Origin of the sequence: Klebsiella sp. A-Nf5 (genome assembly GCF_002810545.1) — a bacterium.
Taxonomy (GTDB): domain Bacteria; phylum Pseudomonadota; class Gammaproteobacteria; order Enterobacterales; family Enterobacteriaceae; genus Klebsiella; species Klebsiella variicola.
The window spans coordinates 57,366-112,585 of sequence record NZ_PIOG01000048.1 but is presented as its reverse complement, the minus strand read 5'-3'; the positions used below and the strand labels follow the sequence as shown (position 1 = coordinate 112,585).

At 55.6% G+C, this 55,220-nt stretch carries 60 protein-coding genes and 1 pseudogene (2 of these 61 cut by a window edge); 35 read left to right on the top strand and 26 right to left on the bottom strand.

Annotated features, from left to right (window positions below; translation table 11 throughout):
* The 4 genes in view from otnK to CWM53_RS06205 are tightly spaced (at most 57 nt apart) and all read left to right on the top strand, a layout consistent with a single transcriptional unit that may run on beyond the window.
* On the top strand, nt 1–904 hold the 3' portion of the coding sequence (otnK, locus tag CWM53_RS06220) for a 3-oxo-tetronate kinase (protein ID WP_100729881.1). 362 nt of this gene lie to the left of the window's left edge; only the last 904 of its 1,266 coding nucleotides appear in the window; the start codon falls outside the window, past its left edge; its stop codon occupies nt 902–904.
* Nucleotides 897–1,517: an aldolase gene (locus CWM53_RS06215; RefSeq protein ID WP_012541792.1), complete on the top strand. Its 621-nt coding sequence runs from the start codon at nt 897–899 to the stop codon at nt 1,515–1,517. The genes otnK and CWM53_RS06215 overlap by 8 nt, the downstream gene beginning before the upstream one ends.
* Nucleotides 1,518–1,521: 4 nt before the next feature.
* The gene (locus CWM53_RS06210) at nt 1,522–2,304 is read left to right on the top strand and encodes an HPr family phosphocarrier protein (protein WP_100729880.1); all 783 of its coding nucleotides are present in this window, start codon (nt 1,522–1,524) and stop codon (nt 2,302–2,304) included.
* A gap of 57 nt (nt 2,305–2,361) precedes the next feature.
* Complete coding sequence (locus CWM53_RS06205; protein ID WP_100631898.1) at nt 2,362–3,726, top strand: GntP family transporter; 1,365 nt, start codon at nt 2,362–2,364, stop codon at nt 3,724–3,726.
* A gap of 43 nt (nt 3,727–3,769) precedes the next feature.
* Here CWM53_RS06205 and CWM53_RS06200 read toward each other — a convergent pair whose 3' ends face one another.
* A complete protein-coding gene (locus CWM53_RS06200) occupies nt 3,770–4,672 on the bottom strand; it encodes a helix-turn-helix domain-containing protein (protein ID WP_100729879.1) in 903 nt (300 codons plus the stop codon).
* Between the two features lie 310 nt (nt 4,673–4,982).
* Between CWM53_RS06200 and kbvR the strand changes: the two genes are divergently transcribed.
* Nucleotides 4,983–5,594 (top strand): LuxR family transcriptional regulator KbvR, encoded by a 612-nt coding sequence (kbvR, locus tag CWM53_RS06195; protein ID WP_100675626.1) that lies wholly within the window; start codon nt 4,983–4,985, stop codon nt 5,592–5,594.
* 28 nt (nt 5,595–5,622) lie between these two features.
* On the opposite strand, the gene CWM53_RS30845 is transcribed toward kbvR, so the two are convergent.
* Complete coding sequence (locus CWM53_RS30845) at nt 5,623–5,742, bottom strand: small membrane protein (protein WP_141669845.1); 120 nt, start codon at nt 5,740–5,742, stop codon at nt 5,623–5,625.
* Nucleotides 5,743–6,145: 403 nt separating this feature from the next.
* Here CWM53_RS30845 and CWM53_RS06190 point away from each other — a divergent pair, with 403 nt between their 5' ends.
* On the top strand, nt 6,146–7,363 hold the full coding sequence (locus tag CWM53_RS06190; RefSeq protein WP_074385930.1) for a diguanylate phosphodiesterase: 1,218 nt from the start codon (nt 6,146–6,148) through the stop codon (nt 7,361–7,363).
* A 20-nt stretch (nt 7,364–7,383) separates the two neighbouring features.
* Here the strand turns inward: CWM53_RS06190 and CWM53_RS06185 are convergent, their stop codons facing one another.
* From CWM53_RS06185 to CWM53_RS30840, 3 genes and pseudogenes are all read right to left on the bottom strand, one after another.
* Nucleotides 7,384–7,896, bottom strand: coding sequence for a 2-oxo-tetronate isomerase (locus CWM53_RS06185; protein WP_100631900.1), 513 nt, complete (start codon nt 7,894–7,896; stop codon nt 7,384–7,386).
* 167 nt (nt 7,897–8,063) lie between these two features.
* Complete coding sequence (locus CWM53_RS06180) at nt 8,064–8,537, bottom strand: Hsp20 family protein (RefSeq protein WP_100729878.1); 474 nt, start codon at nt 8,535–8,537, stop codon at nt 8,064–8,066.
* Between the two features lie 443 nt (nt 8,538–8,980).
* Nucleotides 8,981–9,073 (bottom strand): annotated as a pseudogene (locus tag CWM53_RS30840) (hypothetical protein); the annotation flags it as partial.
* On the opposite strand from CWM53_RS30840, the gene CWM53_RS32205 reads away from it, so the two are divergent.
* Both CWM53_RS32205 and CWM53_RS06170 read left to right on the top strand, forming a co-directional pair.
* Nucleotides 9,033–9,128 carry a YnaM/YnfT family protein gene (locus CWM53_RS32205; RefSeq protein ID WP_272482055.1) on the top strand — a complete coding sequence of 32 codons (96 nt, stop codon included), beginning with the start codon at nt 9,033–9,035 and terminating at the stop codon, nt 9,126–9,128. The pseudogene CWM53_RS30840 and the gene CWM53_RS32205 overlap by 41 nt on opposite strands.
* Nucleotides 9,129–9,556: 428 nt before the next feature.
* Entirely contained in the window at nt 9,557–10,186 is a 630-nt protein-coding gene (locus CWM53_RS06170; RefSeq protein WP_100675777.1) for a helix-turn-helix transcriptional regulator, read from the top strand.
* Here CWM53_RS06170 and CWM53_RS32320 read toward each other — a convergent pair.
* Both CWM53_RS32320 and CWM53_RS06165 read right to left on the bottom strand, forming a co-directional pair.
* Nucleotides 10,183–10,305, bottom strand: a complete 123-nt coding sequence (locus tag CWM53_RS32320) for a small membrane protein (RefSeq protein ID WP_012541799.1) — start codon at nt 10,303–10,305, stop codon at nt 10,183–10,185. The two genes, CWM53_RS06170 and CWM53_RS32320, sit on opposite strands and share 4 nt — an antisense overlap.
* Before the next feature lie 344 nt (nt 10,306–10,649).
* On the bottom strand, nt 10,650–11,189 hold the full coding sequence (locus tag CWM53_RS06165; RefSeq protein WP_100729877.1) for a GNAT family N-acetyltransferase: 540 nt from the start codon (nt 11,187–11,189) through the stop codon (nt 10,650–10,652).
* A 219-nt stretch (nt 11,190–11,408) separates the two neighbouring features.
* Here CWM53_RS06165 and CWM53_RS06160 point away from each other — a divergent pair, with 219 nt between their 5' ends.
* Nucleotides 11,409–12,302 carry a LysR family transcriptional regulator gene (locus CWM53_RS06160; protein WP_074385936.1) on the top strand — a complete coding sequence of 298 codons (894 nt, stop codon included), beginning with the start codon at nt 11,409–11,411 and terminating at the stop codon, nt 12,300–12,302.
* Between the two features lie 4 nt (nt 12,303–12,306).
* On the opposite strand, the gene CWM53_RS06155 is transcribed toward CWM53_RS06160, so the two are convergent.
* From CWM53_RS06155 to CWM53_RS06145, 3 genes are all read right to left on the bottom strand, one after another.
* Complete coding sequence (locus CWM53_RS06155; protein ID WP_100729876.1) at nt 12,307–12,900, bottom strand: LysE family translocator; 594 nt, start codon at nt 12,898–12,900, stop codon at nt 12,307–12,309.
* A gap of 145 nt (nt 12,901–13,045) precedes the next feature.
* Entirely contained in the window at nt 13,046–13,735 is a 690-nt protein-coding gene (locus tag CWM53_RS06150) for a VIT family protein (RefSeq protein ID WP_100631904.1), read from the bottom strand.
* Nucleotides 13,736–13,788: 53 nt separating this feature from the next.
* A complete protein-coding gene (locus CWM53_RS06145) occupies nt 13,789–14,370 on the bottom strand; it encodes a cytochrome b/b6 domain-containing protein (RefSeq protein WP_074386202.1) in 582 nt (193 codons plus the stop codon).
* Between the two features lie 97 nt (nt 14,371–14,467).
* Between CWM53_RS06145 and CWM53_RS06140 the strand changes: the two genes are divergently transcribed.
* Nucleotides 14,468–14,749 carry a hypothetical protein gene (locus CWM53_RS06140; protein ID WP_176713413.1) on the top strand — a complete coding sequence of 94 codons (282 nt, stop codon included), beginning with the start codon at nt 14,468–14,470 and terminating at the stop codon, nt 14,747–14,749.
* Nucleotides 14,750–15,439: 690 nt separating this feature from the next.
* Here CWM53_RS06140 and CWM53_RS06130 read toward each other — a convergent pair.
* Nucleotides 15,440–16,351 (bottom strand): LysR family transcriptional regulator, encoded by a 912-nt coding sequence (locus CWM53_RS06130; protein WP_074385940.1) that lies wholly within the window; start codon nt 16,349–16,351, stop codon nt 15,440–15,442.
* Nucleotides 16,352–16,452: 101 nt separating this feature from the next.
* Between CWM53_RS06130 and CWM53_RS06125 the strand changes: the two genes are divergently transcribed.
* The 3 genes from CWM53_RS06125 (at nt 16,453) to CWM53_RS06115 (ending at nt 18,771) form a co-directional block, all read left to right on the top strand.
* Entirely contained in the window at nt 16,453–16,857 is a 405-nt protein-coding gene (locus tag CWM53_RS06125; RefSeq protein WP_061154682.1) for a carboxymuconolactone decarboxylase family protein, read from the top strand.
* A gap of 293 nt (nt 16,858–17,150) precedes the next feature.
* Nucleotides 17,151–17,783, top strand: a complete 633-nt coding sequence (locus tag CWM53_RS06120; protein WP_077268392.1) for a histidine phosphatase family protein — start codon at nt 17,151–17,153, stop codon at nt 17,781–17,783.
* 67 nt (nt 17,784–17,850) lie between these two features.
* Nucleotides 17,851–18,771: a LysR family transcriptional regulator gene (locus CWM53_RS06115; protein ID WP_074385941.1), complete on the top strand. Its 921-nt coding sequence runs from the start codon at nt 17,851–17,853 to the stop codon at nt 18,769–18,771.
* Here the strand turns inward: CWM53_RS06115 and CWM53_RS06110 are convergent.
* A complete protein-coding gene (locus CWM53_RS06110) occupies nt 18,768–20,462 on the bottom strand; it encodes a thiamine pyrophosphate-binding protein (protein ID WP_100631908.1) in 1,695 nt (564 codons plus the stop codon). The two genes, CWM53_RS06115 and CWM53_RS06110, sit on opposite strands and share 4 nt — an antisense overlap.
* Before the next feature lie 293 nt (nt 20,463–20,755).
* Here CWM53_RS06110 and CWM53_RS06105 point away from each other — a divergent pair, with 293 nt between their 5' ends.
* Complete coding sequence (locus tag CWM53_RS06105) at nt 20,756–21,226, top strand: GNAT family N-acetyltransferase (protein WP_050887873.1); 471 nt, start codon at nt 20,756–20,758, stop codon at nt 21,224–21,226.
* A gap of 155 nt (nt 21,227–21,381) precedes the next feature.
* On the opposite strand, the gene dcp is transcribed toward CWM53_RS06105, so the two are convergent.
* Entirely contained in the window at nt 21,382–23,427 is a 2,046-nt protein-coding gene (dcp, locus tag CWM53_RS06100) for a peptidyl-dipeptidase Dcp (protein WP_100631909.1), read from the bottom strand.
* 130 nt (nt 23,428–23,557) lie between these two features.
* On the opposite strand from dcp, the gene ydfG reads away from it, so the two are divergent.
* Nucleotides 23,558–24,307 (top strand): bifunctional NADP-dependent 3-hydroxy acid dehydrogenase/3-hydroxypropionate dehydrogenase YdfG, encoded by a 750-nt coding sequence (gene ydfG / locus CWM53_RS06095; RefSeq protein WP_061154691.1) that lies wholly within the window; start codon nt 23,558–23,560, stop codon nt 24,305–24,307.
* Nucleotides 24,308–24,398: 91 nt separating this feature from the next.
* A complete protein-coding gene (locus CWM53_RS06090) occupies nt 24,399–25,085 on the top strand; it encodes a GntR family transcriptional regulator (protein WP_008805006.1) in 687 nt (228 codons plus the stop codon).
* Between the two features lie 51 nt (nt 25,086–25,136).
* On the opposite strand, the gene CWM53_RS06085 is transcribed toward CWM53_RS06090, so the two are convergent.
* From CWM53_RS06085 to CWM53_RS06070, 4 genes are all read right to left on the bottom strand, one after another.
* On the bottom strand, nt 25,137–25,568 hold the full coding sequence (locus CWM53_RS06085) for a universal stress protein (protein ID WP_008805007.1): 432 nt from the start codon (nt 25,566–25,568) through the stop codon (nt 25,137–25,139).
* Between the two features lie 269 nt (nt 25,569–25,837).
* Entirely contained in the window at nt 25,838–27,301 is a 1,464-nt protein-coding gene (locus CWM53_RS06080; RefSeq protein WP_100729875.1) for a mannitol dehydrogenase family protein, read from the bottom strand.
* Between the two features lie 285 nt (nt 27,302–27,586).
* Nucleotides 27,587–28,870 carry an MFS transporter gene (locus CWM53_RS06075; protein ID WP_023322553.1) on the bottom strand — a complete coding sequence of 428 codons (1,284 nt, stop codon included), beginning with the start codon at nt 28,868–28,870 and terminating at the stop codon, nt 27,587–27,589.
* Nucleotides 28,871–28,984: 114 nt separating this feature from the next.
* Nucleotides 28,985–29,347: a YnfA family protein gene (locus CWM53_RS06070; protein WP_162493261.1), complete on the bottom strand. Its 363-nt coding sequence runs from the start codon at nt 29,345–29,347 to the stop codon at nt 28,985–28,987.
* Nucleotides 29,348–29,455: 108 nt separating this feature from the next.
* On the opposite strand from CWM53_RS06070, the gene CWM53_RS06065 reads away from it, so the two are divergent.
* On the top strand, nt 29,456–29,797 hold the full coding sequence (locus CWM53_RS06065) for a DUF1283 family protein (RefSeq protein ID WP_004206035.1): 342 nt from the start codon (nt 29,456–29,458) through the stop codon (nt 29,795–29,797).
* Between the two features lie 78 nt (nt 29,798–29,875).
* Entirely contained in the window at nt 29,876–30,436 is a 561-nt protein-coding gene (speG, locus tag CWM53_RS06060) for a spermidine N1-acetyltransferase (protein ID WP_008805012.1), read from the top strand.
* Here the strand turns inward: speG and CWM53_RS06055 are convergent.
* Nucleotides 30,430–31,140, bottom strand: coding sequence for a YnfC family lipoprotein (locus CWM53_RS06055; RefSeq protein WP_100729874.1), 711 nt, complete (start codon nt 31,138–31,140; stop codon nt 30,430–30,432). The genes speG and CWM53_RS06055 overlap by 7 nt on opposite strands.
* Nucleotides 31,141–31,241: 101 nt before the next feature.
* Between CWM53_RS06055 and CWM53_RS06050 the strand changes: the two genes are divergently transcribed.
* From CWM53_RS06050 to clcB, 6 genes are all read left to right on the top strand, one after another.
* The gene (locus CWM53_RS06050; protein ID WP_008805014.1) at nt 31,242–31,511 is read left to right on the top strand and encodes a DUF1161 domain-containing protein; all 270 of its coding nucleotides are present in this window, start codon (nt 31,242–31,244) and stop codon (nt 31,509–31,511) included.
* A gap of 150 nt (nt 31,512–31,661) precedes the next feature.
* Nucleotides 31,662–34,097: a selenate/tellurate reductase subunit YnfE gene (gene ynfE, locus CWM53_RS06045; protein WP_100675633.1), complete on the top strand. Its 2,436-nt coding sequence runs from the start codon at nt 31,662–31,664 to the stop codon at nt 34,095–34,097.
* Between the two features lie 10 nt (nt 34,098–34,107).
* Nucleotides 34,108–34,725, top strand: a complete 618-nt coding sequence (locus CWM53_RS06040) for a DMSO/selenate family reductase complex B subunit (RefSeq protein ID WP_008805016.1) — start codon at nt 34,108–34,110, stop codon at nt 34,723–34,725.
* A 1-nt stretch (nt 34,726) separates the two neighbouring features.
* Nucleotides 34,727–35,584, top strand: coding sequence for a dimethyl sulfoxide reductase anchor subunit family protein (locus tag CWM53_RS06035; RefSeq protein ID WP_074385947.1), 858 nt, complete (start codon nt 34,727–34,729; stop codon nt 35,582–35,584).
* Between the two features lie 41 nt (nt 35,585–35,625).
* Nucleotides 35,626–36,234 carry a Tat proofreading chaperone DmsD gene (gene dmsD, locus CWM53_RS06030; protein WP_074385948.1) on the top strand — a complete coding sequence of 203 codons (609 nt, stop codon included), beginning with the start codon at nt 35,626–35,628 and terminating at the stop codon, nt 36,232–36,234.
* A 133-nt stretch (nt 36,235–36,367) separates the two neighbouring features.
* Nucleotides 36,368–37,663: a voltage-gated ClC-type chloride channel ClcB gene (gene clcB, locus CWM53_RS06025; protein WP_100729873.1), complete on the top strand. Its 1,296-nt coding sequence runs from the start codon at nt 36,368–36,370 to the stop codon at nt 37,661–37,663.
* Here clcB and bioD read toward each other — a convergent pair.
* The 3 genes from bioD to CWM53_RS06010 form a co-directional block, all read right to left on the bottom strand.
* Complete coding sequence (gene bioD / locus CWM53_RS06020; protein WP_100729872.1) at nt 37,616–38,311, bottom strand: dethiobiotin synthase; 696 nt, start codon at nt 38,309–38,311, stop codon at nt 37,616–37,618. The genes clcB and bioD overlap by 48 nt on opposite strands.
* A gap of 127 nt (nt 38,312–38,438) precedes the next feature.
* Nucleotides 38,439–39,659, bottom strand: coding sequence for a sugar metabolism global transcriptional regulator Mlc (gene mlc / locus CWM53_RS06015; protein ID WP_044649713.1), 1,221 nt, complete (start codon nt 39,657–39,659; stop codon nt 38,439–38,441).
* Between the two features lie 124 nt (nt 39,660–39,783).
* Nucleotides 39,784–40,686: a LysR family transcriptional regulator gene (locus tag CWM53_RS06010; RefSeq protein WP_074385950.1), complete on the bottom strand. Its 903-nt coding sequence runs from the start codon at nt 40,684–40,686 to the stop codon at nt 39,784–39,786.
* A gap of 130 nt (nt 40,687–40,816) precedes the next feature.
* On the opposite strand from CWM53_RS06010, the gene CWM53_RS06005 reads away from it, so the two are divergent.
* Nucleotides 40,817–42,067 carry an MFS transporter gene (locus CWM53_RS06005; RefSeq protein ID WP_008805023.1) on the top strand — a complete coding sequence of 417 codons (1,251 nt, stop codon included), beginning with the start codon at nt 40,817–40,819 and terminating at the stop codon, nt 42,065–42,067.
* Nucleotides 42,068–42,097: 30 nt separating this feature from the next.
* On the opposite strand, the gene CWM53_RS31860 is transcribed toward CWM53_RS06005, so the two are convergent.
* A complete protein-coding gene (locus tag CWM53_RS31860; protein WP_004206050.1) occupies nt 42,098–42,190 on the bottom strand; it encodes a KPN_01571 family protein in 93 nt (30 codons plus the stop codon).
* 226 nt (nt 42,191–42,416) lie between these two features.
* On the opposite strand from CWM53_RS31860, the gene CWM53_RS06000 reads away from it, so the two are divergent.
* Nucleotides 42,417–43,904, top strand: a complete 1,488-nt coding sequence (locus CWM53_RS06000) for a carboxypeptidase M32 (protein ID WP_100729871.1) — start codon at nt 42,417–42,419, stop codon at nt 43,902–43,904.
* 175 nt (nt 43,905–44,079) lie between these two features.
* Nucleotides 44,080–44,499: an acid resistance repetitive basic protein Asr gene (gene asr / locus CWM53_RS05995; protein WP_043875352.1), complete on the top strand. Its 420-nt coding sequence runs from the start codon at nt 44,080–44,082 to the stop codon at nt 44,497–44,499.
* Nucleotides 44,500–44,673: 174 nt separating this feature from the next.
* Here asr and CWM53_RS30830 read toward each other — a convergent pair whose 3' ends face one another.
* The gene (locus CWM53_RS30830; RefSeq protein WP_165785030.1) at nt 44,674–44,811 is read right to left on the bottom strand and encodes a hypothetical protein; all 138 of its coding nucleotides are present in this window, start codon (nt 44,809–44,811) and stop codon (nt 44,674–44,676) included.
* A gap of 626 nt (nt 44,812–45,437) precedes the next feature.
* On the opposite strand from CWM53_RS30830, the gene CWM53_RS05990 reads away from it, so the two are divergent.
* Nucleotides 45,438–46,250 (top strand): trypsin-like serine peptidase, encoded by an 813-nt coding sequence (locus CWM53_RS05990; protein ID WP_012968314.1) that lies wholly within the window; start codon nt 45,438–45,440, stop codon nt 46,248–46,250.
* Here CWM53_RS05990 and CWM53_RS05985 read toward each other — a convergent pair whose 3' ends face one another.
* Nucleotides 46,251–48,407, bottom strand: coding sequence for a putative bifunctional diguanylate cyclase/phosphodiesterase (locus tag CWM53_RS05985; RefSeq protein WP_100729870.1), 2,157 nt, complete (start codon nt 48,405–48,407; stop codon nt 46,251–46,253).
* Between CWM53_RS05985 and CWM53_RS32315 the strand changes: the two genes are divergently transcribed.
* On the top strand, nt 48,367–48,456 hold the full coding sequence (locus CWM53_RS32315) for an ArsR family transcriptional regulator (protein ID WP_407028635.1): 90 nt from the start codon (nt 48,367–48,369) through the stop codon (nt 48,454–48,456). The genes CWM53_RS05985 and CWM53_RS32315 overlap by 41 nt on opposite strands.
* Nucleotides 48,457–48,512: 56 nt before the next feature.
* Here CWM53_RS32315 and kpnF read toward each other — a convergent pair whose 3' ends face one another.
* Together kpnF and kpnE are read right to left on the bottom strand one after the other, a co-directional pair.
* Complete coding sequence (gene kpnF / locus CWM53_RS05980) at nt 48,513–48,842, bottom strand: multidrug efflux SMR transporter subunit KpnF (protein ID WP_061154707.1); 330 nt, start codon at nt 48,840–48,842, stop codon at nt 48,513–48,515.
* A complete protein-coding gene (gene kpnE / locus CWM53_RS05975) occupies nt 48,829–49,191 on the bottom strand; it encodes a multidrug efflux SMR transporter subunit KpnE (RefSeq protein ID WP_008805029.1) in 363 nt (120 codons plus the stop codon). Before kpnE ends, kpnF begins: the two co-directional genes overlap by 14 nt.
* Nucleotides 49,192–49,632: 441 nt before the next feature.
* Between kpnE and CWM53_RS05970 the strand changes: the two genes are divergently transcribed.
* The 6 genes from CWM53_RS05970 to mdcE form a co-directional block, all read left to right on the top strand.
* Nucleotides 49,633–50,667, top strand: coding sequence for an AI-2E family transporter (locus CWM53_RS05970; RefSeq protein ID WP_008805030.1), 1,035 nt, complete (start codon nt 49,633–49,635; stop codon nt 50,665–50,667).
* 225 nt (nt 50,668–50,892) lie between these two features.
* Entirely contained in the window at nt 50,893–52,548 is a 1,656-nt protein-coding gene (gene mdcA, locus CWM53_RS05965; protein WP_100680144.1) for a malonate decarboxylase subunit alpha, read from the top strand.
* Nucleotides 52,548–53,390 carry a triphosphoribosyl-dephospho-CoA synthase gene (locus CWM53_RS05960; RefSeq protein ID WP_100750731.1) on the top strand — a complete coding sequence of 281 codons (843 nt, stop codon included), beginning with the start codon at nt 52,548–52,550 and terminating at the stop codon, nt 53,388–53,390. The genes mdcA and CWM53_RS05960 overlap by 1 nt, the downstream gene beginning before the upstream one ends.
* Before the next feature lie 17 nt (nt 53,391–53,407).
* Complete coding sequence (mdcC, locus tag CWM53_RS05955; protein WP_012541865.1) at nt 53,408–53,707, top strand: malonate decarboxylase acyl carrier protein; 300 nt, start codon at nt 53,408–53,410, stop codon at nt 53,705–53,707.
* On the top strand, nt 53,700–54,533 hold the full coding sequence (locus tag CWM53_RS05950) for a biotin-independent malonate decarboxylase subunit beta (protein ID WP_100729869.1): 834 nt from the start codon (nt 53,700–53,702) through the stop codon (nt 54,531–54,533). Before mdcC ends, CWM53_RS05950 begins: the two co-directional genes overlap by 8 nt.
* Nucleotides 54,533–55,220: the 5' portion of a biotin-independent malonate decarboxylase subunit gamma gene (mdcE, locus tag CWM53_RS05945; RefSeq protein ID WP_100729868.1), read on the top strand. It continues 113 nt past the right edge of the window; the window shows 688 of its 801 coding nt (coding positions 1–688); it begins with the start codon at nt 54,533–54,535; its stop codon lies off the right edge, out of view. Before CWM53_RS05950 ends, mdcE begins: the two co-directional genes overlap by 1 nt.

Genomic DNA, 55,220 nt, shown 5'->3' with positions numbered 1-55,220 from the left:
CACGGTCTATCAGGGGTATCTGTTTGTCGGCGAGCAACTGCTGAATGAATCCGGGATGCGCCACCATCCGGTGACGCCGATGGAGGATGCGCACCTGGGCCGCTTAATTGAGCGCCAGGGGCGCGGAAAAGCCGCGCTGATTGCCTGGCCGATTGTCGACCGGGGACCGGAGGCGGTCGCCGCCGCGCTGGCGACAATCAGCGATCCGGCGGTGCGCTATGTGGTGCTCGACGCCCTCAGTGAACAGGATTTGCTCACCCAGGGTGTGGCGCTGCGAGAGATGAAGCTGGTCTCCGGCGGTTCCGGTCTCGCCATCGGCCTCGCCCGCGACTGGGCACAGCGCCATGGCGCCAGGGGTGAAAGCGCTCAGGCGGGCATGCCGCTGGCCGGCCCGGCGGTGGTGCTCTCGGGCTCCTGCTCGGTGATGACCAACAGCCAGGTGGCAGCCTATCGTGAACAGGCCCCCGCCCGCGCCGTCGACTTAAGCGCCTGCTTTACCGATCTGGAGAGCTACGTCAGGACGCTGACTGACTGGGTGGACGCGCAGCGCGATGCGCCGCTGGCGCCGATGATCTATGCCACCACCGAGCCGCAAACGCTGCAGCGGATCCAGGCGCAGTATGGCGACAAGGCCAGCAGCGAACGGGTGGAACAGCTGTTTGCCGCCCTTGCCGCCGCCCTGAAGGCGAAAGGATTTACCCGGTTTATTGTGGCCGGAGGGGAAACATCGAGCATTGTGGCGCAGACGCTGGGAGTCGAGGCGTTCCATATTGGGCCGACCATCTCCCCCGGCGTGCCCTGGGTGCGTGACACCCGCCAGCCGCTCTCCCTGGCGCTGAAGTCAGGTAACTTCGGCGATATCCAGTTCTTTGCCCGTGCCCAGCAGGAGTTTCGTCATGACTGAGCAACAACTGCGAGATGAAATGGTGCAGATTGGCGCCTCGTTGTTTAGCCGCGGCTATGCCACTGGCTCCGCCGGCAATCTGTCGCTGCTGCTGCCGGACGGCAACCTGCTGGCGACGCCGACCGGCTCCTGCCTCGGCGAACTCCAGGCACAGCGGTTGTCGGTGGTGACGCTGCAAGGTGAATGGATCTCCGGCGACAAACCGTCGAAAGAGGTCACTTTTCACCGGGCGGTCTATTTGCACAACCCGGCCTGTAAGGCGATCGTCCACTTGCACAGCCACTATCTGACCGCGCTCTCCTGCCTGCAGGGGCTCGATCCGCACAACTGTATTCGTCCCTTTACCCCCTACGTGGTGATGCGTGTCGGCGACGTCCCGGTGGTTCCCTACTACCGACCGGGCGATGACCGTATTGCCCAGGCGCTGGCCGGGCTGGCGCCGCGCTATAACGCCTTTTTACTGGCCAACCACGGTCCGGTGGTCACCGGCTCATCGCTGCGCGAAGCCACCAACAATACCGAAGAGCTGGAAGAGACCGCGCGGCTGATATTTACCCTCGGCAACCGTGAGATCCGCTACCTGACCACTGACGAAGTGGATGAACTGAGATAAAACCATGCCAAAATTTGCTGCTAATTTAACCATGCTGTTTACCGAACTGCCGTTCCTGGACCGGTTCGCCGCCGCTGCCCGCGCGGGTTTTGAGGCCGTGGAGTTTCTGTTTCCCTATGAGTATGACGCCGGGGAAATTAAACAGCGCCTGCAGGAGAACCAGCTGCAGCTGGTTCTGTTCAATACCCCACCCGGCGACGTCAACGCCGGTGAATGGGGGCTCGCCGCGGTGCCAGGCAGAAGCGCCGAGGCCCGCCAGCAGATCCAGCTGGCGCTGGAGTATGCCTGCCAGCTGGATTGCCCGCAGGTGCATATCATGGCCGGCGTGGTACAGCCGGGGATGGATCGCGCAGCCTGCGAGGCCGTGCTTATCGATAACTTGCGCTACGCGGCGGAGTGCTTTGCCCGCCACGACAAGCGGATACTCATCGAAGCGCTGAATCCTCAGACCAAACCGGGCTATCTCTACCACAGCCAATATCAAACGCTGGAGATGGTGAAACGGGTCGACAGGCCGAACGTCGCGGTGCAGTTAGATCTGTTTCACGCGCAGAAGGTAGACGGCAATTTAAGCCATCTCATTACCGAATATGCCGGCCAGTATCGCCATATTCAGATTGCCTCCCTGCCCGACCGTCATGAACCGGATGAGGGCGAAATAAACTATCCGTGGCTCTATGCGCTACTGGATAAAACCGGTTATGACGGCTGGATCGGCTGCGAATATATCCCCCGAGCAGACACGTTTTCCGGGCTGGGGTGGTTCTCGCCCTACCGGAAAAAATAAACGCCGTTTTCTAAAAAAATAACTCTCTGTATACCTGTTAATACCCGAGGCAAACCTATGTCGACATCGGCGCTGTTACTTATTGCGTTAGCCAGCGTAGTGCTGTTGCTCCTGTTGGTGATCAAAGCGAAAGCACATCCTTTTGTAGCGCTCCTGATCGTCAGCCTGCTGGTGGCATTCGCCACCGGCATTCCGGCAGATAAAATTATTACCACCATTGAAAAAGGCATGGGCGGCCTGCTTGGTCACATCGCCAGCATTATTATTCTGGGCTCTATGCTGGGGGTGCTGATTGAAATGTCCGGCGGCGCCGAATCGCTGGCGAAAACGTTGACCGGCGTACTGGGTGCAAAACGGACCATTGCCGCCTTAACCATCGTGGCTTTTATTCTCGGCACGCCGGTCTTTTTTGAAGTCGGCTTTATCATCATCATTCCGTTAATTTACGGCTTCAGCAAAGTCGCCCACGTATCGCCGCTGAAGTTTGGCCTGCCGATGGCCGGAGTGATGTTAACCGTGCACGTCGCGCTGCCCACCCATCCTGGCGCGGCAGCGGCGGCAGGCATTCTGCATAGCGATGTCGGTTGGCTGATGCTGGCGGGAATCGGGGTATCGATAGTCGTCGGTATCGTGGGTTATTTTGTCGCCCGGTTTATCAATCGGCGCCATTATCATCTGTCGATTAACGTGCTGGAGCAGCAGCAAACGGCTGAAGTGCCGGACCTCTCCGTTAACGCGCAGCAGACCCGTCTGCCGCCGCCGAATGCGCTGGTTATCGGTGGGCTGATCGTGGTGCCCATCATGCTGATTGTTTCCGGGACGCTGTGTCAGGCGCTGCTGCTGCCGGAAAATGCGGTTCGCCAGCTGATGACCGTCATTGGTACCCCGCCGGTCGCCCTCCTGATCTCGCTGGGATTGGCCAGCTGGACGCTGGGCATCCGTCGGCGGATGAGCCTGAAAAAGCTGGGCGAAGTCACTGGCAGCGCGATCCCCTCTTCGGCGGATGTGATCCTCGTCGCCGGCGCCGGCGGTGCCTTTGGCGGCGTACTGGTCGCCTCAGGCATCGGCAATGCCTTAGCCGAGGCGCTGGAGACCATTCATCTGCCGCTGATGCCCGCCGCCTTCCTGCTCTCGCTGGTACTCCGGGCCTCGCAGGGATCGGCCACCGTGGCGATCCTCACCACCTCCGGTCTGCTGTCTCAGGCGGTTATCGGGCTGGAGCCGATTCAGCTGGTGCTGGTGACGCTGGCGACCTGCTTCGGCTCGCTTGGGTTATCGCACGTCAACGATGCCGGGTTCTGGGTCGTCACGCGCTATCTCGGGCTCTCGGTGCCGGATGGGTTAAAAACCTGGACCGTGCTGACGACCATCATGGGAGTGACGGGCTTTCTGATCACCTGGCTGCTGTGGTTTGTACTGTGATATTCGCGAAGGTGGCCGCCAGGCCACCTTTATTTGTCATTTGTCAGTTACCGGGACGCTGGCAGGCTGTCACCTCACCAGACAGCGTCACCGGGATAAAATAGCGTACGCGATAGCGCCTTTCCGCCGCTGGCCCGCCCTCCTTATGACGTTCCAGAAAACACTCAATGTCGACACCCTCCCGGCGGCTTGCTCCCAGGGCTGGCAGCAACTCCATATACAGATCGCTGGATAAACGGGAGTAACGCGCCCAACTGCCATAGAATTCAACGCCAACATACAGCCCGGGCCTTATCGTCAGCGTGCTGTTCGTCGTCAGCGCGGGCAGCGCGCCTCGCTCCCGATGACAGCCGACAAAGGCGTTAACCTCGACGTTAAGCTCATTGTTCCTCGCCGCATAATAATCGGATAACACAGAGAGACGGCCACCGCCGGCGGTAAAAAAACGGTCAACCTTTTGTCTGATAGCCGTCTTGGACGTGCTTTGCAACACCATATCCGACAGGCGCAGCTCATACTTCATCGGAAAGCCACGATAGACCCTCTCGGGCAGCGAACAGAAACGGGCCTGAGGCAGACTCTCACCCTCCGGGTCGAATTTCTTTAACAGCAAAGCCGTGTCCCAGTGTACGGCGCAACGGTATTCCCGCGGCGAGAGCGAGAAGCGCTTCTTAAACTCCCGGGAAAAGGTCTGCGGCGAGTCATAGCTCAACTCCCAGGCAATGGCGGCGATCGGTTGCCGTGTTAATCGCAGACTCACCGCCGCGATGGTCAACCGCCGCAGCCGGATATACTGCCCGATGGGTAACTGACCATACTGATAAAACACCTCATAGACAAACCGGCGCGAATACCCCATATACTGCGCCAGGTAATCGATAGACGGGTTACAGTAGATATTATCTTCCAGCCACGCCAGCATTTTTAAATAGAGCATCTGCTTCATAGATACCGCATACTTCCTGTAGTCTTATCCTCCTTTAATTTTAACAACAGGTGGAGGACAGCACTAAGCTTTTTATGCACGGCAAAAATAAAAAAATAATTATCAGTAAAAAACCCTAACAGACATATGCTTAACGTTTTGTTTATTAGGAACTTTCGTATGCTCATCTGCCGTTATCCCACTTTCTCCAGCAAATATTGCATTAGTGTAAAACATCCCTTAGATTATCTCGTCTAAAAATAATCGGCGCATTGCCATTATATATTTTAATTTATCCTGATTTCATTTTAATGCTCAACAGGGAAGTTATATGACAAATTTTTTGTTCAATATAAAAAATCACTATCTGCGGGTCGCGATTGCCGAACTGGTTAATGAAACGATGCAGGCGTGCGAGCGATCGCATTATCAGTTTTCTCAGCAATGGAAGCCGGCGTCGATTGCACAAGCCGATGTCATATTCACTGAAATGGTGACGGGAGAATGGTACTTATGCCATGAACTTTTACAGCACGCTACAGAGAATTATCAACTTTTTATTTTCCTGAATGATGAAGAGGTTACCGTCATCGATCACTTACCCAACTGTTTTAAGCATGCGGTGTTTATACACCCGCACACCGCCGTTCATCTTCTTAAGGAGGCGATAGGTCACGCAATTCAACACCCCTTAACGGAACAGCATGGCTCTCCCTTTAATCGTCTGCGTCGCTGCATAAATTGCCCCTGTAAGTCATTGAGCGACGCGCAAACCAAAGTCATCTACGCGTTCAGCATTGGCCTGAGCCCGCATGAAGTGGCCACTGTACTAAAAATTAGTCACAAAACGATCCATTCGCATAAAAAGAACATTATGAATAAGTTCCATTTAAAGAGTCGACAGCAATTCAACAATCTTGTCCAGATACTCGCCAGACGTTAACCTCATAAAATATTATTATGCTAACTCATTATCTTCTGGAACGGAAGACATAACGTCTTTTGCGCCTCTCTTTAATATAGGAGATACCGCTCCACAAAGAAATAACGGGGCAAAAAATCAAACATAAAACAATAAGCAAATCACCCATGACAACCTCGAAAAAATAAGAAGAATTTGATTGGCATAGATAATATTGACCTCATATTATCCATGCAAGCTCATTTCTTCTTTTCCAGAACACGTCATAGAGTGGTAGGATAATTCCTGACAGCCATTTTTTAATCGCTAAGTTAAGTCTCCGCCCCCGATTTTTAAAAAAAATGTATGGTCTGTTATTGTCTTTTAGCAACGATATTGAGAAAAAGATAGCTAAACATCCGATTCCCTGTAGAGTGGAGGGAATCACCATGTGAATCTCCCGTTCCGCGTAGCGGACATCACGGTTGGTTGAATGTCAGAAAATGCTGGCCTCCTCCTTGAGGGTATGGCCCAACCTCCCTATTTTCGATCTGTACAGGCCATCGGGCTCTGTTACAGAGAACGGAATGACTATGCTAACCACCTTGATTTACCGCAGCCAGGTTGATCCTGCCTGGCCACTGATCGATCTTGACGCCCTTATTCATCGCGCCAGCGGGAAAAATATGCCCCTCGGGATAACCGGCATTCTGCTGTTTAATGGCCAGCAGTTCTTCCAGGTGCTGGAAGGAAATGAGGAAATTCTCGAATCGTTATTCAGCGCAATACAATGCGACCCCCGCCATCGTGACGTGGTGGAGCTGATGCGCGACTACTCGGCCTTTCGCCGCTTCCGGGATGTCGGGATGCGCATGCTGGATCTCCGCCATTATGAGGGCGACGCCGCGGTAGAAGCGATACTGCGTTTCAGCACCTTCGGTGAAACCGAGCCGATCAACGACCGCATGTTCAGGCTGATTAGCGCCTTTATCGCCGACGGCGGACGCTATTGCCTGCCCGAGTCTCTGCAACCCTCTCGCTGGACGATGACTCCCGCAATGGGCAACGCCTCGCCGCGCAACCTCGCGGACCAGCCCTGCCAGTTCGCCCTGCAGGCCATCGTCGAGCCGGCTAAAAGGCGGGTCTCTTCCTTTGAAGCCTTGATCCGCAGCCCGACCGGCGGCTCACCCGTGGAAATGTTTGCCGCCATTGCGGCGGAAGATCGCTACCGTTTCGACCTCGAGAGCAAAGCGTTCGCCTTCTCTCTTGCCGCCCGCCTTTCGCTCGGCAAACAGCAGCTGGCGATCAACCTGCTGCCGGGTTCGCTGTATAACCATCCTGACGCCGTAGGCTGGCTGATGGACAATCTGCTGGCGGCAGGTCTCAGGCCAGAACAGGTCTTGATCGAGGTGACTGAGACGGAGGTTATCTCCTGTTTCGACCAGTTCCGCAAAGTTCTCAAAGCGCTGCGCGTGGCCGGCATGAAGCTGGCCATCGACGATTTTGGCGCCGGTTACTCCGGTCTGTCGCTCCTGACCCGCTTTCAGCCTGATAAAATCAAAGTGGATGCAGAGCTGGTGCGCGATATTCATATTAGCGGCACCAAACAGGCGATTGTCGCCTCGGTCGTCCGCTGCTGTGAAGATCTCGGCATCACCGTTGTCGCCGAGGGCGTCGAAACCATTGAGGAGTGGTGCTGGCTGCAGTCGGTAGGCATTCGTCTGTTTCAGGGGTTTCTCTTTTCCCGACCGTGCCTTAACGGCATTGGGGAGATCTGCTGGCCGGTAGCACGCCAGGCAACGGACCTGTAGGGCCACGCACCCGGGCATCGTCACTGCCAGTGGGCAAGCTTTTCGCTCAACGCCGCCAGGGCATATCGTACCGCTTTCGCCACCACGGTCTCACAGTCGCCGGCAAAACACATCCGTTTGGTTTCGGTTTGGCCGCGAAAATTCCAGGCAAACCATACCGTGCCGGCGGGGGTACCATCTTCCCCGCCCTCCGGTCCCGCGTAGCCGCTGATGGCGATGGCGATATCGGCGTCAGCCATTGCCAGAATACCGGCCGACATCTCCTGGACGCACGCTTCGCTGACGGCGCTATGTACCGCCAGGGTTTCCGCACCAACCTGCAGCACGTTTCGTTTGGCTTCATCGCTGAAAGTAACGACGCCAGTATCATAAAACGCCGCGGTATCCGCCTGAGCACAGAGCGCCGCCGCCAGATTGCCCCCGGTGCAGGACTCTGCCGTGGTTAGCCGCCAGCCACGCGCAACCAGCATCTGAGCCACTTCCGCCGTTAGCGCTGAGGTCGGTTTTGCATCGTAACTCATCTCGTCTGTCATTCAGACCCCTCACAAAATATCAAAGGAATAACAGCAGCATCGCGCCAGTTAAAAGAATAGCATATCGATTTCTCTCGTCGGCCGTAGACCGATTGCGTCAGTTCGGGTGGAAAAATAAAGGCCCGCAGCACGGGCCTTAACGAATACTCGTCTGAACTGTCGCCGAATCAGACCTTGTGTTCAATCACCCGGCCGTGACTCTCAATGGCAATTTTGCGTGGTTTTTCGCTTTCCGGGATCTCCTGATGGATAGTCACCTTTAAGATCCCACTATCCAGCTGCGCCTGATTAATCTGGGCATGTTCAGGAAGCGAGAAACTCAGCTGGAAATCTGCGCGACGAATACCTTTATATATCCAGCGCTGGCTACCGTCGGTCCCGGGATCAGTTTCTGCACATTTACCGGTAATATGCAGATTACCGCCGACGGTCTCTATTTCCAGTTCCTCATCTTTCCAGCCGGGCACGCTGACGCTGAGCAGGAAATTACTGTCATCTATTTTCTGCAAATCATAGGCCGGCAAGGTGCCCACCGGCGTATCGCCAGTTAACTGGCTGAAAAGACGGTCAATGCGGTTGAAACGATCGGCAAAAAGAGAATCAGCGAAAACGGGGAGTGCTGACAAGGTTTTGAGTGCCATAATTAACCTCCTGAATATCCATTCAAAAGCTCAACATAAAGGCAAGCATGGCTTGTCCGCTATATAAAATAATATCTGCAGCGCATTTTTCAAGAGCGGAAATAAAATTTTTTATCACTCGCCACCAAAAAAAAATAACCAGGCCGGGTGGCAGAGTGACTCCCACCCGACGGCGGGGGCCGTGGCGCTTCTGAGTCCCATAACTGATGTTGTTTAACATGCAATAAACAGAAGCGACGTGTATATATAAGTTGCTCAGAGGAATGTCAACGCCAGGACCGCTCCACCTCACCTGTCAACAGTTACCCCTTGCGACAGCGTGGGGACGAGCGCATACATCACCTCCCGCCCGAGGCGCGCTGACAAGCATTAGCCTTGCTGGCACCAGCCGAAAAGCCACTGACGGAAATATACTCAGCCTGGCAAGGAACCTTTCTCGCAGCCCCGTGCCTAATAGATTGCATACGCACTTTCTGAGGCATCACCATGACCGGCATTTTTATCTCCACCACCTTGTTCGCCCTCTTCGCGTCGATGTTGATCGGCCTGGGGATGGTCTGGAAAGGCATTTCCAACAACCCTGATAACTGATCCTTTTGTACGCCGTTGCTGTTCCCCCTCAGCAGCGGCGCGTCTATACCCAGCGTCCTTCTCGTCAATGACAACCGCAGGCCTCGTTTTGGTGACATTTAACCGTGGATCAGCGCCTGCGCACCATATTTTTTGAAATAGCAATTCACGCTGTGAATAAGTAACTTTAATTAATATATTTGAGTCCAGAATTAACGCATGCGTTATAAGCAATTTAAGCAGTTTGTGCCAAATTGCTGACAGCGCACACGCGATTAATATTTGTAACTCACTGATTTTAAAACTTTTATATCGACATCAACCCAAAAAGTCCAATTTTGGACTTGTTGCTTTTATTGGTTATTAGAAATATCCTAAGCCTATATTCGCAAAACAAATTTGCTATAAGCACTCAATCAACCTTTATCCATTTCGTGTTCTTCACTACTATGCCTGATTTTTTAATTAACACTGAAAATATTTATCTGAAGCGGGGAATTTGCGAGTTACTTCTCGAGATCGCCATCGAAGAAAATATCCGTACGCCCTTTTCTCTTCACGAATATTCACCTGAGATCATTAGCCAGACTGATGTGCTCTTTACAGAAATGGAAACCGGTGAACATTACCTGTGCCACCCGTGCTTCAAAAAGGTACCGCAGCAGACACCTATTTTTGTTTTTGTCCCCAGCGACAGCGGCGCGCGGGTTGACCGCTTGCCGCTTTGTCTGCGTGATGCCACTTTTATCAGTATTAACGCCGATCTGCGCAGTATAAAAAATCAAATCGCAAACCGTCTGACAGCGTTAAGCAAACCCGTTGCTGGGGGGCCGGAGAAAGGCAGCAAACGGTGTCTTAAATGCCCACGATTAACATTGACCAAGTCGCAGCTTTATATTATCGATGCGATAAAAACGGGAATGAACAATCAGCAGATAGCGCAAGAGCTGGGCATCAGCCATAAGACGGTTTTTTCTCACAAAATCAACATCATGAAAAAATTCCAGATTGATACAAAGCAAGAGCTGGCGCGATTCTCGGCCATCGCTCTTGCACTATCCTCAAGAGCGATCAATTAACGCCGGGTTTTGTTAAAACGCATCTTAAGTTTCCTTCTGTCTTTAACATATGACAGACCACAAAATAATGATGTTAACAATAACACCACCGCCAGGGCTAATAGCAGAAAATTACTCATACACGACCTTTTCAGAGATAAAGATGATTATCAAATAATACGGGGTATAAGTTTTCGAAAACAACCATCCAACAGCCATTTCAGATTAAGGTAATACCTTGTGCGATAATTCTGAAAATGAATAATGCTGAAGACCTCATTTTTATTATTATGTGCGCATTTTGATAATAAAAGCGAGCGGTTACACCGGATAAAGCCAGGCGTGACGGTCTGCGGTTAATCACGGTAAATTTAAGGTCTGAAGCCAAAGAGTAACGTCGTGGGCAGGCCTGCGTGTTTTGCCGGAAAGGCCCCCAAAGCAACGGTGTCATTATCCGTCGCGAGGGTTAAGCAGAACGTTTTGTTCAGTCAGTAGACTGGTTTAACCACTCGTTTAACATCAATGAATAAAGCAGGCTCGGCGGCGCATCTTTTACATCAGCAATATCGTTGATGTACCTCATCCCTGCTTTCTCGAGGACTTTCTGCGAAGCCAGATGGTTAGCCCTGACAACCGCTGACATCTCTGCAATCTTAATCTCCTCGAAGCCATATTTTATCGTGCCAATCGCAAACTCGGTGGCCAGTCCTTTTCCCCATGCCTCTGTGGAAAATCGATAACCCAGATTGTTAATGATGACATCGTTATAGCTACGAAGACTGACGCCGCCAAAGCCAATGATGTGTTCTGGGGTAGTGCGCGGTGCTATTGCCCAGTTTCCGAAGCCGTAAGTTTGCCAATGCGCGAGCCAGCGCCTCAGAACGACTTCCGCATGGTCTACATTCGGGTATGGCCCGGCGGGGTTAAAGGTATTGGTCGCGGGATCGCCATAAATTCGGTACAGATCGTCGACATCAGAAGCCATGACCGGGCGAAGATGCAAACGATGGGTATCAATGTGCAAACTTACCTCCTGACGGGAAGTATTACCGATGATGCTTCGAGGATTTATGCCTGCTCATTTAAGCACAAATTTGCATACCCGGGAACCGGTTAGCCCGCGTTGTGAAGCGCTTGAAAAAATATGCTGCCGGTGATGAAAATAAGATATGTTAATTCTATGATGGATTGAAGCTTTTGCTGGCTCTACGCACAGCATGACTGAGTGAACACAGGACTGTAAATGATCGATGACATCCGCTACCTGATAGTATTTGCCAAAATTGTAGAACGAGGTTCAATCTCAGGTGGCGCCGCAGCGTTAGGCCTGACGACCGCCACGGCAAGCACACATTTATCCAGACTTGAGAAAAACCTCAATAGCGCCTTGCTGTACAGAAATACGCGGAAGATTTCACTAACCCAGGATGGCATCAGTTTGCTGGAGACCGCCAGATCGATGCTGGAGTTGTATGAAAAGGGCGTCATTGAATTTAAACAACGCTCTATTTCTACCGTCGGCAAGCTGCGCATTTCCCTCCCTGCTGTTTTTTTAAACGGCCCATTCACCCGCCATCTCGCGAATTTTATTAAAGAAAACCCGGATATTTCCCTGAGTATTTCTTATAGTGATCTGCGTGAGGACATCATCGCCGATAGCATTGATGTCGCCTTCCGTATTGGCGAACTTCCCGACAGTTCACTCAAAGCAAGGCATCTATTTGTTCTGCCACGACAACTGGTAGCGTCAAAGGGCTTGCTCATGCAGCACAAGCCCATTAACCATCCCGTTGAGCTGGGATCCCTGCCGTGGATTGGGTTAACAATGAGAGAGAACATTCGAGAGTTCAGGCACAAAAACGGCGAACTGGCGGTCATTAAGTATGCTCCTATGGTATGCGTTGATAACATTGAAGCTGCCTATGTTCTTGCTAAACAAAACATAGGACTTGCCGTACCTCCCCGTTTCCTCTGCGAAAATGATGTTAAACTCGGGGAGGTGCATGAAGTACTTCCTGACTGGTCATTAGAGCCGCTAAAAGTTTATGCCATTTGGCCTGCCAATATATCAACCAGCAGCGCTGCCTATAAATTAATCAATTACATTTATAACTCCATGGAACAACATAAGCTTTGAACAGTTAAAATAATTGTGGATAAAGCATATAACATGCGATAACGCATAAAAAACCGCCCATCAATAAATTAAAGATGCGGATTTGTGTCCTTCCCTGAAGAAATATTGACATTTTATCACCAAACATTGCCCAAATGGATAATGAGATATAACAGATAAAAAAGTAAATAATAATAAAAAGTATTAGCGGCAGACTGGTTGATGGCTCAGAAAACAAGGTCGTTCCAGAGGTACAGGCAGCCCAGGCTTTTGGGTTGAGCCATTGCATTAACACTCCCTGAACAAATCCGGGGGCATTTTCTTTTTTTAATGACCAATCAGGGTGTGATGTAGCAATTTTATATCCCTGATACAGTATAAAAATCGAGCCGAGAACATTCAGGTATTTGAAAAATTGTGGATGCGTGGCAATGACTGTGTATACCCCAAAACTAACAAAGATAAGTAACAAGGTGAAACCAAGCGTCGCACCGGATACGAAGGCGAATGTTTTTCTAAAGCCATGTATAACACCGGAAGAGATAATGACCATATTGACCGGGCCAGGCGAAAACGACAGAGCCAGAGAGTACAGAAACATAGTAGCAATCAAAACCATTTTTTCATCCACTTTTTCAATGAAAGATATCGGTGTAGCGAAACTTATATAACAAGTTATTTCGCTATATTTAAAGACTACCCCGATATGGACGTTAGATTAAATGGCTCTTTCTCTAAAGGTGTGTTTGATAATTTAGCGATTTTTACAACAGTACCTGCCCGGCTATACGCCCAATCCCCATCGAAAAAAGCATGGCCAGCGTGCTCCAGAACGTAATTCTGCTGATAGCTCTGACAGGCGGTGCGTTACTCACCATGGAAGAGAGATAGCCAAGAGCCGCCAGTGAAAAGAGAGTGGAAAGGAAAATAGCGATAAAAATCAGTTTTGCTGGCGAAAGCACTGCAACGATCAAGGGCAACCCCGCCCCGGCTGAAAAACTCATGGCCGAAAAGAGGGCCGCCTGCAAAGGTCGCGCAGAATGAGTGTCCGTTAGTCCCAGCTCTTCGCGGGCATGAGCCTCCAGGGCGTCTTTGGCCATGAGCTGCTCTGCAACCTGGCGGGCAAGCGCAGGCTCAAGTCCGCGCTGGATATAAAGGGACGTCAGTTCCCGTACCTCTCCCTGATAATCTGCGTCCAGCTCACTTTTTTCCTCGGCAAGCGCGGCGGTTTCCGTATCCGCCTGGGATGATACCGAAACATATTCCCCTGTTGCCATCGACATGGCTCCAGCAACCAGCCCGGCGACACCGGCCAGCAACACGCCCGAAGGGCTGGTATTTGCAGACGCCACGCCGAGCACCAGGCTGGCGGTAGAGACAATCCCGTCATTCGCCCCGAGTACCGCCGCCCTTAACCAACCGACTTTTTCAATGCTGTGTCGTTCAAGATGCATGCCTTTTTCCTTTTAATACGCATCCTCATCGGGATTAGCGAGAGAGCACAAGATTACTCCACAACGGGATGTTTCCTTTGACTGCGAAAGGTGAGGAAGATATGCAGCAATCCCATCGCACCATGTGCCCAGAAATAGGTTTCAATGAACACCGTCAGAAATTTATGCAAATGCAGGACCGCTTCTGCCAGCGCCGATGACGCCCCTGGCGCAATGTCCAGTACAAACCAGAGCCCTCCACAGAGTGCGACCGCCAGCAAAGCAAGTACGCCAAGCCCCTGGATCATCGCCGCTATGCCACCGGCATGTGCTTCAGGAAGACGAAATGTCATTAGCATTTTAATGTCTTCAACTACACCGCGAAAATCAAGGGACAACCAGGCAAAATAGTAACGAAACCCACGTTGTTTAAGCATCCATACCAGCATCACTACACCAAGAACAATCAGCGCTAATCCAGAGATAACATGGAACCATGTCACGACCCCGGTCAGAGATACGTCGCGAAGCGCCTCACTTTCGGTGAGATTAGAGCTAATGATCTGCAATAGAATCAGGGTGGCGACAATAATATGCAGCAGGCGGAAAAAAGGGATGTCTTTGTGCGGTAGCGCATTGCGTAGTTTTTCGTTCATCATTTGGCCATTTTATGAGGGGATCGGCCACATCAGTATTGCGTCTGTTTGTTAACGCAACCTTAACGCCTTGATATTGAAATGCACTGAATGATGTGTGAATAAAAGGCAAACCATACCGTCTATCTCAGCAGCTAATAGCATCCATGGACTTACTCGTGAAACTGATGCACCTGTCTCCTCCGCCTTATTTCCTTATGGAGCGACAGAAGAAGCCGCTGCCTCAATGCTGGCCAAAGGGGTAAACATTATCGTGGTTCGTTTGGCGCTGGCTCATGTTGATCCTGGTGCTCCAGGCAAAGCTACCCAGATTCAGCCAGGTTGGTTACCGGATGGACCTGGTTTGCCAGAAGACTTACGTAATATGAATAAAGGCTAAACAGAGCATTTTCAACCAAAAGTCTTAGCCTTCAACACACGAATTAATAATCGTCCTGTTGAAGGGTCCCTCCTGTGAACGCGCATAGCGTGTGCTTTAAAAACAGGCATATAGCTTTTCCTGAAGAAAGGGAGAAACACAAGCAACAGAATCCCTGCGCCAAATGCAGCCAAACCATGTAACCAGTCAATCATAGTCAACGGTATGAGGAACAGGCAGTAGTGCAAAACACAGAATACCGTCGTGCATGTCTTCGCCCATCCAGGGACTAAAACATTTGGATCCGCTTCGTAAAATTTATTCTTTCTGAGAATGTCCTCAGAGGCTATCCGCATGCCTACGAACCAGAACAAAGGGAGGTACGTCGCTGAAAATAGAGACAGCACAATAATATTCCAATCAGACACTCGCGCACTTCCTTATTCATTGCTTCCCTGGATAAAAATCATTAGCGCGAATATATCCTTTGAACGATATAATCCACGCTCAGACGGCTTTATTTCATCTGGTATAATACACTACGATGAGAAACATACCGAGCAATCTTATGCAAAGTCAAGATTAAAAAGTGACGCGCGCTCGGGAGTGTTCAGGAACAGAGGCGAATTATTACGTCTTATCAACGTCAGATGGTGCCTCTCTGCCACCGACGCGGCATTCGGTCAACCGTAGCCGCGTACAATTCATTATTTATGAAAGGTTCAATGCGTAGAGTGATGCACTGAAATTTTTCAATAAAAAATCAACGTATAAACGGATTTTTGGTAACTGTTGACGGTTTGCAAAGGTCAATATATGCACTGGCTTAGCTAATGGTTGAAATTCAGACATCAGAGGCAGCAGTCGGCCATTTTGCAAATCTTCAGCCAACAGGATCTCGGGTTGCATAATAATTCCCAATCCATTCAATGCTGCCCTTCGCAATGCTTCCCCATTGTTACAGGTCATCGTGATGTTTACCGGAGATCTGACAGGTTTGCCTTCCCTCTGAAGTGTCCATTCATTCGCTGCAATGGGATGGGCAAACCCAAGACATCGATGATGGCATAATTCTTCAGGTGTTATGGGTTCCCCTGCCCGTTTTATATAGGCCGGAGAGGCACACATGACTGACCGGTATGGCGCTATCGGACGGGCAACAAGTGTATTAACATGCAGGAGCTCACCAATCTTAATCATGACATCCAAACCTTCATCTGCCATATCCATCGATTTATCGCTCAGCACCAGGTCTACTGCCATATCAGTCCATTCAATAAGAAACTGAGCAGTAACAGGCGAAAGCGCATGGACACCAAAGGAGACTGGGCAACCTACTCTCAGTTTTCCACGTGGCTTCTGGTGAAGAGCAAATGCCTGTGACTCGCTATCTTCAATATCAGCTAATATCCGGCGGCAACTCTGATAATAAACCTGACCAAAATCGGTCAGACTTTGCCGACGCGTTGTGCGATTAAGTAAGCGAACGCCGAGATGTTCCTCTAACGCTTTGATATGTAGCCCAACCATGGTTCCGCTGATTCGCATCTCTTCAGCAACAGCGCTAAAGCTGCCTCTGTCCACGACGCGGACAAACACCGCCATACTTTCCAGTTTATTCATTATTATCAAGCCTGGCTTGTTAAAGATAAAAACATAACGCTGTTTATCAAATTTCACCAGCAGGTTTTAATCTGTTTTCACTTAGTGCGGGAGGGTTAAAAATGATGACCAATACAGAGCTCCGTGAGCGAGGAATGAGATTGTTTAATGAGCTGTATGGAAATGGTGCGGGAGAAGAACTACGAAAGGACATGGCCGATTTGTGCCCTGATTTTACTGATATCTCGATCGAATGGGCTATGGGAGGCATCCTTGCACGCCCGGGGCTGGACGCTAAAACGCGGGAGCTGGTTGTCATTGCTTCCTGTGTCACTCTGGGTCATACAGTTCCACAATTGAGGGCGCACGCTCAGGCAGCGCTAAATGCAGGGGCAACCAGAGAAGAAATCATCGAGGTTGTCCTGCAATTACTGTTTTATGCAGGAGGCGCCGCGGTGCGCAATGCACTCGTCAATATACGCGATATTTTAAATGCTGAGTTAAACGTCGAAGCGAAAATGTCCTGAAGAAAATTGCTGTTTGCCATTCTAGCCATCCCATTTGACAAGCGTGCTGGCTCGGGTCATTGTCTGGCGCGTTTTTTTGGATTGTCTGCATCACATTCCTAACCGGGCGTCACTGATTTAGGGAATGGGATGGCTCACTCGATTTCAGAGACGGTATCTCATCACGACATACTGTCAGATACAAGGAAAGCGGGGAGGCAGAATCTGTCTTCGTTCAGTGCTAAAAATCCCACTCTATTAAAGGGATTTGTCTAAACTGTAGCAGTTAAATCAACACCATACATGGCCATTTAATGATGCAAGTGATACTTGTTCGACACGCGGAAACAGAGTGGAATATAAAAGGAATGATTCAGGGACAGAGTGATAGTGCGTTAACCCCTCGGGGGGAGCGCCAAACATTAGCTTTACTTGCCGCGTTTGCAGCGAGTGATTACCGGGTAGACTGCGTTTACACGTCTCCGCTTGGTCGTGCCTGGCAAATGGGACAGCGCCTGGCTGACCGTTTTCGTTGCCCATTGATAGCTGAGCCGGCCCTCAAAGAACAGGCCTTTGGCCAGTTCGAAGGTATGTTAACGTCACAACTCATGCAACAACGTCCCCACGATGCGCATGCGTTATTCACTCATGATGCCGAGTATTGCCCGCCAGAGGGAGAGTCATTAGCACAAGCAACCCGACGAGTGACAGGTTTCATACAAAACCTACAAGAAACCACAGAACATCAGCGCGTCTGTATTGTCACGCATGGGCAAGTCAGCCAGGGCGTGCTGGCGGTGCTTAAAGAAGGAACTATTGAAAACTTTTCGCGGTACGCTCACCCTAATGCAAGTTACTCGGTGTTCGATTTCCGGGATGGGAAATGCATAGCAATCAGATGGGGAGTGGCCACACACCTGCTTCAACTTGAACGCCAGAACGCTTAATTTCATATGCCTCTCTGCGGCAAACAAGTGATACCCTGGAAGGTATGAACCTGCTTCAGGAATGCTTATGAAACCGACCCTTAATCAGTTGATTAACTTTTGCACTGTTGCTGAAACCGGAAACATTGGCAAAGCCGCCAGTAAACTTAATATTTCGCAGCCTCCCTTAAGCCGGCAAATAGCCCAGCTGGAAACTATCCTCGGTGCAAAGCTATTTAACCGGGCCGCTAAAGGGGTCAGTTTAACCCTTGCCGGTGAGCAATTTCTGCTGGACTGTCGCGCAATGCTGGCAATGCTGGAGCAGGCCTGTAATAACGTACGAGCAATAGAATCAGGGCAGAAAGGGGTTCTGAAATTAGGCGCAACAATGTATGCCAGCTATAGCGTTGTGCCGCATGTTGCGATGCAGCACAGGAATACCTGTTCCGACGTGGAATTGCATTTTCAGGAGAGGGTCCCCTCTGATTTACATGCCGCATTACAGGATGGCAGATTGGACGCGGCAATTAGCTTCTCCGAGACGGCCACGCCGGGAATTCATTCACTGGTGCTCTTGCGTGAGCCGCTCATCGCCGCCCTTCCTGCCAACCACTCTCAGGCTCAACGCGAGCATTTCAGACTTGAATCACTCTGTGATGACCCGTTCATCACGGTTCCGCGCCAGAGCGCGCCGATGCTCTATGATTCCATCCTTCATCAGTGCCTCAAAGCTGGATTTAGTCCGCAAATAGGTCTGGAAGCCTCCGTGCAGCAGACTGTGATGAATTTTGTGGCCCATGGTGTTGGTGTCGCGCTTATTCCTGCCAGTATGGAGAATGCTCAATTACGCGGTGTGGTTTACCGGAGGCTGGAAAATCCGAATATGGTGGAGAATATGCTGATGTGGTCGGCAAAGAACACGAATCCGGCTTTACCGGGTTTTGTGAACCTGTGCCGCAGTATCAAGGATAAACTGGATGCGGCACAGTCCGGACGGATTAACGATTAACTTTTACTGATGATGATTTCGATCACGTTAGGCTTGCCACTCGCCAGCGCGGCCTCAACGGCCGGGGCGATATCGCCGGCACGGATAACTTTTCGGGTCTCCAGCCCCATCGATGCACCCAGTGCCTGATAATCCACTGCCGGATTAACCAAATCCATTGCGATGAAGCGATCTGTTTGGGCCGACGTATAATCTGCCTGAGAACGCATGAAGTTTTTCAATACGTTATATTCCGTATTATTCATGACAATAAAGGTGACTGGCAGTTTTTCATGTGCGGCCGTCCAGAGAGCCTGAGGGGAGTACATCGCCGCGCCATCTCCCACAAAGCACACCACAGGCGCTTTTCCCAAACCGAGTGAATAGCCGACAGCCGCGGGCATTCCCCATCCCAGGCCACCGCCGCGTAAAAAGGCATATTGATCCGCACGGTGACTGTTGAGAGATTTGCGAAGCGAGCCGCTGGTGGCAATCGCCTCGTCAACAATGGCCACATCTGGTCCGATCGCCCTTGCTGCCTCAAATGCCGCCACCAACGGCGTAATTACCGTAGCAGATTGTTGTTCCTGAACCTGTCCGAGCAGACGTTCTTTGCTTAATTCAAACTCATTAACCGCCTTTTCAAAACGGCGTTGATAATCACGGCGATGGTTTGCCGTGGCTTTCTCCAGTTCAGGTAGCAGTGACATTAACGATGATTTAATATCGCCAACCACGGAGAGTTCACTACTGTAGGTGCGTCCCAGGTCGCCTGCATCAGCTGATAACTGGAACACTTTACACTGGTCCGGCACTGCCTGACCTTCGGTATAAAGAATAGTGATAAGCGACTTACCGCCAAGGGCAAAAATAGCATCGTACTGGCTTAATGCTCGGTTAATTTCCGTCGCTTTCGTGGACAGATTGCCCCGCCAGAGAGGGTGTGCTGTTGGATAGGGGATCCGGTTCGGCCATGTTGAACCGTACACGTCAGCGGCAAGCATCTCAGCAAGAGCAACAACCTCATTGGCCGCTTCACTTTGATAGATTTCGTCGCCGGCAATCAGTGCGACGTTACCCGGAGTAAATGCCGCCAGCTTACTCGCCAACAAAGGTAACGAACCCGCGACTGCATTGCGGTCGATAGTAGAAGGCGCGCCGATGCCGATAGCACTCATCGCCTCCATCACATCCATCGGAAGCGACAGGAAAACGGAGCCTTTCGGTGCAGCGTCAGAATCGTGAAAGGCCCGGCGAACTAATACCGGTAGCTGATCAACGTGGGTAACCTCCTGTGACCATTTCGCGAACGTTTTACCCATACCGACCAGATCACCCAACAATAATGGGTCGGTTGTCGTGTGGCGTGAATCCTGCTGCCCCGCCGTCACCACCAGTGGTGTCTGTGAGCATTTTGCATTCAACAGATTTCCCATGCCGTGGCCTAAACCACCGGCGGTATGCAGATTCAGAAAGCCTGGTTTTTTTGCTGCCTGCGCATAACCGTCCGCCATGGCGACTGCACTCGCTTCCTGCAGAGCTAACACGTACTGAATTGACGGTTTTCTTAACAGCGCATCCATAAACGGCAGTTCGGTTGTCCCCGGATTACCAAATACATATTCCACCCCTTCACTTTCCAGAACTTCTAACAATACATCACCGCCACGGCGTGCATTGGCGTTCTGGACTTTAGTTATTGCGTTACTCATAGAATGATCACCTCTGTCTGGGTATTCGTTCGCCCTGTCTGGCGGGTGATTCAATCTTAATCACGGGTCTAACCCCCTTTCCAATACTATATTGATGCCCAGCTATACCCTTTTAGGTATGGGAAGTCATGCGCTGTCCGCCAGGAGATGGAAAGTGTTCTGCGTCGAAGCGCTGGCTCCACGCTCCGTCTGCACAGGACCAGGCGCGGACTTTACTCTTTTGCCAAACAGAGTTGAAACGAACCCGTTTCATGATAAATCTATAAAGATAATAAGACGAAAAGGAAGAACAAATGAAAATCAGACTTGCTGTACCAGAAGAGGCAGAGGAATGTTGGAATATAAGGAACCTTTCTATCCGGGAAGGATGTAAGCCAAGTTATAGCGCCAAGGTACTTGAAGCCTGGACACCCGAAGCGATGCCTGAACATTACAGGGAGGTAATTACGGAAAATCCTTTCTTTGTTGTCGAGCTGCCAGATACAGGATTGGTGGCAACGGGGTATCTGGATCTTACCGAGGGTAGCGTAGAAGCTATTTTTACATTGCCGGATTTTTTTGGTAAAGGTTTTGCTAGCCTGATTATTGAAACGATTAAAGAAGAGGCGATGACAAGAGGGCTGAAACAGCTAACCCTGACCTCAACACCAAACGCGCAAACTTTCTACGAAAAGCATGGCTTTATGTTTATCAAGGAAACGACATCCCCATCAAGACTTGCCCAAACAGATCTCCGTTGCATGGATATGTCCATCACACTATAAATTTGAGCTACGTGAAAAAATGGGGCTCTATCCTCCTGCAAATTTTACCTGGTTTAAGGATTCATTTTCGGAAAGACTTTTGCAGCGGTTTTGCCGAAAAAATTGGATAAAAAACCGGGCATCGCGCCCGGTTATCGTGCCAGCCCGAAATGGCCCTACGCATTCAACCCGCGATTTTTCAGCATCGGCTCAATCTGTGGATCGTGCCCGCGCCACTGGCGATAAAGTTCAGCTAAATCAGTGCTATTGCCGCGCGACAGAATCGCTTCCCGGAAGCGCTGACCGTTCTCACGGGTCAAACCGCCGTGCTCCACAAACCACTGATAGCCGTCGTCGGCCAGCATCTGGGTCCACAGATAGGCGTAATAGCCTGCCGCATAACCGCCGCCGAAGATATGGGAGAAATAGCTGCTGCGATAGCGCGGCGGAACGGCCGCCAGATCCAGGTGTTCTTCCTGCAATATCTTCTGCTCAAACCCATCCACGTCCGCCGGTATTGCCGAGGTCGACAGGCTATGCCAGCGCATATCAAGCAACGCAGCAGCCAACAACTCGCTCATGTCGTACCCTTTATTGAAGGTTGCCGCACGCAACATATTGTCGCGTAGCGCTTCCGGCATCGGCTCCCCGGACTGGTAGTGCTTCGCGTAGTGGGCAAACACCTGCGGCTGGCTGGCCCAGTGTTCGAAGATCTGCGAAGGAAATTCGACAAAATCGCGCGGGGTATTGGTTCCGGAGAGACTGGCGTAACGCTGGCTGGCGAACAGCCCATGCAGGGTATGGCCAAACTCATGGAACAGAGTGATCACCTCATCCCACGACAACAGCGCGCTCTGCCCTGCCTGCGGCCGGGCGTAGTTGCAGACATTGTAGATAACCGGTCGCTGCTCCCGCAGGGTAGACTGTTCGACAAACACATCCATCCAGGCGCCGCCGCTCTTTGAGTCGCGAGCGTAGTAGTCACCGTAAAACAGCGCCATCCCTTCGCCGTTGTGATCGAAGATCTCCCAGACCCGAACATCCGGGTGATAGACGGGGATATCGAAGCGCTCGACAAAGCGGAGGCCAAAGAGCTGCGTGGCCGTCCAGAAGACGCCATCCTGCAGCACGCGCTCGAGAGCAAAATAGGGTTTAAGCTGCGCATCATCAATGGCAAAGGCAGCTCGCCGCACCTGTTCGCTGTAATAGAGCCAGTCCCATGCCGCGGCGCGAAACGCCCCGCCCTCGTTGTCAATCACCTGCTGGATGTCAGCCAGCTCTCGTTCCGCCCGCGCCCGCGCTGCCGGCGCGATCCGGCGCATAAAAGTTAATGCCTCCGCCGGAGAGGCCGCCATTTGATCGGTCAGCGCCCAGCTGGCGTAATCGGCCGCGCCCAGCAGCTCCGCCTGCTGCGCGCGGATCGCCGCCAGTCGCAGCACCAGGCGACGTGTATCATGCTCATCGCCCTGCTGATTGCGCGTCCAGCCAGCGGCAAAGAGATTCTCCCGCGTCTGTCGGTCGCGCAAAGAGAGCAGCGGCGGCTGCTGGGTGGTATTGGTCAGCGTCAGCAGCCAGCGGTCACTGAGCCCTTTTTCCTGCGCCGCATCGGCCGCCGCCGCTATCTCCTCATCCGCCAGGCCATCCAGTTGATGTCGGTAATCAACCACCAGGCCACCGCTTTTGGCCGCCCCCAGCAGCCGCTGCTGGAACTGACTTTGCAGGGTCGCCGCTTCGGTGTTCAGCGTGCGCAGCACCGCCTTCTGCGCCGGCGCCAGCGTCGCCCCGGCATGAACAAAACGTTGCCAGGTGAGGGTCAGGAGACGATGAGATTCGCTGTCTAACGCCAGCGCGTCACGCTGCTCATAGACGCTGTTCACTCGCTGAAACAAGGCCTCGTTAAGCCAGATGTCATTCCCCAGCTCGGCGAGCTCAGCGGAAAATTCTTCATCCAGAGACTGAATGAACGGGTTGGTGTGGGCGCCAGCCATGGCGAAAAAGACCCGCGTCACTCGCGCCAGCAGCTGTCCGCTCTGTTCAAGGGCCTCAAGAGTGTTGGCAAAATTCGCCGGCTCCGGGCTGTCGATTATCGCGCGGATCTCCGCGCGCTGCTGCCGGACACCCTCATCAAACGCCGGGCGATAGTGGCAGTCCTGGATGAGATCAAACGGGGGTGCCTGGTAAGGCAGCAAACTGACGCTAAAAAAGGGATTTTGTTCAGACATCTTTCTCTCCTGCACAGGCTAATCCTGTAAGATTAGGCTTCTCCTTAAGGGGTCGCAATGATTTCCGTTACCGGTCGCCGTCTGTGCGTGCTATGGTATGAAAACACAAAAAGCGTTGAGGAACAGTAAGATGATTATCATGGTTACCGGTGCCACTGCCGGTTTTGGTGAAAGTATTACTCGCCGTTTCGTCGCTAACGGCCATAAAGTGATTGCCACCGGACGTCGTGAAGAGCGCCTGAAGACGCTGAAAGACGACCTCGGTGATAACCTTTATATCGCCCAGCTTGACGTCCGTAACCGCGCCGCCATTGAGACGCTGATTGCCGATCTGCCCGCTGAGTGGCAGGCGATTGACGTCCTGGTGAATAACGCCGGTCTGGCGCTGGGTCTGGAGCCGGCTCACCGCGCCAGCGTGGAAGACTGGGAAGATATGATCGACACCAATAATAAAGGGCTGGTGTACATGACCCGCGCGGTCCTGCCGGGTATGGTGGAGCGCAATCGCGGGCATATCATTAACATTGGCTCCACGGCAGGCAGCTGGCCTTATGCCGGGGGCAACGTCTATGGGGCGACCAAAGCCTTCGTCCGTCAGTTCAGCCTGAATCTTCGTACCGACCTGCACGGCACCGCGGTGCGCGTCACCGACATCGAGCCGGGTCTGGTGGGAGGCACCGAGTTCTCCAACGTCCGCTTTAAAGGTGATGACGCCAAAGCCGGGAAAACTTATGAGAACACCGAAGCCCTGACGCCGGAAGATGTGACCGAGGCGGTCTGGTGGGTGGCCACCCTGCCGAAGCACGTCAACATCAACACCCTGGAGATGATGCCGGTGAGCCAGAGCTTTGCCGGACTCAGTATTCACCGTCAGGGCTAACCGTCAGCCACCCGGCCTGCGGGCCGGGTATGGGCGGAACCGCAAAAAACGCGTAAAATAGTGCGCATAATCCCTTAAAAAGTAACCATCAATGGCCGCAGAATCGCAACTGAATCCGACGCAACCCGTCAATCAGCAAATTTATCGCATCCTCCGCCGGGATATCGTTCACTGCCTGATCCCGCCTGGCACACCGCTGTCCGAGAAAGAAGTCTCCGTGCGTTTCGATGTGTCGCGTCAGCCGGTGCGCGAGGCCTTCATCAAGCTGGCAGAAAATGGGCTTATCCAGATACGTCCCCAGCGCGGCAGCTACGTCAATAAAATTTCCTTGTCGCAGGTGCGCAATGGTTGCTTTGTCCGCCAGGCGATTGAGTGCGCGGTGGTCCGCCGCGCCGCCGGCATGATTAACGATGAACAGGTTTATCAGCTGGAGCAGAATCTCCATCAGCAGCGTATTGCCGTCGACAGACAACAATCAAACGACTTTTTCCTGCTTGATGATGAGTTTCACCAGAAGCTGTCGATCATTGCCGATTGTCAGCTGGCATGGGATACGGTGGAAAATATTAAAGCCGCCATCGACCGCGTGCGCTACATGAGCCTGGACCATATCACCTCGCCGGAGATGCTCCTGCGTCAGCACCATGAGATTTTCACCGCGCTGGAAAAACGCGACGCGGAGGCAGTAGAGCAGGCAATGAATGTCCATCTGCATGAAATCAGCGAGTCCGTGTTACTGATCCGCCAGGAGAACCGCGACTGGTTTAGCGAAGATTAATGGTCAGACGGCTGCCCAGCGTGGCTGACGCAGCCGTCGTCATTGAGGGGATTAACGGACGACCAGCACCGGCGTTTTGGCGTAGCGCAGAATCGACTCGGCGTTGGAGCCCAGCAGATGGGTGGAGATGCCCGGTTTGCGGGAGCCAACCACTATCACATCGAACTCTTCGTTATTACTGATAGCCAGAATTTCGTCGCGCACGTTACCAAAGACCACCCGGGTATGGATCCGCGACATCGGGATGTCGAACAGTCGCGCCACCTCGCGCATCTTTTTCTCCGACTCTTCTTTCATATAGGCTTCAAATTTACGAATATCCGCCGTAAAGCCGCGTAATAGTGAACGACTGCTGTTCGGCAGAACGTTGAGCAATGTGATTTCACCGTTTTCTGCAGTGGCGAGGAATTCCGCGTGACGCACAGCTTTATCGCTTAAATCCATTTCAAAGACATCAACAGGCAATAAAATTTTTTTATACATGGCCCGTACTCCTTTTCCAGAGAAAGTTCTTTTTCAATGACTTAACTATGCCATTATGGCAGTAAATTACCAGCCATTAATCGGAAAAATAACAGCTAATTATCTTTAGTAAATCAGGGAAATATAGAGTTATGTATAGACATTGCGTTCGATCATCTTTTCAGCGCGCCAAGACCGATCGACAGCAAAAAAAAAAGGAAATATCAGCGGAAGGTGGCAGAGATAACAAAATAGCCGGTGTCGACGACGAGGCCGACACCGGAAGCGGATTATTGCTCGGCTGCCCACGCGGCGACGGTGGCTTTGGCCCCCTGCCGCTGCAGCGCCAGATAGGCGCGGGTCACCGCCGAGACGAAACGGGGCTCCTGCGGCAACGCCAGGCCGAAGATCGCCTCAATACCCAGCAGCGCTTTCACCCGCGCTTCACCCTCGGCGCTGGCCGCCACCGCCTGTTGGATAACCGGCAACAGCGGATCGCAAATCTCAATCGGCTGGCCGGCATCGTCAATGCCGCCGACATAGCGCATCCAGCCCGCCACACCGAGCGCCAGCAGCGTGAAATCTTGCTGGTGCGCCAGATGCCAGCGTACTGAGTCCAGCATGCGCTGCGGCAACTTCTGGCTGCCGTCCATGGCTATCTGCCAGGTACGGTGCTTCAACGCCGGATTGCAGTAGCGGTCAATCAGCAGACTGGCGTAGCGCGGTAGATCCACCCCCTGCACTTTCAGCGTCGGCGCCTGTTCGTCCAGCATCAGCGCCAGCGCCGCGCGGCGGTAGCTGTCGTCCTGCATACAGTCATTGATGTGCTGATAACCGGCCAGATAGCCCAGATAAGCAAGGAACGAGTGGCTGCCGTTAAGCATCCTCAGCTTCATCTCTTCAAAAGGCACCACATCGGCGACCAGTTCCGCTCCCGCTTTTTCCCACTGCGGACGTCCGGCAACAAAGTTATCCTCAATCACCCACTGACGGAAAGGTTCGCAGGCCACCCCGGCCGGGTCGCGCACGCCGGTCAGTTGCTCAATTTTATCGAGGGTTTCCGCGGTAACGGCCGGGACAATGCGGTCCACCATGGTCGATGGGAAGGTGACGTTCTGTTCAATCCAGGCCGCTAGCTCCGCGTCCAGCGCCCGGGCGTAGGCGCAGACGACATTGCGCATGACGTGACCGTTTTCCGGCATGTTGTCGCAGGACATCACGGTAAAAGCCGGCAAGCCTGCCGCCCGACGGCGAGCCAGTGCCTCCACCACCACGCCCGGCGCCGATTTTGGCTGGTGCGGGTTGTGCAGATCGGCGACGATCAGCGGGTGATCGAGCTGCAGCTCGCCGCTGGCCGGCGAATGACAATAACCTTTCTCGGTAATGGTCAGGGAGACAATGGCTACCTGAGGCTCACACATCGCCGCCAGCACCGCTTCGAGGCCATCAACCTGGGCGTGCAGCGCCTGCTTCACCACCCCAACCACGCGTGCGGTCCAGGCGTCGGCGGACATTTCGGCCACAGTGTACAGCCGATCCTGCTGGCGGAGGTCGGCGATCTGCTGCTCGCCGCCGATAAGATTGACTTCGGTATAGCCCCAGTCGCTGCCATGTTCACTGGCAAGAATATCGGCATATACCGCCTGATGGGCGCGGTGGAATGCGCCAAAACCAAGGTGCACGATACGGGGGATCAGCGCGCTGCGATCGTAGCCTGGCAGCATGGCGTTGGCGGTTAAAAGGGTGTTTTCCATGATGACTCTCGTTGTTATGTGTCTCATCAACCATTCTCGGGGAGAACTCTCGAGGAGAATGCCTTTGTGTCTCAACCATCGCACGCAATTGGTATAACATCTTTGATTTCTGTCAACTACCATACAAGAAGATGCAGACGGTCGCTGCCGGGAGTGAACCGTCACAGAATCATCGCTGATGGAATGGGAAACAGTCGCCGCGAGGAAATATAAGAAGTCGACGAAAGACACACCGGCCACGCGTCCCTGCGGGCCTGTCACTTAGCCGGGAGTCCGGTCTGGCGGTTAGTCGATACGGGTTTTAACGATAAAGAAGTAACACAACGCCCCGGTGAAGGTCACGCCGGCGGCGATCACCAGCGCCAGATTAAAAGAATGGGTGGTATCCACCACCCAGCCGGTGACGATCGGCGCAAAGGAGGCAAACACAAAGCTGCCAAAGTTCTGGATCGCTGCCACCGAAGCCACTTTATGCTCCGCCACCAATACCTGCACCAGCCCCCAGGCCGACGTCCCAGCAAAATGGACGCAAAACAGCGCCATGGAGATAAAAGCCACCGCCTGGGTCGGCGTTGAGGATTGTACCACCAGCAGGGTGCCCAGGGCCGACAGCACCAGACCGATCACGATCGCCGTTTTGCGGGTTTTCGCCAGATCGTAACCTCTGCGCGCCAGGGCATCGACCACCAGGCCATTGACCCACATCCCCACCGCCGCGGCAAGGAACGGGATCGCCGCCACCCAGCCGGTACGGGCCAGGCTTAACCCTTGCTGCGCCTGCAAATAGCCGGGCAACCAGGCGATATACAGCCAGCCGGTGTAGTTCACACCGGAAAAGCCCAGAATCATTCCCCAGGTGGTGCGCCGTTTAAACAGAGCCAGCCATTCGCTAAATTTCAGCGCCGGGCGGGCCACCTCCTCGCTGGCCAGATACTGCTGCTCCTCTTCCTGAAGGGTGAAGTGCCGGCGATTTCGGTAGCCCACATACCAGCACAGACCGACCACGATACCGGCTAAGCCAATCACCACAAACATCGTTCGCCAGCCCCAGGCCAGTTGCATAATAACCAGAGCCGGTGGCGCAATGGCCTGCCCCAGCACCGTCGAGGAGTTAAATATCCCCACCGCCGTACCGCGCTCTCTTTGCGCATACCAGTCATTGATTGATTTCACACCGGCGGGCATAAATGGCGCTTCACCAATCCCGAGTCCAATGCGCAGCAGAATAAAATGCGAGAACGAATTGACCATCCCGGTCAGGGCCTGCATTGCGGACCAGAAAATCAGTCCGGCGCCGAGCACAATGCGCGGTCCAACGCGATCCAGCAATATTCCCGACGGCAATTGTGCGAAGCCGTAGGAGAGCGAAAAGGCGGAGAGCAGCACCCCAAACTCGGTGGCGCTGAGTCCCAGGTCGGCGCGTATCGCCTCCCCGGCGACGCTCAGCGAAGAGCGGTCAAGAAAGTTGACGATACCGGCGATAAACAGCAGCGTCAGGGTGATCTTCTGCACCCGACGGATACGCAGCGGCGTCGCCCCCGTCCGGGCGGCAAGTGTCTCGATAGCCATCGTTGTTCCTTACAGAGTCATAACAAAAGAGAATGTCTGATAAGTAAGGCAACAGGTCGACTACCATACAAGAATTAAGGTTTAAAAAAGTGGCAGCGATCACACAAGGCGAGCTCAGGCCCGCCCCCAGCCCGCCACGATGATCAGCATGCCGCACAGGGCGATGATCGCCCCGGCCCAGTCGTAATGGCTGAGCTTGACGCCATCCACGACCCGCAGCCAGAGCAAGGCGGTACAGACGTACACCCCACCGTAGGCGGCATAGACCCGCCCGCTGGCGGCAGGATGGAGCGTCAGGAGCCAGACGAACAGCGCCAGCGCCAGGCCGGTGGGGATCAACAGCAGCGGCGTGGCCCCGCGCTTTAACCATAGCCACGGCAGATAGCAGCCGATGATTTCGCACAGGGCGGTGGCAAAGAACAGGAGCGTTGTTTTGAGCATTAAAAGATTCGTAAATGAGACAAAGCGTTGAACCATTCTACGCGATAATGGCTTCTGCCCCACGCTGTTTTGTCGGCTATGCCCGGCAAAAGAGCTGTAGTAAACTTAACCTGAGGGTTAACCCATCACTTAAAGGAAATCGTGATGAACATGACACTGAACAAACGCTGGTGCCTGACCGCCATTCTGGCGTTGAGCGCCGTGGTCTATACCTCCAGCTCCTTCGCCGCCACCGACCGGCTGGTGATTGAATCTGGCGACAGCGCGCAAAGCCGTCAGCAGGCGTCGATGGAAAAAGAGCAATGGAACGACACCCGCAGCCTGCGCCAGAAGGTCAATAAGCGGGCGGAAAAAGAGTGGGACAAAACCGATGTCGCCTTCGACGCGCAGGATAACTGCCAGAAAAGCGCCAACGTCAACGCCTACTGGGAGCCGAACACCCTGCGCTGCCTTGACCGCCGCACCGGCCGGGCAATCAATCCCTGATCCGCTTCCTGTCAACGCTGGCGCCTGCTGGCGCCGCCTTTCATAACGCTCTGTTCAGCTTTAACCACAGGATTACCCATGACCGACGCGCTACACGTCAAACTCCGCCCCCTCGAACGGGAAGATTTGCGCTTTGTCCACCAGCTCGATAACAACGCCAGCGTCATGCGCTACTGGTTTGAAGAGCCGTACGAGGCCTTCGTTGAGCTCTCCGATCTGTACGACAAACATATTCACGATCAAAGTGAACGTCGCTTTGTGATCGAATGCAATGGCGATAAAGCCGGGCTGGTGGAGCTGGTTGAAATCAACCATGTGCACCGCCGGGCCGAGTTCCAGATCATCATCTCACCGGACTTCCAGGGAAAAGGCCTTGCCACTCGCGCGGCGCGGCTGGCCATGGACTACGGTTTTACGGTTCTTAATCTGTATAAGCTGTATTTAATTGTCGATAAAGAGAATGAAAAAGCGATCCATATTTACCGCAAGCTCGGCTTTATCGTCGAGGGTGAACTGATCCATGAATTTTTCATTAACGGCGAGTACCGCAACACCATCCGCATGTGTCTGTTCCAGCACCAGTATCTGGCCGAACACAAAACCCCTGGTCCGGCCCTGCTAAAGCCGACGGCTCAGTAATAATCAATGCGGTTCTTGATGGTGTAGTGGCGAGTCAGCGGCGGCTGCACGCTTTCATCAATAATCTGCAGCTCACAGCTCAGCGGATTGTCGTGGCGATCATAGTCGCAGGTCTGACGCACCGTGCCCAGCGTGCGTTCGTTGAAGGTGCTGATGGCGGTATAGTCCATTTTCTTGCGCGGATCCTTCGACGGCGTGGAGGCGACGGTAAATTGCTCTTCTTTGGCGGTGGTGGTTTTTCCCAGCGGATAGCCATCGCTGTCATAGCGGTAGGTGGCGGTGGTCTCTTTGCCGCGGGCACTGATAATAAAACCGTTATCATCCGTCTCCCAGCTCACCCCGGTGGCAGGCATCTCTGCCAGCTGACACTTGCCCTGCAGGCGCAGTCGCTTCTCGTGGGTGCGCCCATCGACGTAATAGTTGGCATCCAGCAGCAGCGTGGCGCCGGTATTGTTCTCCACATCTTCCAGGGTCAGCAGATCAAAACATCCCTCTTTTGACAGCTGAGCGCTCACCTTTTTGACCACCACATCGTGTTCATCCAATAGCGTCTGGCTAAAATCTTTCACCGGCCCGCGCAGCGGATCGAACTCAAACTCATTGGAAAAACTCGCCATCTCGGGGGTGAAGGCTTCCGGGGCGCTTTTGCGGTCGCACGCCGTCAGCAGCAGCGCTGCCGGGATCAGCCAATACAATCTTTTCACAGGCGATTCCTTTTGTGTACATCAGATCATATTAGCAAATACAATTGTTTACACCAGTTCTGCTATGCTTAATTCTGGATAACATCGATAAGGAGTGTAAGATGAAACTATCCCTCTGGACAGGCGCCGCGCTACTGCTGTGCTCCACGACCGTGCTGGCGGCCCCAGACTCTTGTGAACGGGTTAAAAGTGACATCCAGCAGAAGATCATCAACAATGGCGTACCGGAAACTGCCTTCAGCCTGGCCATTGTGCCAAACGATCAGGCAGACCAGCCCGGTGTTCAGGTGGTCGGCCATTGCGCCAATGACACCTTCAAAATCACCTATACGCGTAACAGCGACAGTCCCGCCGAAAACGACGCTCAGTAAGCCCTCTTCGGTTTCAAATGAAAGATCTTATCCCTGCATTGACCAGGGATAAGATCGGCTGGCTACCCATAATGTATTATCGCTCACCCCTGCGTCTGTTAATGACGTGGCGGCCCTTCTCCGCACAGCATAACTATCATGGAGTGAGCAATGTCGAATCAGGAATCCCCCGGCGGCGTCACCCGACGCGCGCTACTCAAATCCACAGCCCTCAGCTCTCTGGCGCTGGCCGCCGGCGGGCTTACCCTGCCCTTTACACTGCGTAGCGCCGCGGCAGCAGTACAACAGGCTACCGGCGACAACACCCGCGTCGTCTGGGGCGCCTGTTCGGTCAACTGTGGCAGCCGCTGCGCCCTGCGGCTGCACGTGCGTGATGATGAAGTGGTTTACGTCGAAACGGATAACACCGGCGACGACCGCTACGGCGACCACCAGGTCCGCGCCTGCCTGCGCGGGCGCTCGATTCGTCGGCGCATCAATCACCCGGATCGCCTTAACTATCCCATGAAGCGCGTCGGCAAACGCGGGGAAGGCAAATTTGAACGCATCAGCTGGCAGGAGGCGCTGGATATCCTCGCTGACCGCCTGAAAAGCACCGTTGCCCAGTATGGCAATGAAGCCGTGTACATTAACTACTCTTCGGGAATCGTCGGCGGCAACATCACCCGTTCCTCGCCTTCAGCGTCGCCGGTAGCGCGGCTGATGAACTGCTACGGCGGCTCGCTTAACCAGTACGGTACCTACAGCACCGCACAGATTGCCTGCGCGATGCCCTATACCTACGGCAGCAACGACGGCAACAGTACTTCGGATATTGAAAACAGCAAGCTGGTGGTGATGTTCGGCAATAACCCAGCGGAAACCCGGATGAGCGGCGGCGGCATTACCTGGTATCTGGAGCAGGCTCGCGAGCGCTCTAACGCGCGGATGATCGTTATCGACCCGCGCTACACCGATACCGCCGCCGGTCGGGAAGATGAGTGGATCCCTATTCGTCCCGGCACAGACGCCGCGCTGGTCGCCGGTATCGCCTGGGTGCTGATAAACGAGGATCTCGTCGACCAGCCATTCCTCGACAAATACTGCGTTGGCTACGATGAGAAAACGCTGCCGGTCGGGGCGCCGGCAAACGGTCACTACAAAGCGTATATTCTTGGCGAGGGTGACGACGGCGTCGCCAAAACGCCGCAGTGGGCCTCGCGTATTACCGGCATCCCCGCCGATCGCATCATTAAGCTGGCGCGCGAAATCGGCATGAGTAAACCGGCTTATATTTGCCAGGGCTGGGGACCGCAGCGCCAGGCCAACGGCGAACTCTCCGCCCGCGCGATCGCCATGCTGCCGATCTTAACCGGCAACGTCGGCATCAACGGCGGCAACAGCGGCGCCCGCGAATCAACCTACACCATCACTATCGAACGTCTGCCGGTGCTGGAAAATCCGGTAAAGACCGCCATCTCCTGCTTCACCTGGACCGACGCCATCGCTCGAGGCCCGGAGATGACCGCCACCCGCGACGGCGTGCGCGGCAAAGAGAAGCTGGATGTGCCGATCAAGTTCCTGTGGAACTACGCGGGCAACACCATCATCAACCAGCACTCCGACATCAATAAGACCCACGAGATCCTGCAGGACGAAAGCAAGTGCGAGACCATTGTGGTTATCGACAACTTTATGACCTCGTCGGCGAAATACGCCGACCTGCTGCTGCCCGATCTGATGACCGTTGAGCAGGAAGATATTATTCCCAACGACTATGCCGGCAATATGGGCTATCTCATTTTTATCCAGCCCGCTACCTCGGCGAAGTTCGAACGCAAACCGATTTACTGGATCTTAAGTGAAGTCGCGAAACGGCTCGGCGACGACGTGCATCAACGTTTTACCGAGGGGCGCACGCAGGCGCAGTGGCTGCAGCATCTGTATGCCAAAATGGTGGCGAAAGACCCCGCGCTACCTGGCTACGACGACCTGAAACAGATGGGCATCTACAAGCGTAAAGATCCGAACGGCCACTTCGTCGCCTATCGCGACTTCCGCCGCGATCCTGAAGCGCATCCGCTCAAAACCCCGTCCGGCAAAATTGAAATCTACTCCAGCCGGCTCGCCGAGATTGCCGCCCACTGGCAGCTGGAGAAAGACGAAGTTATCAGCCCGTTGCCGGTCTACGCCTCCACATTTGAAGGTTGGGACGATCCGCTGCGCAGTCAGTATCCGCTGCAGCTGTTTGGTTTCCACTATAAAGCGCGCACCCACTCCAGCTATGGCAACGTCGATGTATTACAAGCGGCCTGTCGCCAGGAGGTGTGGCTCAATCCGCTTGACGCGGAAAAACGCGGGATTAAAAACGGCGATATGGTGCGCGTCTTTAATCAGCGCGGCGAAGTCCGTCTTCCGGCGAAAGTGACGCCACGCATCATGCCGGGCGTGTCGGCGATGGGCCAGGGCGCCTGGCACGACGCGAATATGGCCGGAGACCGGATCGACCATGGCGCCTGCATGAATACGCTGACCACCCACCGCCCGTCGCCGCTGGCGAAGGGGAATCCACAGCATACCAACCTGGTCGACATAGAGAAGGTTTAAGGAGTAAACCATGAGCACGCAATATGGATTCTTTATCGATTCCGCTCGCTGTACCGGGTGTAAAACCTGCGAACTGGCCTGTAAGGACTACAAGAATCTCACCCCGGAGGTCAGCTTCCGTCGCATCTATGAGTATGCCGGCGGCGACTGGCAGGAGGACAACGGCGTCTGGCAGCAGAATGTATTCGCCTACTACCTATCCATCGCCTGTAACCACTGCGAAGATCCGGCCTGCACCAAGGTCTGCCCGAGTGGGGCGATGCACAAGCGCGACGATGGTTTTGTGGTGGTCAACGAAGCGGTGTGCATTGGCTGCCGCTACTGCCATATGGCCTGCCCGTACGGCGCCCCGCAGTACAACGCCGACAAAGGCCATATGACCAAGTGCGACGGCTGTCACGAGCGCGTCGCCGAGGGGAAAAAGCCGATCTGCGTCGAGTCCTGCCCGCTGCGGGCACTCGATTTCGGACCGATTGCCGAGCTGCGCGCCAAGCACGGCCAGCTGGCCGCGGTGGCCCCGCTGCCGTCGGCGCACTTTACCAGGCCGAGCATCGTTATCAAACCGAACGCCAATGCCCGGCCGTGTGGTGATACCACCGGTTATCTGGCAAATCCAAAGGAGGTGTGAGATGGGAAGCGGATGGCATGAATGGCCGCTGGTACTGTTTACGGTACTGGGGCAATGCGTGGTCGGCGCGACTATCGTCAGCGGGCTGGGCTGGCTATCGCTGACAGACCAGCGCGAAGCGCAGCAGCGGCTGGTGCGCAGCATGTTTTTTATCTGGCTGCTGATGGGCATCGGTTTTCTTGCTTCAGTGATGCATCTCGGTTCGCCGCTGCGGGCGTTTAACTCGCTGAACCGCGTCGGCGCCTCGGCGCTGAGCAATGAAATCGCCAGCGGCGCCTTGTTCTTCGCCGTGGGAGGATTCTGGTGGCTGCTGGCGGTAGTAGGCAAAATGCCGGCGGCGCTGGGTAAAATCTGGCTGGTGTTCACCATGCTGTTGGGGCTGCTGTTTGTTCTGGCGATGACCCGGGTTTACCAAATCGATACTGTGCCAACATGGTACAATGGCTACACTACCAGCGCGTTCTTCCTGACGGTGCTCCTCAGCGGGCCGCTGTTCGCCGCCCTGCTGCTGCGGCTGGCGAAAGTTGACTTTAACGGCTGGTTTTTTGCCGGGCTTAGCGTGGCCGCGCTGGCGATCAGCGCCGCCGTTATCATCATGCAAAGCGCCGGGCTCAGCACCATTCACAGTTCAGTCCAGCAGGCAGCCACCCTGCTGCCAGATTACGGCACACTCCAGGCGTTACGCCTGATACTGCTGGCTCTCGGTCTTGGCTGCTGGCTGTGTCCGCTGATCCGCCGCCAACCGCCGCGCGCTACGGGGCTGCTGATCGGCCTGCTGCTGGTCCTGATCGCGGAATGTATTGGCCGCGGCCTGTTTTATGGTCTGCATATGACCGTCGGTATGGCGGTTGCCGGTTAATGAGACGGCGCGCTGGCGCGCGCCGCAGAAAGGAATAAAAAATGATGCCGATCCCAAACCGCGACGCTGTCGCGTTAAGCGCCCGCACCCTGGGCGCGCTGTTCTCTTATGCGCCGAATAGCGCGCACATTGCGCCGCTGGTCGCCGCCTTCCAGGACGGCAGCTGGCAGCAACAGTGGCCCTTCCCGGTAGCCGCCCCGCTGGCGTCAGCCTTTGCCGCGTCGACGGAAGAGTCATTACCAGAAGCCTGGCAGCGCCTGTTTATCGGCCCGTGGGCCCTGCCGGCGCCGCCATGGGGATCCGTCTGGCTGGATAAAGAGTCGGTGCTGTTTGGCGATTCCACGCTGGCCCTGCGCGAGTGGATGCGCACGAACGGCATCGCACTGGACGCCGAGCGTAACGAACCGGAAGATCATTTCGGCACCCTGCTGCTGCTGGCGGCGTGGCTGTGCGAAACGGAGCAGGATGCGTTGTTTTCCCAGCTGCTGGCCTGGCACCTGCTGCCGTGGTCCGGGCGCTTCCTGAGCGTCTTTGTCGACCACGCCGCCCACCCCTTCTACGAGGCGCTGGGTCAGCTGGCGCAGGCAACGCTGGCGCAGTGGCAGGAGAATCTGCCGATCGCCGTGGCGGAAAAAGCGCTCTATCGTTAACCCTTCACCGCGCCGGTATCCGGCGCGGTTTTATTTCGCCGCTTCCCAGCCCCTCTCCCGCACTTATCGCTTTTGCATCTAAGGTTATTCCCTATCACAATAAGGCCATGTTTTCCGAACCTCACCGTAACTGATGCACCGTCTTCATCCCTATCCTGATGTGCAGGTGATGTTCCGCCGCCTGTTGATCGCCACGCTGATTGGCTTTCTCGCCGCCCTGGCGGTGGCGCTGTTTCGCCATGCGATGGTGGTGCTGGAAACGCTGTTTCTTGGCAATGACAGCGGAAGCCTGGTCAACGCGGCGCAGTCGCTGCCGGCGTGGCGGCGGCTGATTACCCCGGCGCTGGGCGGCCTGGCGGCAGGGACACTTCTCTGGCTGTGGCAGCGACGCAGCATCGCGCGCCCGCATGCTGCCACCGATTATATGGAAGCCCTGGAGACCGGCGACGGTTGCTTCGATACTCCGGCAAGCCTGGTGAAATCGCTGGCGTCATTGCTGGTCGTGGTCACCGGCAGCGCGATTGGCCGGGAAGGCGCCATGATCCTGCTGGCCGCGCTGGCGGCGTCGCTGTTCGCCCGCCGCTTTACCCCGCAGACTGAATGGAAACTGTGGGTCGCCTGCGGCGCCGCTGCCGGGATGGCCAGCGCCTATCATGCCCCGCTGGCCGGCAGCCTGTTTATTGCTGAAATTCTCTTTGGCACGCTGATGCTGGCCTCGCTCGGGCCGGTCGTTATCTCGGCGGTGATCGCCCTGCTGTTGACGCAGTTTCTCAACGGCGGCGCCGCGCCGCTGTACCACGTCGTCCTGCAGCAGAACCTCAGCGCGCTGCACTATGGTTTAATGCTGGCGACTGGCCTGCTGGCCGGGCTGTGCGGCCCGCTGTTTATCTGGCTGATGGACTACAGCCACCGCGGGTTCGTCAAACTGAAACTGACGCCGCCGTGGCAGCTGGCGCTGGGTGGGCTGATTGTCGGCGGCTTATCGCTCATCACCCCGGCGGTGTGGGGTAACGGCTACAGCGTGGTGCAAAGCTATTTGCGGGTGCCGCCGTCTGGCCTACTGCTGGCCGGCATTTCCCTGTGCAAACTGCTGGCGGTGCTGGCCAGCAGCGGCTCCGGCGCGCCGGGCGGGGTCTTTACCCCCACGCTGTTTGTCGGCCTGGCGATGGGCATGCTGTTTGCCAGCGTCAGCGGGCTATGGCTACCGGGGAATGAAGAGATGGCTATGATGATCGGTCTGACCGGCATGGCGGCGTTTCTGGCTGCCACCACCCATGCGCCAATCATGTCGACCCTGATGATATGTGAGATGACCGGGCAGTATGCGCTGCTGCCCGGCCTGCTGATCACCTGCGTGGTGGCGTCGGTGCTGTCGCGGACGTTACGCCGGGATTCGATCTATCGCCATCACGTTGCCGAGCATGTCTAAGTCGACGTAGTGGCTCAGCTCACGCTGTTCGGCGCGCGGCAGGTATGGCAGCTCGCCAATCAGCGGCGCCGGCAGCTTCTTGCTGAGGACATCGATGATTTCGGCGTAGTGCGCCAGACCGGGGTTGATGCGGTTGGCCACCCAGCCGATCAGCGGCAGTCCGTCATTGGCGATCGCCTGGGCCGTCAGCAGCGCATGGTTGATACACCCCTCCTGGATCCCCACCACCATCAGCACCGGGAGCTGCTCCTGTACCACCCATTCGGAGAGCGGTCGCAGGTCGTTCATCAGGCTGCGCCAGCCGCCGGTACCTTCAACCACCACGTGATCGACCTGGCCGGCCAGTCGCTGCAAACCATCCGACAGCAAACCATAGTTGATCGGGCAACTGTGCGCCACGCTGCTTTCGTCTTCGCTTAACGCTATGGGATTGACAGCTTCATACGGCAACGCCAGCGTGGAGACGCTCTGCAGCACCAGCGCGTCTTTGTTACGCAAACCGTCCGGCGTCTCTTTGCTGCCCTTCGCCACAGGCTTGTACCCGGCCACGCTTTTGCCTTTGGCAGCAAGTGCCTGCAACAGCGCACGGGAAACCACTGTCTTCCCGACAGAGGTGTCTGTACCTGTAATAAAGAAACGCTTAAACATCACTAACCCCACAGTTTTGTCGATGAAATATACGGGAGAGAAATAATCAACAGTGGGCAAAGTCTACGTGATGCCGCCAGAGGTCGGCTTGAGATAGCGCAATTTTTGGTGCGACTATGAAAAAATGTTAACCCTGTAACAGTCGTATGAGTAAGGATCCGTTATAGAGCGCATCCTTGACCAGCGCCGCGCCAGCCATCGTGCCACGATTGGAAAACTGGGTGCTTTCAACCGCGATATGCTGGCTGTAGGCCGGGAGTGATTGTTGCCGAATGCAGCTGGAAATTGCCGGAAAAAGAATATCTGCCGCCAGATTAAACGGCGAGCCAATCAGAATTTTCTGCGGGTTAAACAGATTGACCATGATCGCCAGAATCCGGCCGACGTGGTTACCCACGCCGCTGATAATGTCTCTGGCCAGCAGATCGCCCTGCAGCGCGGCCTGGCACAGCCACTCCACGCTCAGCGGACGCTGGTGCAGCAGCGAGCTCATCGACTGGGCCATTCGCATCTGCGCCAGCTCCAGCACGCTCTCTACGCTGGCAATGGTTTCCAGACAGCCATGGTTGCCGCAGTAGCAGCGCTTGCCGTAGGGATCGACCTGAGTATGGCCGATCTCCACCAGGCTGCTGCTGCCGGCATGCAGCAGGCGCCCGTCGGTGATAACCCCGGCGCCGACGTTATGATCGATAACCACCTGGATGACGTCCCGGGCGCCGCGCGAGGCGCCGAACAACGATTCCGCCATAGTCCAGGCGCTGATGTCATGCTGAATGTAGACCGGCACCCCGGTATGGTTGGCCAGCACATCGCCCAGCGGCACATCTTTGACATCCTCATAAAACGGCATGCGATGAATAATGCCATTTTCGGTATCAATAATACCCGGCATCGTCATGGCGATGGAGGTGAGGCGTTCCAGCTTCTTCTGGTGACGAATAAAGAACCGATCGATGTGGTCAATAATGCGCGTCAGAAACGGCGTGCTGTCGGTGAGGGCCAGCTCCAGCTGATCCTCCACCACCAGCTGACTGCTTAAATCACGCAGCGAAAGGTGGATCTCGCCGCGGCTGACGCGCACCGCGAGATAGTGCCAGGCCTCGGTTTCCACCATCAACCCTACCGCCGGGCGGCCACGGCTGCCGGGCTCCTGGATCTCCGTCTCCTGTACCAGATGCGCTTCCAGCATCTCGCGGACAATCTTGGTGATGCTGGCGGGAGCCAGTTGCGCAAATCGGGAGAGGTCGATACGCGATACCGGGCCGAGCTGATCAATCAGGCGATACACAGCGCCCGCATTGGTCTGCTTAATTTGATCGATATGGCCTGGTTGACTATCCGCTACCACCATTGACTCCCTTTATTTTCGCGCTTCGAAATAAACTTTCGGCTATGGTGAAGCACTTCGATGGTGAACGTCAAATTTTTACTTAGCCTTGTGATTTACCGCACATTTCCAGCCCCTTTTCGCCTCAATTGTGCTCGGTTTTCCAGGCCAGCAGCGACTCGCGAAAGCGTTTTGCCAGCGCCCCCTGTTCATGATGTTTCGACCACACCAGCCACATCTCCGAGACTGCATCCTGTTCGTCGATCGGCAGCCAGCGCATTTCACTGAGCTGTACGCGCTGAAAGGAGGCCGGCAGGATAGACACCCCCAGTCCGGCGGCCACCAGACCAATAATGGTCATCGCCTCCCCCACCTCCTGGGCAATCACCGGCGTATGGCCGTAACGACGCAGCAAGCCAAGGATATCGTCATACAGGCCGGTACCCACGTGCGGGTCGAAAAAGACGAAGGGTTCGCGCGCCAGCGCCGTCAGGCTGACCGAGGGCTGGCGGGCCAGCGGATGGTCGGCCGGGACCATCGCCAGCAACGGCTCGCGCAGCACCCGCTCCCACGCCAGGGTGTCCGGCAGTTGGGTATTGCGCAGCAGCCCCAGATCGAGAGCCCCCTCGCTCAGCGGCACAATCTGTTCGCGGGTGTTGGTCTCACGGGTCAAAATATGCACATCCGGGTAGCGCTGACGAAACATCGACAACGTATCGGATACCGCCTTGATAAAGGGGGCCGAGGAGGTAAAGCCGATACGCAGTTCGCCGGTTTCACCGTGATGCAGACGCGCAGCGCGGGCGGCCGCGTCATCCACCTGGGCAAGAATTTGTCGGCTATCGGCGAGAAACTGCTTTCCAGCCGCCGTCAGGCTGACGCTGCGATTGGTGCGCGCGAACAGGCGGGCGCCGGTCTGCTGCTCAAGGATCTGAATTTGCTGGCTTAACGGCGGTTGAGAAATATTCAGTCGCGCCGCGGCGCGGCCAAAATGTAATTCCTCGGCGACGGCGACAAAGTAGCGCAGATGACGCAACTCAATATTCATATTTAAAACGTCTTATTTGAGATTATTAATATATTAGACAGAATATTTACATTTTCATACCCTAAAAATGTGAGCTGAATGGTCACAACATTCTGTTGGTAAGCAGCAACTTCTACGCAAGGAATTATCTGTGAGTCGTACAACAACCGTTGACACCGTGCCGGCGGGCGAGGTCAGCGTCGCTGGTGCATCCCGCCCGGATCAGTTTATTAAGCGCGGCACCCCGCAATTTATGCGAGTCACCCTCGCGCTGTTCTCCGCCGGTCTGGCCACCTTTGCTCTGCTCTACTGCGTGCAACCGATCCTGCCGGTGCTGTCGAACGAGTTCGGCGTATCGCCGGCCAGCAGCAGTATTTCACTCTCCATTTCCACGGCGATGCTGGCGGTGGGCCTGTTGTTTACCGGCCCGCTGTCCGACGCCATCGGGCGCAAGCCGGTAATGGTCACCGCCCTGCTGCTGGCCGCCTGCTGCTCGCTGCTGTCGACCATGATGACCAGCTGGCACGGCATCCTCATTATGCGCGCCCTGATCGGCCTGTCGCTGAGCGGCGTGGCGGCGGTCGGCATGACCTACCTGAGTGAGGAGATCCACCCCAGCTTCGTCGCCTTTTCGATGGGCTTATATATCAGCGGCAACTCTATCGGCGGCATGAGCGGCCGCTTGCTGACCGGGGTCTTTACCGATTTCTTCGGCTGGCGCGTGGCGCTGGCGGTGATCAGTGGCTTCGCGCTGGCCGCGGCCATCATGTTCTGGCGCATTCTGCCCGAGTCGCGCCATTTCCGCTCGACCTCGCTGCGACCGAAAAACTTGCTGATCAACTTCCGTCTGCACTGGCGCGACCGCGGTCTGCCGCTGCTGTTCGTCGAAGGTTTTCTGCTGATGGGCGCTTTTGTCACCCTGTTTAACTATATTGGCTACCGGCTGATGATGTCGCCGTGGTCGCTAAGCCAGGCGGTGGTTGGCCTGCTGTCGGTAGCTTATCTCACCGGCACCTGGAGTTCACCGAAGGCGGGCGCCATGACCGTACGCTTTGGCCGCGGACCGGTGATGCTCGGCTTTACCGCTGTCATGCTCTGCGGCCTGCTGCTGACGCTCTTTTCTTCCCTGTGGCTTATTTTCATCGGCATGCTGCTGTTTTCCGCTGGCTTCTTCGCCGCGCATTCCGTCGCCAGCAGCTGGATTGGCCCACGCGCCCGCCGCGCCCGCGGTCAGGCGTCATCGCTGTATCTGTTCAGCTATTATTTGGGTTCAAGTCTTGCCGGGACGTTAGGCGGAGTGTTCTGGCATCACTACGGCTGGAATGGCGTCGGTGGGTTTATCGCGCTGCTGCTCCTTGCCGCGCTGTTGACCGGCACCTGCTTACATCAACGACTGAAATAGTCGCGTGTGACGTGGCCTGCGGGCCACGTTTCACCACATGCCCATAATGGAAGACAAGCCCATCAGCTCTCTGACGGCATCAACGGACAATAGTGCAATAAACAGCCAGGTGAACGGATTCATAAACCACCCCCGAACCTCCAGACCTGCGTTATAGATCACAGTTTAGTTCCGATATGTTACCGTTTTCTGCAATATTGCTCACAGAGTCACTTTTTTTTCTTTCCCGCTCGGGGCTGACGTTTATCCCGTACTCCAGCGCACAATGCTCGACCCGCCAGGCGTATCAGGATAGTGTAGAAGCATACCGATAACCTGTTCATTCACCTGTCACGGACCGAACGCCACTATGACTGAAAATACGCCTTATCAGCAACTTACCCGTACCTTTCAGCGCCTGTCGCGCTTTTCGCATCTCTCCGCCATCGCTGGCTGGGATATGTTTGCGATGATGCCTCCGGGTGGCAGCGCCGCCCGGGGCGAAGCGCTGGCGGAGCTCGGCGTGCTGCAGCATCAGATCCTGACCGATAAAAAAGTGGGCCAATGGCTGCAGGAAGCCCGCCAGCGGGACCTCAACGACGTCGAGCAGGCCAACCTGCGTGAAATGCAGCGTCAGTACGATCAGGCCGCGCTGCTGCCGGAGAGCCTGGTGGAGGCAAAATCCCTTGCCGGCAGCCGCTGTGAGCATGCCTGGCGCAGCCAGCGTCCCGCTAACGACTGGGCGGGCTTTGCCGACAATCTTCGCGAGGTGGTCAAGCTGAGCCGTCAGGAAGCGCAGATCCGCGCCGATGCCAGAGGCGGCTCACGCTACGACGCGCTGCTCGATATTTTCGAACCAGATATGACCAGCGCCCGGCTGGATAGTCTGTTTGCCGACCTCAAGTCCTGGCTGCCTTCCCTGCTGCGGCAAGCGGTCGATAAGCAAGCGACGCAAACATTACTCGCCCCGCAGGGGCCTTTCCCGATTGCCGATCAGCGCGAGCTGGGCCTGCAGGCCATGCGCATCCTCGGCTTTGACTTCGACGGCGGGCGCCTCGACATCAGCGCCCACCCGTTCTGCGGCGGCGTCCCCCAGGATGTGCGCATCACCACCCGCTACAACGAAAACGACCTGCTCAGCGCCCTGTTCGGCGTGATCCACGAAACCGGCCATGCCCGCTATGAGCAGAATCTGCCTCGCCCGTGGGTCGACCAGCCGGTAGGACTCGCTCGCTCCACCGCTATCCACGAGTCGCAGAGTCTGTTTTTTGAAATGCAGCTGGGACGTAGCGAGCCTTTCCTTAACCGCCTGTTACCGGCGGTGCGCGAGCGCTTTGGCGATCAACCGGCCTTTAGCCGCGACAACTTTGTCGCCTGGAATCAGCGGGTGAAACCGGGCTTTATTCGCGTCGATGCCGATGAGGTCAGCTACCCGGCGCATGTGATCCTGCGTTATGAAATTGAACGCGCGCTGATTGACGGCGAGATTGAAGTAGATGATATCCCGGCGCTGTGGGACGAGAAGATGCAGCACTGGCTGGGGCTGTCGACCACCGGCAACTACCGGGACGGCTGTATGCAGGATATTCACTGGACCGACGGCGGATTCGGCTATTTCCCTTCCTATACGCTGGGCGCGATGTATGCCGCCCAGCTGATGGCCGCCGCCCGGCGCGCGCTGCCGACGTTAGACCGCGATATTGCGGAGGGAGATTTCAGCGCCCTGTTCGACTGGCTGCGACAGAATATCTGGCAGCATGGCAGCCGCTTCTCCACCTCGCAGCTGATCCAGCAGGCCACCGGCGAGGATCTTAACAGCCGCTACTTCCGCGAACACCTTACCGCCCGCTATCTGTGATCGTGCGCGCCGGGCTGCCCGGCGCGTCCTTCCACTCCCCACGGCCAGGCGTGTTGTACATTCGGTTACACGCCGATACCAAACACTCACGGAAAGCTCGAAAAGACAAGCATATAGTGATTTCACCGGCCCCGCAGTGGGGTTGAAATTAAGAAAACTTTTCGAGGATATCAGAATGAAAAAAGTATTAGCTCTGGTCGTTGCCGCTGCTATGGGTCTCTCTTCCGCCGCTTTCGCTGCTGACGCAGTAAGCACCACTCAGGCACCGGCTGCTACCCACAGCACTGCTGCCAAGACCACCCATCATAAAAAACACCACAAAGCCGCGGCAAAACCAGCTGCAGAGCAGAAAGCTCAGGCTGCCAAAAAACACAAAAAAGCAGAAGCTAAACCAGCCGCTGCCCAGAAAGCGCAGGCCGCTAAAAAACACAAAAAAGTAGAAGCTAAACCCGCTGCTCCGCAGAAAGCTCAGGCGGCTAAAAAGCACCACAAAGCTGCGGCTAAACCGGTAGCACAGAAAGCGCAGGCTGCGAAAAAACACCACAAAACCACTAAACACCAGGCCGCTAAACCTGCTGCACAGCCGGCAGCATAATTCCTCCCGGTGAACTAACCTTCTTAATAATCGGCGCTGTTTCAGCGCCGTTTTTTTCTGGAGAGCACTATGCTGCGGCGCTATCGTTTTGAGCTCATCCTGATCCTGTTAATCATTTGCGCAGTGGTTGCTACCCGCTTTTTCCTCTATTAATCATTTCCACCACGCTCTCATTTACTGCTTCTGCCGCCTTTGCAGAAAAATAAATACCGTACGGCGATCGCTGACGACACCTTCCCGCTTCTCATTACCCTGAATTTCCTGCGGCACAAAAAATGCCCAGCGCCCGAAGACGCCAGACACTGTAGTCATAAACTAGCGCGCGCCGGCCACCTCGCGGTGACCAGACGCTTCACAGTACGCGCACCGCTTCCATCACCAGATAACCGGTCGCGCCCCAGATAGCGACTGAGACCAGGGAAACATAAACCAGTGCGCGAATACCTTTTTTAGACATATACCCTCCCAACGTCGGGGAAATAGAATTCAGGCTATCATCGCCGGTATTACCTCTCTATTTACTCAACGGCGGAGTGACGGTAACAACGTTTTCGGTGAGAAAATGTTTCGCATTGAAAATAATTACGAGAGGCGTAAAGAAGTGCGAATTCTGGTGAAGTTTTGGCGGGCAAGCGCGTTATTTTTCAGCGAATCGCTGACAAACCAGGAATAATCCTAATGCCCGGTTGGTGAATTATTCACCGGGTTCAGTACGTTCTGATACACGAATTTTGTTGCGTCGGACGTCGCTTTCTGCGGAAATAGCTAAAGCAATCAGCTGGCATTAACCGTTTGAAATCAGACGGTTTTGCCAGCGGCAGCGTCAGCCCGCCTCGCCTGATGGCAGCGGTTTGGTCTGATTAGAATTATTGTTTACTTTCAAAAACTTAAATCTCCTGCTACTGTCAATAGACATCATAGCCTCCCCAGAGAGTGATATGCGTAGAGACGTTCTGTTATTGCTGTGTTCATTTTATCTGTTACCTCTGGGCGCACATGCCGATGATAGCGGACTGAGCGCCAAAGATATTAAGACGCTGTTCTTCGGCCATGATGACCGAAAAGCGGTCAGTCACCCCGAGGAAAGCCCGTGGGATGCGATCGGTCAGCTGGAAACCGCCAGCGGCAATCTGTGCACAGCGACGCTTATCTCCCCGCACCTGGCACTGACCGCAGGCCACTGTCTATTGACGCCTCCGCGCGGCAAACCGGACAAAGCGGTTGCTCTGCGCTTTATTTCGCGCAAGGGCGGCTGGGTATATGAAATTCACGGCATTGAAGGGCGAGTGGATCCGGCCTTAGGTAAGCGCCTGAAGGCCGATGGCGATGGCTGGATCGTGCCCTCCGCCGCGGCGCCGTCAGATTTTGGTTTGATCGTACTGCGCTATGCTCCCTCGGGCATCACGCCGATCCCGCTCTTCCCGGGTAGCAAGGCCGATCTCACCGCTGCGCTGAAGGCGGCGGACCGGAAAGTGACCCAATCGGGATACCCGGAGGATCATCTGGATAATCTGTACAGCCATCAGGATTGCATCGTGACCGGCTGGGCGCAAAACAGCGTGCTGTCGCATCAGTGCGATACGCTGCCTGGTGACAGCGGGTCGCCGCTGCTGTTGAAAACGGAGGACGGCTGGCAAGTGATTGCCGTGCAAAGCTCCGCTCCCGGCCCGCAGGATCGCTGGCGGGCTGACAACCGCGCCATTTCGGTTACCGGCTTTCGCGATAAGCTGGAAGCGCTGGCCGGAGAGTAATCACCCCTGCGGCTGACGCCGCTGCAGCAGGTCGGCGATCGGCATCGGTTTACTGAAATAGTACCCCTGAAGCCGGTCGCAGCCGGCCCGCCGCAGCAGCGCCAGCTGTTGCGGATCCTCGACCCCTTCCGCGACCACCGTCATTCCCAGCGCGCGGGCTATCCGCACCGTCCCGCGCACCATTTCTGCCGCCTGCTCATCACGCTCCACTCGCCCGGCAAGAGATTTATCGATTTTAAGACTGTCGAAGCGAAAGCGGCGTAAATAGCCAATGCTCGAATAGCCGGTACCGAAATCGTCCAGCGCCACGGCGATGCCCTGGGCCTTCAGATTTTCTACCACCGCCAGCGAACGTTCCGGATTTTCCAGCACATAGCTCTCCGTCACCTCCACCTGCAGGCGCGACGGCGGAAAGCGGCAGGCAGCGACGGTCTTCATTACCCGGTTTTCAAAGGCCGGGTCGCGAAATTGCGCCGGCGAGATATTCACCGACAGGAGGAGATCGTCCATCGGTTGCAGATCGCTGCAGGCGCGTTGCAGGACAAACTGCCCGAGAGCATCGATCAGGCCGCTGCTCTCGGCAATACTAATAAATGCGTCCGGCGCCAGCGCCCCCTGCGGGCGTCGCGGCCAGCGCAGCAGCGCCTCCACGCCAATCATCGCCAGGGTATCGGCATCAACCACCGGCTGATACCAGACCTCAAATTCATCCTCCTCCAGCCCCTGACGGATGCCATTCTCAATCGTCATCTGATGGCGGCGCACGGCATCCAGCGCATCGTCATACCAGGCCGTACGACCTTTGCCGCTCTTCTTGGCATGGTACATAGCGATGTCCGCCCGGCGAAACAGCTCGGTACTGGAGCATTCCGCCGGAGCGCCGCTGGCGATGCCAATGCTGGCGCCGATATAAATTTTGCGTTTGCTGAGCGTCACCGGCGCTTTCAGCAGCTCCAGCGCTGCCCAGGCGAACGCCGCCGCCCGGTCAATCGCTTTTGCGCCGCTCACCGCCATGGCGAACTCATCCCCGCCCATTCGCGCCAGCATGGCCCCCGCCGGTACCCGCGTCTGTAGGGCGCTGGCAATATGGCGGATCAGGGCGTCGCCGACATCATGACCATAGTTATCATTGACGTCCTTAAAACCATCCAGATCGATAAACACCACGCACTGAATGTCGTGTTTCCCCGTCTCGCATACCTGGCTTAACCGCAGCAGAAGCGCTCGCCGGTTAGGCAGACGGCTCAGCCAGTCAATCATGGCTATCTCCCGCGCCTGACGTTCGCCGCGCGCCAGCTTATACATGCCCAGACTGCTAAAAAGGATAAACAGCAGGATCAGGCTGGCCGCCACACTGGCGATCAGTCGCATACTGCCTGACGAGGCCTGCGCCGCTTCGGCTCCGGGCAGGCGTGGCTGCCAGGCCAGGTATCCCAGTACCTCACCCGCCTGCGTTCGCAGCGGAATACGGTAGGCGCCGGGGCCCTCGGCGAGATGCAGATGGCTTATCTGGAAGGTGTCGCCCAGGCGTTCCAGCAGTTGGGGGTTGATATGCCGGGTAATCACCAGATAGCGCCGCGTCGCATCAAATACCTGAAGCCGAGCTGTCGTCGGGCGTATCAGGCCGATACCGACAAAGGCGATCCCGGCCTCCGTGCGCGTGATACCGGCAAAGGCGTTTTTTCCCTCACGCAATGCCTGCGCATGAGTGTGGATCAGACTGGTCAGGCCAGCCCCAAGAAATGAGAGGTCGGTCCGGGGCATGACCTGGCTCTGAAAGGCGCCCCACAGGATGCGATAGTGTTCGTCCAGGACAAAGGTACCATCGTACAGATTATTGATTTTAAAGCCTGACCCCCACGAGTCGTACAGCCATTTCTGATCCAGCGAGGGCGCGTAAGTCTGCGTGACCGCATCGTCCCAGATGGCATTATCCAGAACCAGCGACAGCACCCGATTGACCGAGGTCTGCACGGCCCCTTCCACCGAGAGGACTGACCGCTGCTGGTCAATTTCATTGGATTTACTGGCAATGAGGTGTTGCGAGAGATAAAGCAGGGAAATGACCGACGCGGTGAGTCCGAGGCCGGCGAGAAAAATCATTATCGACAACGTCCTGGCGGAAGGAATTTTCCGCCAGCCGAAAGCATTGAACATGCGCAGTCCTCATCGTCACCGGACACAAACTCAGCGGGGCCGGTCTTGAGATAAGCATACTACAGAGGACCTGTTTTGCCGCCTGGCTTTGCAGGCGGCGAGACGTCAGGCGAGTTTAATTAATACCATGCCGGCCACCAGCAGGATGAGCCCCGCCCAGCCTTTGTTATTCAGGCGCTGACCAAACAGCACCCAACCGGCGGCAATGGTCGCCGCGATACCGAAGCCGCCCCACAGCGCATAGGCGACCGACAGATCGATACCTTTGACCGCCTGCGACAGGGCGCTGAATGCGCCCAGCACCGCCGCCAGCGACAGGATACCGTAGACCTTGCGGCGGAAGCCGTCGGAAAACTTCAAAAAGACGTTGGCAATGATTTCAAGCACAATGGCAATCGCCAGCCAGGCGGCATGGATCCACTCAAACTGCTGCATGGGCCACCTCCTGCTTTGACGACGCTTTTTTCTGGGTGCCGGATTTAATTAAGACGATCCCCACCACAAGAGTGGTCAGGCCGGCGATCTTCAGCGGCGACAGGCTTTCATCAAACAACAGCACGCTGAACACGGTAATCAGCAAAATGCCGATCCCTTCCCATAGCGCATAGGCCACACCCAGGGCAATTTTTTTAACCGCAAAGGCAAGAAAAATATATGACAGAGCAATCATGGCCAGCATTAAAATAAAGCCGGTGTGCCCGCCACTCACGCTTGCCCATTTCATCGACAAGGTGCCGGTAATTTCAGCAACAATAGCTAAAGCTAATAAAATCCAATAAAACATGATCCCTTCTCCTGCTTGAGAATATAATCCATTACCGTTTACGCGAGGCGTAAACAGGAAAATTTCTGACGTAGATTTCGCTGTGCGCTTGGCGCCAGCTCAGGCAGAGAGAAGGTGACTATAGCGCCGAATGCCAGTGCTGCTCGCCGGCAAAACGGGAAAAAGAGAGAGAGACTGCGGGGTGGTTTAAAATATACATCCTGAACTGATTGTCCATAAAATTACAATTATCCGCGGTGTTGCTTCTCGTCCGTTGCGGATGAAAATTGTCCTCAGTAGTTATACACAGGTAAATTTGTAGCATAGTGCTACATTTAATTCAAAGAATTTGCAGTTCTTTACGCCGCCGTTTTGCTTCAATGCGTTTTTTCTGCAAAAAAACGTCATTATGCTAATGTAACGCAACCTGTTAATAGGCAAGGAAGATTGAGGTCGGGACCTATGGCTAAACCCATTATTACACTTAACGGATTAAAGATGGTCATCATGCTGGGCATGCTGGTGATCATCCTTACCGGCATTCGCTTTGCGGCGGACATTATTGTCCCCTTTATTCTCGCCCTCTTTCTGGCGGTGATCATTAATCCGCTGGTACAACTGCTGGTCCGCTGCCGGGTCCCGCGCGTGCTGGCGATCTCGATGCTGATTGGCCTCATCGTCATGCTGGCCATTGTGCTGCTGGCCTCGCTGGGGACCTCGCTTAACGAGCTGGCGCGCACCTTACCGCAGTATCGCAATTATCTCTACGAGCCGATGCAAACCATCGCCCCCTGGCTGCAGCGCATGGGGTTCACCGTCTCGGTGGTGGAGCTGAATAAATACATCGACCCTAACGCGGTGATGACGCTGGTCACCAGCCTGCTCACTCAGCTGTCGAACGCGATGTCCTCGATTTTTCTGCTGTTGCTGACGGTGGTATTTATGCTGCTGGAGGTCCCCCAACTTCCCGCCAAGCTGCAACAGCTGATGTCCCGTCCGGTTGAAGGAATGGGCGCCATTCAGCGCGCCATCGACAGCGTGTCGCATTATCTGGTGCTGAAAACCGCGATTAGCCTGGTGACCGGCCTGGTGGTCTGGGGCATGCTGGTCCTGCTGGACGTGCGCTTCGCCTTTATGTGGGGACTGCTGGCCTTCGCGCTCAACTATATTCCCAATATTGGCTCCGTGCTGGCGGCCATCCCGCCGATCCTGCAGGTACTGGTGTTTGGCGGGCTGTACGAGGCGCTGGTGGTCCTGGCCGGCTACCTGATCGTCAACCTGGTGTTCGGCAACATTCTGGAGCCACGGGTGATGGGACGTGGCCTGGGGCTCTCCACGCTGGTGGTGTTTCTGTCCTTGATCTTCTGGGGCTGGCTATTGGGCCCGGTCGGCATGCTGCTGTCGGTGCCACTGACGATTATCGCCAAAATTGCCCTCGAGCAGACCAGCGGCGGTCAGAGTATTGCTTTCTTATTAAGTGATGTCAGTAAAGAGTAACCCCTTCCCACGGCCGGCCGTGTACCGGCCGGCTTCCTCACCTGCGCTCTCCCCGTAGACCACTACGCCTTTCGTATTATTGATCCCTATCACAAACGGTAAGACCCAATCGTTACTCTAAAGCTAACAATCAGCCGCCGTGCTTAATTGATGCGCAGCGCCACGCATCGCACACTAACTTCCACCAGGACAAACGAAACGATTTGTCGAATCAGGAGGTTAACAATGAATGCTGAACAAACGACGGCGCGGGTCTGGAACCGTCGCCGGACGGAAAAACAGCGGCGGCTGGCCGAAGCGAAGATCGCCGGCAAAGTCATCCCCACTGACCAGCTGGTCAGCGTACTGGAAAATCTGCTCGCCCCGGGCGATCGGGTGGTACTGGAAGGCAACAACCAGAAACAGGCTGATTTCCTCTCCCGCATGCTCGCCGAGGTCAATCCGCAAAAAATTCACGACCTGCATATGATTATGCCCAGCGTCGGACGCAGCGAGCATCTGGACCTGTTTGAAAAAGGCATTGCCCGTAAACTGGATTTCTCTTTCTCCGGCACCCAGAGCCTGCGCATTTCGCAGCTACTGGAAGATGGCCTGCTCGAAATCGGCGCCATCCACACCTATATCGAACTCTACTCCCGCCTGTACGTTGATCTGTCGCCAAACGTCGCGTTGATCGCCGGCTATAAAGCGGACCGTAAAGGCAACCTGTATACCGGGCCAAGTACCGAAGATACCCCGGCGCTGGTCGAAGCCGCCGCCTTCCACGACGGCATTGTCATCGCCCAGGTCAACGAACTGGTGGACGACGAATGCGATCTGCCGCGCGTCGATATTCCCGGCTCGTGGATCGATTACGTGGTGGTCGCCGACAAACCGTTCTTCATTGAACCACTGTTCACCCGCGATCCGCGCCTGATTAAGCAAGAACACATTCTGATGGCGATGATGGCGATCAAAGGCATCTACGCGGAACACCAGGTGCAGTCGCTCAACCACGGTATCGGCTTTAATACCGCCGCCATTGAGCTGCTACTGCCCACCTACGGCGAACAGCTCGGACTGAAAGGCAAAATCTGTAAACACTGGACCCTGAACCCGCATCCGACCTTAATCCCGGCGATTGAGAGCGGCTGGGTGGAGAGCGTGCACTGCTTCGGCGGCGAACTGGGGATGGAAGAGTATATCCGCGCCCGCCCGGATATCTTCTTTACTGGCCCGGATGGCTCGATGCGCTCTAACCGCGCCTTCTGCCAGCTGGCAGGTCAGTACGCGGTAGATATGTTTATCGGTTCGACCCTGCAGGTTGATGGCCTGGCTAACTCCTCCACCGTCACCCGCGGCCGCCTTTCCGGCTTCGGCGGCGCGCCGAATATGGGCCACGACCCGCACGGTCGCCGCCACGCTACCCCGGCCTGGCTCAATATGATCACTGAACCAGACCCGATGCAGCGCGGGAAAAAACTGGTGGTACAGATGGTCGAAACCTTCCAGGCTGGCGTGAAACCGACCTTCGTTGAAACCCTCGACGCGGTTGAGGTGGCGAAAGCTTCCGGCATGCCGCTGGCGCCGGTGATGATTTATGGCGATGACGTGACCCACGTGCTGACCGAAGAAGGTATCGCTTACCTGTACCGCGCGGAGAGTCTTGAAGAGCGCCGGGCGATGGTCGCCGCGGTGGCCGGGATCACCGATATTGGCCTCGGGGTGGACGCCAAACGTGTCGCCGCCCTGCGCCAGAGCGGCAAAGTGGTCTACCCGGAAGATATCGGCATTCGCCGCAGCGATGCCACCCGCTCGCTGCTGGCGGCCGGCAGTGTCGCCGACCTGGTGGAATGGTCCGACGGACTGTACAACCCACCGGCAAAATTCCGGAGCTGGTAATGAAAAATCTCTCTCCCCAACTCGCAGAAAGCCGCGTCAGCTGGCTGGCGCATACCGCCAGCGCGTGTCTGATTGACGAAGCCCGTCTGAGCCCGAAACCGGGTCTGGTCGATAGTCGCGGCAACGGCGCGCATCAGGATCTTAATCTGGACCTGATGGAACGCTCCGCCCGCAGCCTGCAGCCGACCTTTCACGCGCTGGCGCAGCAAAGCTGGCAGCGTCCGGTGGATATCGCCCTGCGCGAAACCGTCGGCCGCCTCGGTCGCGAAGGTGAAGCGCAGATGATGATGGCGACAGGTGGGGTTAACACCCACCGCGGCGCCATCTGGGCGCTGGGCCTGCTGGTCAGCGCGGTGGCGATGTTGGGTGGAGAGGGTCAATCACAGGCGATCGCCGGGACCGCCGCCGCCCTCGCCCGTCTGCCTGACGGCTTCGCGCCGAAAAGCTTTAGTAAGGGGCTGCGCGCCAGCCGCCGCTGGCAGGTGCCGGGCGCACGCGAGGAAGCGCAGCGCGGATTTCCGCATGTTACCACCCTGGCGCTGCCGCAACTGCAGCAAAGCCGGGCGCGAGGCGCCAGCGAGTCGCAGGCGCGCCTTGATGCGCTGATGGCCATCATGACCTCGCTGAGCGATACCTGCGTGCTGTCACGTGCAGGCATGAACGGCCTGCACGCTATGCAGCAAGGCGCTCGCGAGGTTCTGGCGGCTGGCGGTTGCGCCAGCGTCGCCGGTCGCGCCGCGCTGGCGCGCCTTGATGCGCAGATGCTGGCGCAAAACGCCTCGCCGGGTGGCGCGGCCGATCTCCTTGCCGCCACCCTGTTTCTCGACCGGGTTTCCGGCTAACGCATTCAGAGGATGTTATGGAACAGATTACATTGTCATTTCCTGCCAACCGCGCCCTCAGCGGCAAAGCATTGGCAGGGGTCGTAGGTTCAGGCGATATGGAAGTGCTTTATACCGCCGCACAGAGCGCCACGCTCAACGTACAGATCACCACCTCCGTGGATAACAGCCAGGCGCGCTGGCAGGCGCTGTTCGACAGGTTGAACCTGATCAACGGTCTGCCCGCCGGGCAGTTGATTATCCACGACTTCGGCGCCACGCCGGGCGTCGCTCGTATTCGTATTGAACAAGTCTTTGAGGAGGCCGCTCATGCGTAACGATCGCAGCTTTATCGAACTGCGCGCTCGCGAACGCGCCCACGCCCTGCTGGACGACGGCAGCTACCGCGAACTGCTGGATCCGTTTGAAGGCATTATGTCGCCGTGGCTCGGCGCACAGGGCATCGTCCCGCAGTCCGACGACGGTATGGTGGTCGCCAAAGGCACTATCAACGGCCAACCTGCGGTGGTGATTGCCATCGAAGGCACCTTCCAGGGCGGCAGCATGGGCGAAGTCTCCGGCGCCAAAATGGCCGCCGCGCTGGAGCTGGCGGCGGAAGATAACCGCAACGGTATCCCGACGCAGGCGGTACTGTGCCTCGAAACCGGCGGCGTACGTCTGCAGGAGGCCAACCTTGGTCTGGCCGCCATCGCCGACATTCACGCCGCGATTGTCGACCTGCGCCGCTACACCCCGGTCGTCGGCATTATCACCGGTACCGTCGGCTGCTTCGGCGGCATGTCCATCGCCGCGGCGCTGTGCAGCTACCTTATCGTCACCCGTGAAGCCCGTCTCGGCCTCAACGGCCCGCAGGTTATCGAGCAGGAAGCCGGCATTGAAGAGTACGACTCCCGCAACCGGCCGTTTATCTGGAGCATGACCGGGGGTGAAATTCGCGCCGCCAGCGGGCTGGTCGACGCACTGGTTAACGATGGCGTTAATGCCGTTAAAACCGCAATGAATGAGGCAATCGCCAAAGGCATACCGGCCCAGCACCGCAGCGACAACTATGACGATTATCTGCGTCGCTTGAGCCAGTTCGATACCCGCCAGCAGGCGGATACCGCGCAGATTAAACAGCTTTTTGCCCGGGAGGATAAATAATGAGTCAGTTCCCAAACCGCGCCGCGCTGTGGCTGAATAAACTGGCGCCTGACGCGCCGCTGATGAGCGGGCTGTGCCCGTCGGTACAGGTCGCAGATGGCCAGATTGATGGCGAAAGCGTCCGCTTTATCGCCGTGGTGCCTGACGCCAACAACCACTACCCGCGCGCGGCCGGCGGCGAAGTCGGCCTGCTGGAAGGCTGGACGCTGGCGAAAGTGGTCAACGAAACCATCGCTGCCGACGCCGACCAGCCTGTCAAACGGCCAATCGTGGCAGTGATTGATGTCCCGAGCCAGGCCTATGGCCGCCGCGAAGAAGCTTTCGGCATCCACCAGGCACTGGCCGGAGCCGCGGGCGCCTACGCCAAAGCCCGTCTTGCCGGCCACCCGGTGATTGGTCTGATTGTCGGAAAAGCGATGTCCGGGGCGTTTCTGGCCCATGGCTACCAGGCCAACCGCCTGATCGCCTTTAACGATAGCGGCGTGCTGGTTCACGCCATGGGTAAAGAATCGGCGGCGCGTATTACCCTGCGCACCATGGAGGCGCTGGAAAAACTGGCGGCTACCATTCCGCCGATGGCCTACGACGTCAGCAACTATGCGACGCTCGGCCTGCTCTCCGCCCTTTTGGATATTAATAATCCGGATGCCCCTGACGACCACGATCTGTCGTTGGTCAGCAACACGC

Excerpts from the sequence above, each read along its gene's own strand:
- CWM53_RS06010 (WP_074385950.1), bottom strand. The coding sequence starts at position 40,686 with ATGAATATTGAGTTGCGTCATCTGCGCTACTTTGTCGCCGTCGCCGAG.
- CWM53_RS06200 (WP_100729879.1), bottom strand. The coding sequence starts at position 4,672 with ATGAAGCAGATGCTCTATTTAAAAATGCTGGCGTGGCTGGAAGATAAT.
- CWM53_RS06110 (WP_100631908.1), bottom strand. The coding sequence starts at position 20,462 with ATGAGTAACGCAATAACTAAAGTCCAGAACGCCAATGCACGCCGTGGC.
- CWM53_RS06130 (WP_074385940.1), bottom strand. The coding sequence starts at position 16,351 with ATGAATAAACTGGAAAGTATGGCGGTGTTTGTCCGCGTCGTGGACAGA.
- CWM53_RS30845 (WP_141669845.1), bottom strand. The coding sequence starts at position 5,742 with ATGGGTGATTTGCTTATTGTTTTATGTTTGATTTTTTGCCCCGTTATT.
- CWM53_RS06180 (WP_100729878.1), bottom strand. The coding sequence starts at position 8,537 with ATGGCACTCAAAACCTTGTCAGCACTCCCCGTTTTCGCTGATTCTCTT.
- kpnE (WP_008805029.1), bottom strand. The coding sequence starts at position 49,191 with ATGTTTTATTGGATTTTATTAGCTTTAGCTATTGTTGCTGAAATTACC.
- CWM53_RS06050 (WP_008805014.1), top strand. The coding sequence starts at position 31,242 with ATGAAACTATCCCTCTGGACAGGCGCCGCGCTACTGCTGTGCTCCACG.
- CWM53_RS06070 (WP_162493261.1), bottom strand. The coding sequence starts at position 29,347 with ATGGTTCAACGCTTTGTCTCATTTACGAATCTTTTAATGCTCAAAACA.
- CWM53_RS06150 (WP_100631904.1), bottom strand. The coding sequence starts at position 13,735 with ATGCATCTTGAACGACACAGCATTGAAAAAGTCGGTTGGTTAAGGGCG.
- CWM53_RS06160 (WP_074385936.1), top strand. The coding sequence starts at position 11,409 with ATGATCGATGACATCCGCTACCTGATAGTATTTGCCAAAATTGTAGAA.
- CWM53_RS06185 (WP_100631900.1), bottom strand. The coding sequence starts at position 7,896 with ATGACAGACGAGATGAGTTACGATGCAAAACCGACCTCAGCGCTAACG.
- ydfG (WP_061154691.1), top strand. The coding sequence starts at position 23,558 with ATGATTATCATGGTTACCGGTGCCACTGCCGGTTTTGGTGAAAGTATT.
- CWM53_RS06205 (WP_100631898.1), top strand. The coding sequence starts at position 2,362 with ATGTCGACATCGGCGCTGTTACTTATTGCGTTAGCCAGCGTAGTGCTG.
- asr (WP_043875352.1), top strand. The coding sequence starts at position 44,080 with ATGAAAAAAGTATTAGCTCTGGTCGTTGCCGCTGCTATGGGTCTCTCT.
- clcB (WP_100729873.1), top strand. The coding sequence starts at position 36,368 with ATGCACCGTCTTCATCCCTATCCTGATGTGCAGGTGATGTTCCGCCGC.
- CWM53_RS06065 (WP_004206035.1), top strand. The coding sequence starts at position 29,456 with ATGAACATGACACTGAACAAACGCTGGTGCCTGACCGCCATTCTGGCG.
- CWM53_RS05950 (WP_100729869.1), top strand. The coding sequence starts at position 53,700 with ATGCGTAACGATCGCAGCTTTATCGAACTGCGCGCTCGCGAACGCGCC.
- CWM53_RS06145 (WP_074386202.1), bottom strand. The coding sequence starts at position 14,370 with ATGAACGAAAAACTACGCAATGCGCTACCGCACAAAGACATCCCTTTT.
- kbvR (WP_100675626.1), top strand. The coding sequence starts at position 4,983 with ATGACAAATTTTTTGTTCAATATAAAAAATCACTATCTGCGGGTCGCG.
- CWM53_RS06215 (WP_012541792.1), top strand. The coding sequence starts at position 897 with ATGACTGAGCAACAACTGCGAGATGAAATGGTGCAGATTGGCGCCTCG.
- CWM53_RS30830 (WP_165785030.1), bottom strand. The coding sequence starts at position 44,811 with ATGACTACAGTGTCTGGCGTCTTCGGGCGCTGGGCATTTTTTGTGCCG.
- CWM53_RS06075 (WP_023322553.1), bottom strand. The coding sequence starts at position 28,870 with ATGGCTATCGAGACACTTGCCGCCCGGACGGGGGCGACGCCGCTGCGT.
- CWM53_RS05985 (WP_100729870.1), bottom strand. The coding sequence starts at position 48,407 with ATGTTCAATGCTTTCGGCTGGCGGAAAATTCCTTCCGCCAGGACGTTG.
- speG (WP_008805012.1), top strand. The coding sequence starts at position 29,876 with ATGACCGACGCGCTACACGTCAAACTCCGCCCCCTCGAACGGGAAGAT.
- CWM53_RS06040 (WP_008805016.1), top strand. The coding sequence starts at position 34,108 with ATGAGCACGCAATATGGATTCTTTATCGATTCCGCTCGCTGTACCGGG.
- CWM53_RS06170 (WP_100675777.1), top strand. The coding sequence starts at position 9,557 with ATGCCTGATTTTTTAATTAACACTGAAAATATTTATCTGAAGCGGGGA.
- CWM53_RS06155 (WP_100729876.1), bottom strand. The coding sequence starts at position 12,900 with ATGGTTTTGATTGCTACTATGTTTCTGTACTCTCTGGCTCTGTCGTTT.
- bioD (WP_100729872.1), bottom strand. The coding sequence starts at position 38,311 with ATGTTTAAGCGTTTCTTTATTACAGGTACAGACACCTCTGTCGGGAAG.
- dcp (WP_100631909.1), bottom strand. The coding sequence starts at position 23,427 with ATGTCTGAACAAAATCCCTTTTTTAGCGTCAGTTTGCTGCCTTACCAG.
- CWM53_RS06035 (WP_074385947.1), top strand. The coding sequence starts at position 34,727 with ATGGGAAGCGGATGGCATGAATGGCCGCTGGTACTGTTTACGGTACTG.
- CWM53_RS05970 (WP_008805030.1), top strand. The coding sequence starts at position 49,633 with ATGGCTAAACCCATTATTACACTTAACGGATTAAAGATGGTCATCATG.
- CWM53_RS06210 (WP_100729880.1), top strand. The coding sequence starts at position 1,522 with ATGCCAAAATTTGCTGCTAATTTAACCATGCTGTTTACCGAACTGCCG.
- CWM53_RS32320 (WP_012541799.1), bottom strand. The coding sequence starts at position 10,305 with ATGAGTAATTTTCTGCTATTAGCCCTGGCGGTGGTGTTATTGTTAACA.
- CWM53_RS06125 (WP_061154682.1), top strand. The coding sequence starts at position 16,453 with ATGATGACCAATACAGAGCTCCGTGAGCGAGGAATGAGATTGTTTAAT.
- mdcA (WP_100680144.1), top strand. The coding sequence starts at position 50,893 with ATGAATGCTGAACAAACGACGGCGCGGGTCTGGAACCGTCGCCGGACG.
- CWM53_RS05990 (WP_012968314.1), top strand. The coding sequence starts at position 45,438 with ATGCGTAGAGACGTTCTGTTATTGCTGTGTTCATTTTATCTGTTACCT.
- CWM53_RS06105 (WP_050887873.1), top strand. The coding sequence starts at position 20,756 with ATGAAAATCAGACTTGCTGTACCAGAAGAGGCAGAGGAATGTTGGAAT.
- dmsD (WP_074385948.1), top strand. The coding sequence starts at position 35,626 with ATGATGCCGATCCCAAACCGCGACGCTGTCGCGTTAAGCGCCCGCACC.
- CWM53_RS31860 (WP_004206050.1), bottom strand. The coding sequence starts at position 42,190 with ATGAATCCGTTCACCTGGCTGTTTATTGCACTATTGTCCGTTGATGCC.
- mdcC (WP_012541865.1), top strand. The coding sequence starts at position 53,408 with ATGGAACAGATTACATTGTCATTTCCTGCCAACCGCGCCCTCAGCGGC.
- CWM53_RS06120 (WP_077268392.1), top strand. The coding sequence starts at position 17,151 with ATGATGCAAGTGATACTTGTTCGACACGCGGAAACAGAGTGGAATATA.
- CWM53_RS06085 (WP_008805007.1), bottom strand. The coding sequence starts at position 25,568 with ATGTATAAAAAAATTTTATTGCCTGTTGATGTCTTTGAAATGGATTTA.
- CWM53_RS06080 (WP_100729875.1), bottom strand. The coding sequence starts at position 27,301 with ATGGAAAACACCCTTTTAACCGCCAACGCCATGCTGCCAGGCTACGAT.
- CWM53_RS05960 (WP_100750731.1), top strand. The coding sequence starts at position 52,548 with ATGAAAAATCTCTCTCCCCAACTCGCAGAAAGCCGCGTCAGCTGGCTG.
- CWM53_RS06190 (WP_074385930.1), top strand. The coding sequence starts at position 6,146 with ATGCTAACCACCTTGATTTACCGCAGCCAGGTTGATCCTGCCTGGCCA.
- kpnF (WP_061154707.1), bottom strand. The coding sequence starts at position 48,842 with ATGCAGCAGTTTGAGTGGATCCATGCCGCCTGGCTGGCGATTGCCATT.
- CWM53_RS06000 (WP_100729871.1), top strand. The coding sequence starts at position 42,417 with ATGACTGAAAATACGCCTTATCAGCAACTTACCCGTACCTTTCAGCGC.
- CWM53_RS06115 (WP_074385941.1), top strand. The coding sequence starts at position 17,851 with ATGAAACCGACCCTTAATCAGTTGATTAACTTTTGCACTGTTGCTGAA.
- CWM53_RS06090 (WP_008805006.1), top strand. The coding sequence starts at position 24,399 with ATGGCCGCAGAATCGCAACTGAATCCGACGCAACCCGTCAATCAGCAA.
- ynfE (WP_100675633.1), top strand. The coding sequence starts at position 31,662 with ATGTCGAATCAGGAATCCCCCGGCGGCGTCACCCGACGCGCGCTACTC.